Source organism: Streptomyces sp. NPDC057743 (genome assembly GCF_042798755.1).
GTDB lineage: Bacteria > Actinomycetota > Actinomycetes > Streptomycetales > Streptomycetaceae > Streptomyces.
Map to the genome: position 1 here is coordinate 1 of NZ_JBHVJX010000044.1, position 53,563 is coordinate 53,563.

At 70.9% G+C, this 53,563-nt stretch carries 43 protein-coding genes and 1 pseudogene; 25 read left to right on the forward strand and 19 right to left on the reverse strand.

Features of this window, described 5'->3' with window-relative positions; all coding sequences use genetic code 11:
- Positions 1-104 precede the first annotated feature (104 nt).
- The gene (locus ACFVFQ_RS33275; protein WP_383423291.1) at positions 105-572 is read right to left on the reverse strand and encodes an RDD family protein; all 468 of its coding nucleotides are present in this window, start codon (positions 570-572) and stop codon (positions 105-107) included.
- Positions 573-954: 382 nt separating this feature from the next.
- Between ACFVFQ_RS33275 and glnA the strand changes: the two genes are divergently transcribed.
- The 4 genes from glnA to ACFVFQ_RS33295 all read left to right on the forward strand — a co-directional run bounded on the left by glnA (position 955) and on the right by ACFVFQ_RS33295 (position 6,659).
- A complete protein-coding gene (gene glnA / locus ACFVFQ_RS33280) occupies positions 955-2,364 on the forward strand; it encodes a type I glutamate--ammonia ligase (protein WP_383423293.1) in 1,410 nt (469 codons plus the stop codon).
- A gap of 617 nt (positions 2,365-2,981) precedes the next feature.
- A complete protein-coding gene (locus tag ACFVFQ_RS33285) occupies positions 2,982-3,515 on the forward strand; it encodes a hypothetical protein (RefSeq protein WP_383423295.1) in 534 nt (177 codons plus the stop codon).
- A gap of 380 nt (positions 3,516-3,895) precedes the next feature.
- The gene (locus ACFVFQ_RS33290) at positions 3,896-5,875 is read left to right on the forward strand and encodes a hypothetical protein (protein ID WP_383423297.1); all 1,980 of its coding nucleotides are present in this window, start codon (positions 3,896-3,898) and stop codon (positions 5,873-5,875) included.
- Between the two features lie 37 nt (positions 5,876-5,912).
- Positions 5,913-6,659, forward strand: coding sequence for a hypothetical protein (locus ACFVFQ_RS33295; protein WP_383423299.1), 747 nt, complete (start codon positions 5,913-5,915; stop codon positions 6,657-6,659).
- A 162-nt stretch (positions 6,660-6,821) separates the two neighbouring features.
- Here the strand turns inward: ACFVFQ_RS33295 and ACFVFQ_RS33300 are convergent, their stop codons facing one another.
- Positions 6,822-7,355, reverse strand: a complete 534-nt coding sequence (locus ACFVFQ_RS33300; protein ID WP_383423301.1) for an NUDIX domain-containing protein — start codon at positions 7,353-7,355, stop codon at positions 6,822-6,824.
- A 1-nt stretch (position 7,356) separates the two neighbouring features.
- Positions 7,357-8,712: a tetratricopeptide repeat protein gene (locus ACFVFQ_RS33305; protein ID WP_383423303.1), complete on the reverse strand. Its 1,356-nt coding sequence runs from the start codon at positions 8,710-8,712 to the stop codon at positions 7,357-7,359.
- A gap of 232 nt (positions 8,713-8,944) precedes the next feature.
- Between ACFVFQ_RS33305 and ACFVFQ_RS33310 the strand changes: the two genes are divergently transcribed.
- The 4 genes from ACFVFQ_RS33310 to ACFVFQ_RS33325 all read left to right on the forward strand — a co-directional run bounded on the left by ACFVFQ_RS33310 (position 8,945) and on the right by ACFVFQ_RS33325 (position 11,987).
- Complete coding sequence (locus ACFVFQ_RS33310; protein WP_383423381.1) at positions 8,945-9,694, forward strand: hypothetical protein; 750 nt, start codon at positions 8,945-8,947, stop codon at positions 9,692-9,694.
- Positions 9,695-9,774: 80 nt separating this feature from the next.
- A complete protein-coding gene (locus ACFVFQ_RS33315; RefSeq protein WP_383423305.1) occupies positions 9,775-10,686 on the forward strand; it encodes a phosphotransferase family protein in 912 nt (303 codons plus the stop codon).
- Positions 10,687-11,379 carry a class I SAM-dependent methyltransferase gene (locus ACFVFQ_RS33320; protein WP_383423308.1) on the forward strand — a complete coding sequence of 231 codons (693 nt, stop codon included), beginning with the start codon at positions 10,687-10,689 and terminating at the stop codon, positions 11,377-11,379.
- Between the two features lie 29 nt (positions 11,380-11,408).
- Positions 11,409-11,987 (forward strand): hypothetical protein, encoded by a 579-nt coding sequence (locus ACFVFQ_RS33325; RefSeq protein ID WP_383423314.1) that lies wholly within the window; start codon positions 11,409-11,411, stop codon positions 11,985-11,987.
- A 90-nt stretch (positions 11,988-12,077) separates the two neighbouring features.
- Here ACFVFQ_RS33325 and ACFVFQ_RS33330 read toward each other — a convergent pair.
- The 4 genes and pseudogenes from ACFVFQ_RS33330 to ACFVFQ_RS33345 all read right to left on the reverse strand — a co-directional run bounded on the left by ACFVFQ_RS33330 (position 12,078) and on the right by ACFVFQ_RS33345 (position 16,590).
- Positions 12,078-13,756: pseudogene (locus ACFVFQ_RS33330) on the reverse strand (relaxase/mobilization nuclease domain-containing protein).
- The gene (locus tag ACFVFQ_RS33335; RefSeq protein ID WP_383423317.1) at positions 13,746-14,474 is read right to left on the reverse strand and encodes a hypothetical protein; all 729 of its coding nucleotides are present in this window, start codon (positions 14,472-14,474) and stop codon (positions 13,746-13,748) included. Before ACFVFQ_RS33335 ends, ACFVFQ_RS33330 begins: the two are co-directional and overlap by 11 nt.
- A 186-nt stretch (positions 14,475-14,660) precedes the next feature.
- Positions 14,661-16,220 (reverse strand): DUF3631 domain-containing protein, encoded by a 1,560-nt coding sequence (locus tag ACFVFQ_RS33340; RefSeq protein WP_383423319.1) that lies wholly within the window; start codon positions 16,218-16,220, stop codon positions 14,661-14,663.
- Between the two features lie 139 nt (positions 16,221-16,359).
- Entirely contained in the window at positions 16,360-16,590 is a 231-nt protein-coding gene (locus ACFVFQ_RS33345) for a helix-turn-helix domain-containing protein (protein WP_383423321.1), read from the reverse strand.
- A 431-nt stretch (positions 16,591-17,021) separates the two neighbouring features.
- Between ACFVFQ_RS33345 and ACFVFQ_RS33350 the strand changes: the two genes are divergently transcribed.
- The 3 genes from ACFVFQ_RS33350 to ACFVFQ_RS33360 all read left to right on the forward strand — a co-directional run bounded on the left by ACFVFQ_RS33350 (position 17,022) and on the right by ACFVFQ_RS33360 (position 20,091).
- Entirely contained in the window at positions 17,022-17,288 is a 267-nt protein-coding gene (locus ACFVFQ_RS33350) for a helix-turn-helix domain-containing protein (RefSeq protein WP_383423323.1), read from the forward strand.
- Positions 17,281-18,558: a tyrosine-type recombinase/integrase gene (locus tag ACFVFQ_RS33355; protein ID WP_383423325.1), complete on the forward strand. Its 1,278-nt coding sequence runs from the start codon at positions 17,281-17,283 to the stop codon at positions 18,556-18,558. The genes ACFVFQ_RS33350 and ACFVFQ_RS33355 overlap by 8 nt, the downstream gene beginning before the upstream one ends.
- A 135-nt stretch (positions 18,559-18,693) precedes the next feature.
- Positions 18,694-20,091 carry a hypothetical protein gene (locus ACFVFQ_RS33360; protein WP_383423327.1) on the forward strand — a complete coding sequence of 466 codons (1,398 nt, stop codon included), beginning with the start codon at positions 18,694-18,696 and terminating at the stop codon, positions 20,089-20,091.
- Between the two features lie 5 nt (positions 20,092-20,096).
- Here ACFVFQ_RS33360 and ACFVFQ_RS33365 read toward each other — a convergent pair whose 3' ends face one another.
- Together ACFVFQ_RS33365 and ACFVFQ_RS33370 are read right to left on the reverse strand one after the other, a co-directional pair.
- Complete coding sequence (locus ACFVFQ_RS33365; protein ID WP_383423329.1) at positions 20,097-20,375, reverse strand: hypothetical protein; 279 nt, start codon at positions 20,373-20,375, stop codon at positions 20,097-20,099.
- A gap of 49 nt (positions 20,376-20,424) precedes the next feature.
- Positions 20,425-22,203: a hypothetical protein gene (locus ACFVFQ_RS33370; RefSeq protein WP_383423331.1), complete on the reverse strand. Its 1,779-nt coding sequence runs from the start codon at positions 22,201-22,203 to the stop codon at positions 20,425-20,427.
- A gap of 146 nt (positions 22,204-22,349) precedes the next feature.
- Between ACFVFQ_RS33370 and ACFVFQ_RS33375 the strand changes: the two genes are divergently transcribed.
- On the forward strand, positions 22,350-23,615 hold the full coding sequence (locus tag ACFVFQ_RS33375) for a hypothetical protein (protein WP_383423333.1): 1,266 nt from the start codon (positions 22,350-22,352) through the stop codon (positions 23,613-23,615).
- A gap of 102 nt (positions 23,616-23,717) precedes the next feature.
- Here the strand turns inward: ACFVFQ_RS33375 and ACFVFQ_RS33380 are convergent, their stop codons facing one another.
- Positions 23,718-23,990 carry a hypothetical protein gene (locus tag ACFVFQ_RS33380; RefSeq protein WP_383423335.1) on the reverse strand — a complete coding sequence of 91 codons (273 nt, stop codon included), beginning with the start codon at positions 23,988-23,990 and terminating at the stop codon, positions 23,718-23,720.
- Positions 23,991-24,104: 114 nt separating this feature from the next.
- Positions 24,105-25,676 carry an AMP-binding protein gene (locus ACFVFQ_RS33385; protein WP_383423337.1) on the reverse strand — a complete coding sequence of 524 codons (1,572 nt, stop codon included), beginning with the start codon at positions 25,674-25,676 and terminating at the stop codon, positions 24,105-24,107.
- Between the two features lie 321 nt (positions 25,677-25,997).
- Here ACFVFQ_RS33385 and ACFVFQ_RS33390 point away from each other — a divergent pair, with 321 nt between their 5' ends.
- From ACFVFQ_RS33390 to ACFVFQ_RS33410, 5 genes are all read left to right on the forward strand, one after another.
- Positions 25,998-27,464, forward strand: coding sequence for a hypothetical protein (locus tag ACFVFQ_RS33390; protein WP_383423339.1), 1,467 nt, complete (start codon positions 25,998-26,000; stop codon positions 27,462-27,464).
- A complete protein-coding gene (locus tag ACFVFQ_RS33395; RefSeq protein ID WP_383423342.1) occupies positions 27,461-28,615 on the forward strand; it encodes a hypothetical protein in 1,155 nt (384 codons plus the stop codon). The genes ACFVFQ_RS33390 and ACFVFQ_RS33395 overlap by 4 nt, the downstream gene beginning before the upstream one ends.
- 175 nt (positions 28,616-28,790) lie before the next feature.
- On the forward strand, positions 28,791-29,813 hold the full coding sequence (gene glnII / locus ACFVFQ_RS33400; RefSeq protein ID WP_383423344.1) for a glutamine synthetase: 1,023 nt from the start codon (positions 28,791-28,793) through the stop codon (positions 29,811-29,813).
- 193 nt (positions 29,814-30,006) lie between these two features.
- Entirely contained in the window at positions 30,007-30,840 is an 834-nt protein-coding gene (locus ACFVFQ_RS33405; protein ID WP_383423346.1) for a rhomboid-like protein, read from the forward strand.
- Between the two features lie 245 nt (positions 30,841-31,085).
- Complete coding sequence (locus ACFVFQ_RS33410; RefSeq protein WP_383423348.1) at positions 31,086-31,715, forward strand: winged helix-turn-helix domain-containing protein; 630 nt, start codon at positions 31,086-31,088, stop codon at positions 31,713-31,715.
- Here ACFVFQ_RS33410 and ACFVFQ_RS33415 read toward each other — a convergent pair.
- Positions 31,691-32,605 carry a lysophospholipid acyltransferase family protein gene (locus ACFVFQ_RS33415; protein WP_383423350.1) on the reverse strand — a complete coding sequence of 305 codons (915 nt, stop codon included), beginning with the start codon at positions 32,603-32,605 and terminating at the stop codon, positions 31,691-31,693. The genes ACFVFQ_RS33410 and ACFVFQ_RS33415 overlap by 25 nt on opposite strands.
- Entirely contained in the window at positions 32,602-33,372 is a 771-nt protein-coding gene (locus tag ACFVFQ_RS33420) for a GNAT family N-acetyltransferase (protein WP_383423352.1), read from the reverse strand. The genes ACFVFQ_RS33415 and ACFVFQ_RS33420 overlap by 4 nt, the downstream gene beginning before the upstream one ends.
- 553 nt (positions 33,373-33,925) lie before the next feature.
- Here ACFVFQ_RS33420 and ACFVFQ_RS33425 point away from each other — a divergent pair.
- The 5 genes from ACFVFQ_RS33425 (at position 33,926) to ACFVFQ_RS33445 (ending at position 40,165) form a co-directional block, all read left to right on the forward strand.
- Complete coding sequence (locus ACFVFQ_RS33425; RefSeq protein WP_274916029.1) at positions 33,926-34,159, forward strand: DUF397 domain-containing protein; 234 nt, start codon at positions 33,926-33,928, stop codon at positions 34,157-34,159.
- A 92-nt stretch (positions 34,160-34,251) separates the two neighbouring features.
- Positions 34,252-36,252, forward strand: coding sequence for a hypothetical protein (locus tag ACFVFQ_RS33430; protein WP_383423354.1), 2,001 nt, complete (start codon positions 34,252-34,254; stop codon positions 36,250-36,252).
- Positions 36,253-36,524: 272 nt separating this feature from the next.
- The gene (locus tag ACFVFQ_RS33435; RefSeq protein ID WP_383423356.1) at positions 36,525-37,448 is read left to right on the forward strand and encodes a metal-dependent hydrolase; all 924 of its coding nucleotides are present in this window, start codon (positions 36,525-36,527) and stop codon (positions 37,446-37,448) included.
- A 259-nt stretch (positions 37,449-37,707) separates the two neighbouring features.
- Positions 37,708-39,099 (forward strand): PDR/VanB family oxidoreductase, encoded by a 1,392-nt coding sequence (locus ACFVFQ_RS33440; RefSeq protein ID WP_383423358.1) that lies wholly within the window; start codon positions 37,708-37,710, stop codon positions 39,097-39,099.
- A gap of 370 nt (positions 39,100-39,469) precedes the next feature.
- The gene (locus tag ACFVFQ_RS33445; protein WP_383423360.1) at positions 39,470-40,165 is read left to right on the forward strand and encodes a TetR/AcrR family transcriptional regulator; all 696 of its coding nucleotides are present in this window, start codon (positions 39,470-39,472) and stop codon (positions 40,163-40,165) included.
- Positions 40,166-40,307: 142 nt separating this feature from the next.
- Here the strand turns inward: ACFVFQ_RS33445 and ACFVFQ_RS33450 are convergent, their stop codons facing one another.
- The 6 genes from ACFVFQ_RS33450 to ACFVFQ_RS33475 form a co-directional block, all read right to left on the reverse strand.
- Positions 40,308-43,067 (reverse strand): alpha-1,6-glucosidase domain-containing protein, encoded by a 2,760-nt coding sequence (locus ACFVFQ_RS33450; protein ID WP_383423362.1) that lies wholly within the window; start codon positions 43,065-43,067, stop codon positions 40,308-40,310.
- Between the two features lie 222 nt (positions 43,068-43,289).
- A complete protein-coding gene (locus ACFVFQ_RS33455; RefSeq protein ID WP_383423364.1) occupies positions 43,290-44,336 on the reverse strand; it encodes a LacI family DNA-binding transcriptional regulator in 1,047 nt (348 codons plus the stop codon).
- Positions 44,324-46,267: an alpha-amylase family glycosyl hydrolase gene (locus ACFVFQ_RS33460; RefSeq protein WP_383423366.1), complete on the reverse strand. Its 1,944-nt coding sequence runs from the start codon at positions 46,265-46,267 to the stop codon at positions 44,324-44,326. Before ACFVFQ_RS33460 ends, ACFVFQ_RS33455 begins: the two co-directional genes overlap by 13 nt.
- A 1-nt stretch (position 46,268) precedes the next feature.
- Complete coding sequence (locus tag ACFVFQ_RS33465) at positions 46,269-47,075, reverse strand: sugar ABC transporter permease (RefSeq protein ID WP_383423368.1); 807 nt, start codon at positions 47,073-47,075, stop codon at positions 46,269-46,271.
- A gap of 104 nt (positions 47,076-47,179) precedes the next feature.
- A complete protein-coding gene (locus tag ACFVFQ_RS33470; RefSeq protein WP_383423370.1) occupies positions 47,180-48,115 on the reverse strand; it encodes a carbohydrate ABC transporter permease in 936 nt (311 codons plus the stop codon).
- A complete protein-coding gene (locus ACFVFQ_RS33475) occupies positions 48,112-49,386 on the reverse strand; it encodes an extracellular solute-binding protein (protein WP_383423372.1) in 1,275 nt (424 codons plus the stop codon). The genes ACFVFQ_RS33470 and ACFVFQ_RS33475 overlap by 4 nt, the downstream gene beginning before the upstream one ends.
- A gap of 224 nt (positions 49,387-49,610) precedes the next feature.
- On the opposite strand from ACFVFQ_RS33475, the gene ACFVFQ_RS33480 reads away from it, so the two are divergent.
- The 3 genes from ACFVFQ_RS33480 (at position 49,611) to ACFVFQ_RS33490 (ending at position 53,418) form a co-directional block, all read left to right on the forward strand.
- The gene (locus ACFVFQ_RS33480) at positions 49,611-51,257 is read left to right on the forward strand and encodes a glycoside hydrolase family 13 protein (RefSeq protein ID WP_383423375.1); all 1,647 of its coding nucleotides are present in this window, start codon (positions 49,611-49,613) and stop codon (positions 51,255-51,257) included.
- A 25-nt stretch (positions 51,258-51,282) separates the two neighbouring features.
- Complete coding sequence (locus ACFVFQ_RS33485) at positions 51,283-52,383, forward strand: LacI family DNA-binding transcriptional regulator (protein WP_383423377.1); 1,101 nt, start codon at positions 51,283-51,285, stop codon at positions 52,381-52,383.
- Between the two features lie 168 nt (positions 52,384-52,551).
- Entirely contained in the window at positions 52,552-53,418 is an 867-nt protein-coding gene (locus ACFVFQ_RS33490) for a phosphatase PAP2 family protein (RefSeq protein ID WP_383423379.1), read from the forward strand.
- The last annotated feature ends 145 nt before the right edge of the window (positions 53,419-53,563 follow it).

A 53,563-nucleotide genomic window follows, 5' to 3' on the forward strand; every position in this document is an offset into this window, starting at 1 on the left:
GAGAACACCAGCCCACCCTATCTACGTCCCCTGATCCCACCGGAGGCGAGGTCGGTCGACACCAACCCGGTGATCGTTTCCGGTCACAGCACTAGGGATCAGGATCAGATCCGTACCTGGACCGCGCGGCTGAGTCGGTCGTGCAGGCCCCGGCCGTCCCGGTCCCAGATCACCGCGGGGATCACCAGCACCAGCAGCACCGTCCGCAACACGACTCGCAGCAGGCCGATCCGGCCACCGCCCTCGGCGACCACCCGCAGCCCGAGCAGCCGCTTGCCGGGGGTGCAGCCGACGGTCCCGACGGTCAGTACGCTCAGCACCGCGAAGACCGCCAGCGCCCAGTTGCTCGTCGACTGCGCCTTGCCGCCGCTGAGCAGCCCGTACGCGATGAGCAGGCAGAGCGCCCAGTCGATGAAGAGCGCGCCGAAGCGGCGGCCGACCCGCGCAATCGAGCCCGGGCCCTCCTCCGGCAGCCCGAGCCGTTGCCCGCGGTACCCGAAGTCGACACCCATGTCCTCGGCCACCGCCCGGGGCCCAGACATCCACGATCCGATTGCTTGCCTGTTGTCCACCCGTCCACGGTACTGCGACCGCATACGTTTCCCGGGCGGCGGGTTCCCGCACCCGGGGCCGGTCGCTCCCCCACCTGATGCCAGCACCTCCCCACCCGATGCCAGCACCGCCCCCTCGACGGCACACAACGCCCCTACAAGGAAGCGGTTGCTCGCCACTCGCCACCGTGGCACAGCTCCCTCTTGGGCTGCCGCAACGGCCTTCCGGAGGCGCACACTGGGGGGTGAGAGCGACCGCGTGCCGGTTAACCTCGGCGAAACAAATGGGTCATGCTTGGGAAATCCCGCCTGCCTATGGTCGGGCGAGCGCGCCCCGCTCGTGGTCGCGCTCCGAGTCGCAACCCCGCGTCCGCCGAGCGGTGACCGGGCTAGGAGGAGTTGGATGTTCCAGAACGCCGACGACGCGAAGAAGTTCATCGCGGATGAGGACGTGAAGTTCGTCGACGTCCGTTTCTGCGACCTGCCGGGCGTGATGCAGCACTTCACGATCCCCGCCGCGGCGTTCGACCCGAGCGAGGACCTGGCGTTCGACGGTTCGTCGATCCGTGGCTTCCAGGCGATCCACGAGTCCGACATGGCGCTGCGCGCGGACCTGTCGACGGCCCGGGTGGACCCGTTCCGCCAGGAGAAGCACCTCAACATCAACTTCTTCATCCACGACCCGATCACGGGCGAGCAGTACAGCCGCGACCCGCGCAACATCGCCAAGAAGGCCGAGGCGTACCTCGCCTCCACCGGCATCGCGGACACCGCGTTCTTCGGCCCGGAGGCGGAGTTCTACGTCTTCGACTCGGTCCGCTTCGAGACCTCCGCGAACCAGGGCTTCTACCACATCGACTCCGAGGCCGGCGCCTGGAACACCGGTGCCCTGGAGGACAACCGCGGCTACAAGGTCCGCTACAAGGGCGGTTACTTCCCGGCCCCGCCGGTCGACCACTTCGCCGACCTGCGCGCCGAGATCTCCCTGGAGCTGGAGAAGTCCGGCCTCCAGGTCGAGCGCCAGCACCACGAGGTCGGCACCGCCGGCCAGGCGGAGATCAACTACAAGTTCAACACCCTGCTCGCCGCCGCCGACGACCTGATGCTGTTCAAGTACATCGTCAAGAACGTCGCCTGGCGCAACGGCAAGACCGCCACCTTCATGCCCAAGCCGATCTTCGGCGACAACGGCTCCGGCATGCACGTCCACCAGTCCCTGTGGCAGGGCGGCCAGCCGCTCTTCTACGACGAGCAGGGTTACGCGGGCCTGTCGGACACCGCCCGCTACTACATCGGCGGCATCCTCAAGCACGCCCCGTCGCTGCTGGCGTTCACCAACCCGACGGTGAACTCCTACCACCGCCTGGTCCCGGGCTTCGAGGCCCCGGTCAACCTCGTCTACTCGCAGCGCAACCGCTCCGCCGCCATGCGCATCCCGATCACGGGCTCCAACCCGAAGGCCAAGCGCGTCGAGTTCCGCGCCCCGGACCCGTCGTCCAACCCGTACCTCGCCTTCTCGGCACTCCTCCTCGCCGGCCTCGACGGCGTCAAGAACAAGATCGAGCCGGCCGAGCCGATCGACAAGGACCTCTACGAGCTCGCCCCGGAGGAGCACGCGGGCGTCCCCCAGGTCCCGACCTCCCTCCCCGCGGTCCTCGACGCCCTCGAAGAGGACAACGAGTACCTCCAGCAGGGCGGCGTCTTCACCTCCGACCTGATCGAGACCTGGATCGACTACAAGCGCACCAACGAGATCGCCCCGATCCAACTCCGCCCGCACCCGCACGAGTTCGAGCTTTACTTCGACATCTAAGGGGTGGGGTCGGGTGAGCTGGGCCTGAGGCTCGGAAACCTGCTATGACCTGGGAAAACACTGCTCGACAGTGCTCGCTGTTCCCAGCTGTTTTCCAGGGTCTTGTGCACCGGGTGTGCACCGGCCGTCTCGGCGCCTGACCCACAATCAGATACGCGAGTGAGGGCCGCCATCTCCGGGAGGAGGTGGCGGCCCTCACTCGCGCGATGAAACGGATTGCGGTCGCCACACGGGCAGGGGTGGCGGACCCGTCAGAGCCTGCCTTCAGCTGCCAGATAGGGCGCCTCGAAGCTGTCGGCGCTGAGATTCTGGATTACACCCCGAAACCGGTCGAGGCTGGTTGAACGTCACCTCGGCAACATGCCATGCGCGGACAACAGCACCATCTAGGCCCGCCGCAAGATCACCTGCGGCCGCAAACCCAGGCCACATCGTCCGCAGCTAACCCGGTGGCCCATATGTCTGCTGCATCCTTGAATAGGGGTATCTCAGGCTTCGACCCAATAGCTGGCGAGGTGCAATTTTAAGCCAGTTCCCGCAAGTGAGTAGAGAGCGGCGCGGGATGGCGGCGAGAATCCGTTTGAATGACCTGGCCGCCTCGGCATCCTGGGAGTACCGTGACGGATTTTTCCGCCTTGTCTGCTGTGATCGGCGCCGGACTGACCCCCACTATGACGTTCCTCTATCAGCGTCTCGAACGGCTTTTGGATCGCGGCGCTGCCTCGGAGCCCGATCCGGAGATTCCTGCCGAACTGACCGGCACCCTCACCCTCCCGCTACAGGTCGATGTCGGCCAGCTCGCCGCACGTCGGCAGGAGTTGGAACAGCTGCGCAGCGAGTTGAGCGTGTACCACCGGGGGAGCGCGCGCATCGACCTGACTGATGCTCCGCTACTGCAAGCGTTGGGACGGCTTCGCGGCAATTTGGAGGAAATCTACGGCCAGCGCCTGACTTTCGTTGGCGAAGAACGTCAGGAATCGGGGCCCTTCGTGCGCCAGCACACCGACCGCGTCGCGGGCCAGCAGACCGGAATGCACGCCGATGAGATCACTGGAGAAGCCAGTGTGATTCAGGAAATCGGCACCGTGGAACAGGGCGGCGTCAACATCGGCATGCGCGCGCGCCGAATCGGCGACCCACGGCCGTCATAAACGCCCCGTACGTCGGAATGTCAGTGCCCGTCAGCCGTCTGCGAGATGTAGGAATGACCACCGAGAGCGACACCGCAACCCCGCCTCAGCCTGACACGCCGCCGAGCCCTTCCGCTCCGCCCAACGCCCGGGAAGACTTGAGCGACACTCCATCTTCTGGCTTCGAAGGCCCTTCTCCGGCGAGCACTCCAAGGCCCTCCGCAGGGGGCGGGCAGCCTTCGGCGGACGACTCCGAGCCGCCGACGTCTACTCAGGGTGCCCCCTCTCCCGAGGGCCAGGCGGCTCCCGAAGGTCCGCGCGAGCCGTCGAGGGCTGAGCGGGAGGAGGAAAATCCGGACGCGGAGGGTGGCTCGGCTGCCGACTACGACCCTCATGTTTCGGTGGAGCAGCGATTCGGACGTAACTACGGCGTTGCTATCGGCGTCCAGATCGCTCAGGAGATCCACCGGTTGCGTGGTGACCTGCTGAACCCGGACTGGATCGCCCAGCGTCTGGCAACCTACGAACGGCCCCCTGAGGAGCGGGCTGCGCTGACCGGCATTCTCTCTCGGGGGAATGTGCTCGTGCTGCACGGCCCGGAGGGTGCTGGCCGCTACACCGCTGCCCTGGACGCCCTTCACCAGAAGGTGGGCACATGTATTCGACAGGTGCGACGCGAACCTGGGGAGCCCTTCAACGGCGCCGAGGGGCTGCAGGGTAAGAACACCGGCTGGATCCTGGACCTGCGTGACGAGGGGGATAAACGCCACTCGGGGATCGGCCCCGCCCTGGCTGAGGACGCCCCACATCTTCAGGACTCCGACTCCTACCTGGCCGTCCTCATCAGCACCGAAGCCTGGGAACGAGCCGCCAAGGGAACCACCGACCTCGACCATGAACTCGCGTATCCCGACTCTGAGCAGGTCCTGCGAGCCCACCTGGAGAGGGTCGCGCCGCCGGTGGAAGCGGATCGTTGGCTCAACGCCGAAAAGATCACCGAGGGCATCAAGGACCTAGTACCGGCTGGAGTGGTCGAGTGGGCCCACATCATCCGGGAGGCCGAACGCCTTGAAGAGGAGACGGAACAGTCCTTCGAGGAGTTGGTCGACCATGTCGTCGCGGCAGCGGAAGACTGGCGCACCCGGCTGTTGGAGTGGCACAACGAACACGGCGATAGCGCCCACCGCAACTACCTCCTCGCTGCATCTGTCTTGGAGGGTGCCCCGACGGAGATGGTGTACGAAGCTGCCGATGCCCTCGCCCGCGCTCTGGGCGAGACTCCTGCACCTCACACCGGCCAGCAGGGCCTAGGCGTCATCGCCCTGACCGATGCCATCGAAGCCGACCTGACGGAAGAGGACACCATCGCCTTCCGCCGGCCCCGCTTCGCCGAGGCCATCGTCGACTACTTCTGGGCTGACCGTCCCCATCTCATCAAGAACTTCACTCGCTGGACCGCGGCGCAGACCAACGACAAGGATCTGCCAAATAAGATCACTGACCAGCTAGCTGACCGGGTGATTGGCTGGGCGCTGGACTACATGCACCGCAAGCGCACCACAAAGCTACTGCGTGAGATCGCCGAGCAGTGGGCTGAGTCCCTTCCCGAGCAGGCTTGTGACCTCCTCACCGCAGCAGCTCTGGACCCCGAGACCAGTCGCCGCGCCTGCACGGTCTACCTAACCTGGGCCCGCCGCGGCGACGAGGAAGTTCCGCCTCGCCTCAAGGTGGCGCTGGCCAAGGCGTGCGAGCGTCTCGCCGCTGCCTACCCGACCATGATGCTTTTGAGGTTGACCGAACTGGCAGCTCACACCGAGAAGGAGGAGGTTCTCGGCACGGTCGGACAAGCGCTGACTGTGCTGTGGGACCAGCCCAAACAGCGGCAGGCCATCCAGGAAAGGCTCAAGGAGTGGGCTGCCAGCACTCAGGAAGGTCGCCGTACCGCCGCCCACCACGCGTTCGTTCACCTAGCCGCACGCACCACTGAAGATGGCCGCCCCGTCCTGCTGACCGCAGCACGCGAGGACGCCCACGGGGGCTGGCATGCTGCCCGCTGGCGAGGCTTGCTGGACAACAGCGTGACTCTCCAAAAGCCCCTTGGGAAGGCACTCACCGTTTGGATGGACGCGGCAGTCGCGCACTCTGATTTGCGTGAGCCGATCCTGGCCATCCTCCAGTACGCCGTCTATCAACCGCAGACCGATCCCGTCTATGTGGCCGACCGCTTTCTCTCTCTCCACCGCCTGCTCTACGCCTGGGCGCCCGTACAGTCTTCGCATTCGTCTACCGTGCAGGAGCGCCTGCGGGACCAGTTGGTCGTTGTCCTGAACCGCGCTGACCCAGCTGCCCCCATGCCCGAGCCGCATGCCCCAGTGGCCTAGCAAGTCGTGGCGTCGGCGGCGTCACGGCGGACTGGTTTTGAGCTGCACCCTGCCCAGCCGAACCCCCGGATATCACTTCGAGGCGCACTTCACCGGTGCCTGGCAGGACCTGCCTGGACGTCATCAGCACCAGAATCCGCATGACGCGGCCGCCACCCATGTGCTGAACGTGGCCCAGGGAATCGCTGGAAAACGGCAGCTCAGCCAGGAGGCGGCTGCCCAAGCAGCCATCAATAGCCGCCTGGGCCAGGCTGCCGACATGCCGGGTGCCCCCGTCCGACTGCTATGGGCCCGCGTCCAGCTGACTGCCGACCCTCACCAAGCCGCCGACATCAACCGTCTCCTACGCAACCAGCACCAGGCCGAACGACGTGCCCGCGACGACCAACATCGCCTTCAACGAGCTCAAGATCTGCGTGATGCCCTACTCAGCGACCCATCTCTGGCTTTCGCCTACTGGTTCCTCGACCACCCTGAGGCCATCGACACGGAAACTGTGACACGGGTTGAAAGGCTTGTTGCCTCTGCGGCTTCTTATGCTCCACACAACGCATGGGTACAAGTGGCTGTACTGCTACAGGACTTCGTGCGGGACCTGCCCGGAGACGCTCACCAGCACCTGGTCACCAGCCTGGCTCATATATTTGACCGCTACGGTCAGCCGGAACGTGCTCAGAGCCTGCGAGCCCTGAGAGATGAGATTGTGACGCCACAGCACCTTTCATCGGACCCGCTATCGGCGGATTCGCGCGAAGGGGGGACGCCTGGCACGGCACTGAATTAGGGGCAGGGGAGAACTGACTGGTCTGAGTTCTAGTTGATCCGTGGCTCATTCGTTCCGCGCCCGGAACCGCGCTCCCGGCGGTACCGAGCGCGCAGGGCGGGCGTGGTCGTGAACCATGTGGATTGTCGTGGGCCGCTGTCGACGTCTCCGGGGCAGCGGGCTCTATCGCCAGCCGTCAAGGGAGACCTCCGGGCCTTCCGCGAGATGCCGCTGTAGAGCGCTTGAGGTGGTTTCGACAAAGTTCTCGGGGATGGCGTCCACGTCGACCCAGCGGACCTGTGCGTGCTTGCGCGGTTCGCGGTTTTCGGGTTCGCCGGTCCAATCGTGGGCGGCGAAGACGACGGTGAGGAAGCCGTTGGGGGCTTCGACGCCCCAGGCGCCGTGGATGATGTGGGCGACCTTCAGGAACTCCGGCTTAACCGTTAGCCCCGTCTCCTCGTAGAGCTCGCGGACGGCGGTCTCGGTGATCGGCTCCCCGGGCTCACTCTTGCCGACGGGGAGGTCCCACATGCCCTGGGCGAACTTAGCGTTCTGGCTGCGCTGGAGGAGGACGACGCGGTTGGTGGCCTTGTCGTGGACGATGACGGCGGCGACCAGCAGGGTCATGGAGTCGAGGGCGGGCTTGAGCGCTTTGGGCTGATCGTCGGTTGTCGGCTGAGCCACGGTGGTCCCTTCGTCGGCCGGGTCGATGGGCATGTTAGGCGAGTGCTTCTCGTGCGCGGCGGGCGAGTTCGGCTGCGCCCGGCACTTTGCGCCGTTGGTAGACGGCAAGAGTGGATCTGAGCGATGTGATCGCCTTGCGCGTCCGGTCGGAGGTCATGCCTTCCATGAGGGTCAGGGCTTGCGACCAGGCGGCGACGGCCTCGTCGGCGCGGGCCTGGGCGGCGAGGCTGTCGCCGAGGTCGGCGTAGGTGAGGGCGTGGACCCGTTTGTACTTCTGAGGGTCCCAGCGGATGAGGGCGTCGCGGTGCTGTTGTTCGGTGCCTATGTGGTCGGCGAGGTCGGTCAGGGTGCGTGCGGTGTGGCTGGCGACAGTGCCGGCGGCCGGGCCGCTGACGCGGGAGTAGCTGGGCTGAGGCCCGTCGTCGCGGATAAGGGCATCTTCGGCTGCGAGGAGGGCGCGAGCGGCGGCGGGTTTCTCGCCAATGGCGGCGTAGGCGCGGGCGTGAGTGATGTGGAGGAGCGCTTCGGTCTGGCCGTCGACATGGCCGAGACCGCGGGCGAGAGCGCCTTCGACGAGGTCGACGCAGTGGTGGGACTGTTTGAGGCTGAGGGCCTGGTGGGCGAGGGCGCGCATCATCCAGGCGGCGTGGCCGTGGGGGTCGGCTTCGTAGGCGAGTTGGTAGCCAACCTGGTAGTAGCGCTGGGCGGCGCCTTCCTGGCCGAGGTCGTGGTGCTTCCAGCCGGCCAGGTAGGCGAGTTCGGCGACGGCGCTGAAGGCGGCTTGGCGTAAGGCTTCGTTGGGGAAGCGTCCGTGGAGCATGGGGGCTGCGGTGTCGGCGAGGTAGGCGGTGACGGTGGTCAGGCCGTGGCCGCCACCGAGGCGTTCGTCGGCCGCGCTGAAGGCGGTGGTGATCTGGCGTACGACGTCCACGTCCTCTACTCCGACCAGGGCCGTGCCGGTGCGTGCGCGGAGCATGCGAGCGGTGACCTCATGGTCGTAGGCGAGTGGCATGGCGACGCCGGCAGTGGTGAACGCGGCTCCCGCGGGGAAGCGGCGACGTTCGACGTCGGCGCGGCCGAGGTCGGTGGCGGCGAGGACCGGATCCGATTCCGTTGGCGCTTCGGCGTCGGCTGGGCGCAGGCCGATCTCGGTTTGGGTGATGGTGCGGCCTGCTCGGCGGGACAGGGCTTCGGCGAGGTACTGGCCGGTGTGGCCGGTGGGCTGGCGGATGCCGTTTACCCAGTGGGAGATGGCCGACTTGTTGGTCTGGACGATCTCGCCGTTTTCCGCGGCGACGCGTCGCACGTCCTTGGCCAGGGTCTCGTAGGTGCAGCCGATCGCATTGATCGCCTCGCGCAGGCGGGAGTTGGGTGCTCTCTGCGCTGCCACGATCGCCTCCGATCCGGAGCTGTAAACCGCGTATACCGCTTCAACTCCCGCTAACCGTACCCACTGTGCGTGAGGGAGGGTTCACTAATCACCAGCCGCCCGGAACGGCGCGACCGTGATCCAGGCTCCCCCTTGGGCCGGGCGGCTTCCCGAAGTTCCGTACGCCTACACCGGCTTCGGGCCGCCCTGTGCCTGAAACCGGCCGAACAGAGACGGAGACACGGTGACCACCATCGAGACGATCGACACGACGGCCATCACGGTCGAGTTGCCCGAGGCGTTCGACGAGCGCTGGAGCCGCCTGCCCGGCATCCAGGTCGAGGACCGGCGCATCACCATCGACCCGGCCGAGTACTTCTTCCGCTTCGAGTCCCACTCCTGGCTCGTCGCCGACTGGGAGCTGGTCAAGTCCCAGCTCCTGGAGGTGGATGAGACGGCCGAGAGTGCGGTCGAGCAGCTTGCCCTCGACTTCATCAAGGCCCATGGACGTTCCACGGCGGATGCGGGCCTGGTCCTCCATACCGCGTACGAGGTGTACGCGTACCTGTTCCGTGACGAGCACCTGGCCGGCCTCGGCCTGCCGCAGATCACGGCGGAGCACCTGCGGATGCTGTGCGAGGCCGCCACGCTGATGGCGCTGAACAAGGTGGAGCTGGACGGGCGCATCTCCAACGTCGGCCCGTGCTGGTTCTTCCCCGCCGCCACCTCCGTCGTCTTCGACCTGGACGAGGAGATGGGCGGGCTGCTCGACGAGGTTTACCACGGTGGCTGGTTCAACGAGCACCGCCGCATCGAGTCCATCAAGGCCCACGCCGCCCTCGGCGGCCGGCTGGTGCACGGTTGCCAGTCCGTGCCGGACCAGTCCGGCGGTGTCGTGGCGCCCTACGGTGCGTCGATGGCCGTTTTCCGAGACGACCTCGCTGCCTTCAAGGCCGGCTGGATCGAGCAGGTCGACGCCCACCGCGTGAGCCCTGCCGCGTAGTCCCCTTCGACCAGGCTCCGGGGCGGGCCGTCACCACTCGCCCGCCCCGGACGCCTCCAACCCCATACCGGAGCCCCCGCATGGACGCGAACCTCAACGCCGATCTCCTGGACAACCTGCTCACCATCGCCGGACGATCCGCCCCAACGCGCGAGAAGGTGCGCGTGTGGTCCATGTCGGGCATCGAGCGTCTGACCTTCCCGGACGGCACCACCACCATCTTCAAGTACGCCAAGAAGCCGTTCGACAACGAGGACCGGGCCCTCCGCCTGGCCCACTCCCACGGCGTCCCGGTCCCGCAGGTCCACGCCTCCGCCGTCGTGGGCGGCTGGCTCGGCATGCTGTTGGAAGACCTCGGTCCCGCCGTCCGAGAGGCCGACGACCTCGACGGTGCCGCAGCGGCCGTGGTCCTCCACCGCACCCCTACGGCTGCCGCACTGCCGGTCCTCGATCAGGAACGGCTGCGCACACTGCCAAGCCGAGCCCTGGATCACCTCGATCAACTCCGCAAGGAGGAACGGTGGCAGGATGCCGATGACGTCGAGGACGCCCTTGACCGGATCGCCCGCGCCGCCGAGGCCCGCTCGGCCGGGGCGACGGTGGCACCGTTCGGTTGGGTCCACTCGGAGTTCCACCCCACCAGCCTCCACATCGGCCAACGCGGCTGGAAGCTGCTCGACTTCGCCCGCGCCTTCACCGGCCCCGGGCTGCTCGACCTCGCCAGCTGGCACGGCACCCTCGACACCCCCGACCCCGTACGCCTGCGCGTCTTTCTGGAGGTGTACGTCACCGAAGGTGGCACTCCCGATGCCCTCTTTGAGCGTGGTGGGCTCGCTGCCGAGAAGTGGGCGCTGGGCTGGCACCGCATGTGGGCCGTCGAGTGGTTCATGGAGCAGGCCATCCGCTGGGTCAACGACCCGTCCACCGACCCCGCGTACCTCAAGACCGTCCGCCGCCACCTGACCGATGTCCTCCAGCTCTTGGAGGTCTAGGTGCTCGCCCAGGCTTCCCCGTGGTACGTCCACGCGCTCCAGCGCACCCAGGCCGGCCCCGCCGAACCGCTGTCCGTACCGGCGCGGATGGAGTGGACCACGCGTCCTGGCCGAGGCCCTGGCGCCGAGATATTCGGCATGGACCTGCGCGGCAAGCGGGCGCTGGAACTCGGCTGCGGCCCCGGCCACAACGCCGCTCACCTCGCCACCCGCCACGGAGCCCAAGTCACCGGCGTCGACCTGGTCGGGCTGCAGGTCCGTCGAGCCCGCTCGCACTACGGACGGCTGGCCAACCTGACCTTCGTCGCCGGACACGCCCTGCACTACCTGCAGGCATCCGACGAACGGTTCGACGCGATCTACTCCGTCTTCGGCGCGGTTGGCCTTGTCACCCCCGAACTCCTGCTGCCTGCCATCGCCCAACACCTCCAGCCAGGCTGCACATTGGCCTTCTCCACTCCTCATCCCCAGCGCGGCGGCAGACGCCCCGTCGCCGAGGATCGGCCCTGTCGTGCCTACGTCACCTTGCCCGACCGCAGCCGAATCCCGATCGCCCGCTGGGACTTCGATGCCGGCCGCTGGGACAAGCACCTCGACCGCGCGGGCCTCTGGCTCACCTCGGCCCGGGAGTTCCACAACGCCCGCGCGGGCGGCTGGCCCACCACCTTGCTGATCACCGCACGCAAGCTCTGACCCCGCCCGGCTTCCCACCGGAGGAACCGATGCGCCTGCCCTACCTGCTTCTCGACATCGACGGCGTCCTCATACCGTTTCCCGACGACCACGGGAACACCCCGGCCACCCACGGCCGGCATGAGGTCGTCCCCACCGGCCGCAGCGCCGACGTCCCCGTCACGGTCTGGCTCAACTTTGCCGACGGCCCCATGCTCATGGACGTGATCCGCACCGGGCTGGTCACGCCCGTCTGGTGCACCAGTTGGCGCCGGGACGCCACCACCCTGATCGGGCCGCTCCTCGGCCTCCCGCCCCTGCCGTACGTCGACCTTCCACGTCCGCAGATCACCACCAGCCACCCCAACGGCTACCTCTGGAAACGCGACCACGTCGGTGCCTGGCTGGGCGACGCACCCGCCATCGGGATCGATGACGACTTCACCAACCTCGACCACGCCTGGGCCACGGAACGCACCATCCGTGGCGCGGCAACTCTTCTTCTCCAGCCCGATCCCTACGTCGGGCTGCGGGCCGAGCACTTGATGGAAGCTCTGGAATGGGCCGGACAGCTGCCCGCCGCGCCGACTTGTGAGTCTGGTGATTCGCGCGGAAGCGAAGCAGCCTGACATCACATCACGGCACGGAGGACTGGTGCCCTCGCCGCAGGGAGCGGTGAGGGCACCAGGCTGGGTCGGTGGCGCCAACGACACCAGGGGCTATCGGCGTCGGCCTCGTTCCTCGGGCCTGCTGTTCACCGTTGTGGTCGTGGAATGGAACGCTGGGGACGCGGCGGGCGTGCCAACGGTACTGCTTCGCTGGCGTGCTGCTTGTGCGCGCCTGTTCGGCTGGGCGGTGATGCGCCAGTTGAGGACTTCGGCTGGGCGTTCGGCGGTGTCGAGTTCTCGGTGGGCGGCCACTTCGGCCAGGAGGTAGCGGGGGCGGTGGCCAGCGGTCTCGGCGCGGGCGAGGGTGGTGGTCAGCGCGGGCCAGGCGGGGTCGGTGAGGATGCGGTCAGCGTGGTCGGGGATGGCTGCCCGCACGTCGGCCTCGAATCGCCGGGCTGTGGCAGGGCGGGGCGCTCGGCGGGTGAGGTCGGTCAGGACCGGTTCGGCGGCTTGGCGGTAGCTGTCTTGTAGGTGGCGGGCGGCTTGTTCGGCTGCGGCGGCCTGCTGTTCGTGGCCGCGTTGCGCGTGCCACTTGGCGGCGGCGCGGGCCACGTGCAGGGCCGCGAAGACCACGGCGATGGCCAGGCCGCCGGGAATGTTGGGGGCGTAGGCAAGTTCCTTGGCGGCTTGGCGTAGTTCGGTGGCGGCTTGGTGGTCGGCCCGGATCGCCGAGCGGCGGGCGCGGTTGAACGTCCTTGCTGCCGCCTGCAGTTCGGCCCGGTGCGGGCCGGGTGAGGTACGGGCCAGGTTGTGGAGGGTGTCGCCGAAGGCTTCCAGGTGCCCCTGGGCGATGGCGTCGTCGCCCGCGTCGAGAGCCGAACGGGCAGAGCGTATGGCGGATTCGGTAGGGCACCACGAGTGGGCCGGGTCTGCCACCTGCTGGGGTCGGTCGGCCACCTTCTGGGTGGGGAGGCGTTCGGTCAGGCGGGTGTAGGACAGGTCGGGGCGAGCTTGGAGCCACCGAAGAAGATGGTGTCGCCGGGTGCGGCCAGGCTGTAACCGGTCACCTCTCCGGTCTCGGGGCCGATGCGTGGCTTGACCTGGATGCCGAGGGAGCGCAGCACGGTGAAGTAGTCGTCGATGCTGCCTACGGTGGCGGCGACCGCGTACGCCTGCTCGCGCAGCCACTCCCGCGCGGTCACCTCCTGCCCCTGGCGCTCAGCCTTGGCCCGCTCCGCCCCGGTGGGCGTCTTGGGGGCGGTGAGGTCGCCGGATTTGAGGCGGCGCAGCCCGAACTCGGCCTCGATCCTTCGGCATTCGGCCTGTGCCCGCTGCCCGTCCCGGTTCGTCCGGGGCCGGCGGCCGTCGGCGCGGACAGTGGTGGCCAGGATGTGGATGTGGTCGTCGGCGTGGCGGACGGCGATCCATCGGCAGGCTTTCTCGTCGCCTTCGGGTGCGATGCCGGTGGTGGCGATGACGCGGCGGGCGACCTCGGCCCACTCGGCGTCGGTCAGGTAGCGGTCACCGGGCGCGGTGCGTACCGGGCAGTGCCACACGTGCTGCGGTGGCTTCTTGCCGCCCAGTTCGCGGGTGCGCAGGTCGACGTGGTGGTCGAGGCGGTTGGCGAGTTGGGTGTAGGTGGTGTTCGGATCGCGGCCGGGGTCGGGGGCGCCGGCCATGTCCCAGGCAGCCACGATGTGCGGGTCAGTGTGCTCGTCGCGCCGACCCGGCCCGAAGAGGTAGGTGATCAGGCCGCGGGTATCGGAGCCGGTGGAGACGTCAGGCACCATGAGCGGCGCCTTCCGCCAGGAGCTGGTCCATCAGCTGGTAACTGGCCTTGGCGGCCTGCTCGATGTGGTCGAGTACGGCTTTGGTGCGCTCGGGTATCGCGCCGGAGTGGATGGCCATGGTGATCTGGTTGAGGTTGGTGCCGATCCGGTTCAGCGCCTTGGTGTGTGCCTCGACGGCCTCCACCAGCGGGCGGATCGGATCGTCCTCTGGGCTGCCGACCATGTTCGCCTTGCCGAGCGCGACCGCGAGGGCGGCGTCGCCGACGAAACCGGCGAACGTCTGGCCACGCAGCTTGGCTTCGGCGTTGATGATGCCTACGGCGGTCCGTGTGAAGCGGATGTTCTTGACCTGATCGCGCTTCTCGGTGGTGCGCTTGCGGTTCATCCGCGCAGGCAGCGTGGGAGCGTCGGGCTCACGCCACGAGGGCTGCTCGACAGGCAGTCGGACATCGGCGGGCACCTCGGTGTGCGGGGCGGCGGGGTGCTTGGCACTGTCGGCGCAAGTTGCGGCGTTGGGCTCGGCCTTCCCCTCCCCCAGCTCGGGTGCCCGCTGGCGCCCGGCCCCCTCTTCCTCCGCCACCCCTGGGGCGGGGGCAAGCGCGGACGAAGCCTCGTTAGAGGCTCGTTCGCTCCAGCTTGCTGCTGTTCGGCGGGCCAGGCCGAACCATCCCCTGCGGCGGGGAGCGGGGTGGCGGTCGTCGGTGTCAGTCTCACGCATGGTGGTGCTCCAGTGGTGTGTGGGCGGGACTTCGTCGCGTCCGTCGCATCCGTTGCAGGGCTGGTCAGAGCAGGTACGGACGCGGGTGCTGGTACGGAGAAGTCCGTCCCGCTGAGGACGTCCGTCCCCGCGCTGACCTGCGCGGGGACGGACGCGACGGATTGCTACGGACTCGGGGAAGGCGGGTTATCGGGTGCGCTTGGGGCCGGTAGTGCCGCCAGGCGGACCGATGGGCATCGACCCCGTCGGGGCGGAGGGCGGCAACTTGTGGGCCGGGCGCGCGGGCGCGACGCCCTGTGCCGGGTCGGGTGCCCTCTCGGTGAGGTCGGGGCAGTGGCGGGCCCAGGGATCCAGGAACCGGTTGCGCATGTACGCCTTGGCTTGCCTGCCCTTGTCGAACCGGTAGTTGGCCGGGCGGATGTCGAAGTCCCGCAGCAGGTTGCCCAGGTGGTAGGCGTTCAGGCCCTTGATGCCGTACTCCGCCCACGGGGCCTCGGCGTCCTGGATCAGAGCGGCGACCAGGTCCTGGGTGGACAGCACCTCAGGATTGTTCTCCCGCTCGAAGATCCGGTGGATGTCGCGCAACAGCCGCGTCTTCAGACTGGTCTGCTCGTCCTGGACCGCCTCGTGCCGGGTCATGGCCAAGCAGGCGGCACGAGCGCTCGCGGGCCAGTGGCCTCCGGCAAGGTCGGCGATGATGACCAGCGGCTCCCAGGTGTCCGCCGCCCGGTCCTCCACCGGCATCTTGGGCACCATGCGAGCAGCCTGCCCGCGCAGTGGCCCCAGCCAGGCAGCCAGCCGGTCGCGCAGCGCGTTGAGTTCAGGCACCGCATACCGCGACCGGAACGGGGCGACCTTCTCACCGGGCTTGCGTTTCTGCATCCGCAGCACGACGGCCCGGTCCGTGATCGTGTCCGGAAGGTCACCGATTCCCGCGATCGCGGCCATCGCGAAGGTCGGGTACGGGGTGGGCTTGTGCTCGGGGCCGGAGATGCGCCAGGCGGGCCGGTTGCGCTGGTGTCCAGCGTTCAGCAGACCGCGCAGGATCTCGCTGTCGCCACTCGCTTTGGGGCCGAAGATGGTGTCCGCCTCGTCCACCAGCAGGGTGGGCGGGATCTTGCCGATGACGCGGAAGATGACCGCCGGGGAGGTGTTCACCGTCATCATCGGCTTGTGGACGGTCTCGTGGAGCACGTCCAGGACACGAGACTTGCCGCAGCCCTTCGTCGGACTCATCACCGCCAGGCGAGGTGCGTGCTGCAACGCGGTCTGGATGTGCGTCGCCGCCACCCACAACGTCACCGCGGTCAACGCCTCCTGGTTGGGCAGCACCACGTACTTGCCGATCGCCGCCCGCAACTCATCCAGCAGCGCGGCACCGTCACCGGCCGCCTCGACGCCGGCGCCTTCGTGGTCCCCGGTGCCCGATCCCTCATCGGGGGCCGGGGCATTGTGCTGCACGGCCTCCGCCACGGGACCGTCGGTCCCCAGCGACTGCCGGGGATCAGGATCACGGTCCCCGTTGCGGTCCCCTGGTGCAATGCCCGCAGCTTGGGGACCGGTCCCCGTTTTCGCGCCGCTGGCCTGCACGTTTCCACCGGACTTGGATATCGGGACCGCGGCTTTCGGGGACCGCTTGTCCGCCTGGTCCGCGCGGCGATAGGGGATGCCCTGACCGGGGATCGCGGCCGTAGGCCAGATCGTGGGGGATGTGTTCATGGTGGTGGGGGACGTAGAGTCCTCCATAGACGTTCCTCTCTGGCAAGGGGCAGGACGGGCTAGGTCCCGCCCCTTGCAGGCTCGTTCATTCAGGGATGAGTGCTGTGCAGGGGAATCTCCGGCCCTCGGCGTTGGCGCGCCGAGGGCCGCACTGCTCCGGCGCCGGCTATGCCGTGAGGTCGTACGCGGACTGGGCAGTAAGCCACGCATCCACCTCCGCCCAGCGGTAGCGAAGGTGTCGGCCGACCTTGAGGGCGTTCGGGCCGATCCGGCGGTGCCGCCACTGGTAGAGAGTCTTCACCGGCACACCGAGGTAGGCGGCGACGTCCTCCGGCGTGGCCAGCGGCACACGATCCTCCGTGCCGGAGGGCGCTGCGAGGCGTGGGGTTTTGGGCATGGGGCTCCTTCGCGGGGATTCGGGGATTCGGGGATGGACAAGATAGCCACAGGTTTCCTGCCGCATCCAGCAGCATTTTGCGGACACTCCGGCGGCCACACCAAACGGCGCCTCGCCGAGTGGACTAAAACCGTAGACCCTAATTCGCTATTGATCTTCATCAGCGAAAAGCCCCGCGCCACATCTGTCCGTTTCTTGCCGGAAAATCCCAGCGGTGCCGACCGGGTCGCTGGCCGCGAACGCCGAGGCCAGCGGGGCCGCGAAGGGGGTGCTGTTGCCTAGTGCCGCAGCGGCGGCGCGGACCGTAGCACAGAATTCCGGCCTCACCGAATCGGACGTCACGGTCGACAATTCCCCGCGCCTACGAGTACTGGAGAGTTTTAGAACTAACTCTTGCCACGACCCGGCAATTCGAGTTACAGCTGTCCGTCATGGCAACACGACCCGTAGAAACAGGCCCCGCCGGAATCCAGGCTGCCCGCAATATCGAGCACCTGCGCCTGGCCCGCGCCCACTCCCAGCAGCAGCTCGCCGAGCGCTGCACCGCCCTCGGACGCCCGCTCACCAACACCGCCGTCAGCCGCACCGAACGCGCCCGCCGCCGCTGCGACGTCGACGACCTCGTCGTCATCGCCACCGCCCTCCGCGTTGCTCCTGCCTCCCTGCTCCTGGTCTCCCTGGCGGCGCCACGTGGCTGAGCCGTACGACCGCTGGCACAAGAAGCGGCCGCAGGCCGACGAGGAGAAGTGCACGGCCCACAACAAGGTCCCCTCTCGCGAACACGGTCGCGGCAAGAGGTGGTTGGCCCGGTGGCGCGACCCCGACGGCGAGCAGCAGAGCGAGAGCTTCGACCGGTACGAGGACGCCCGGCAACATCTCACCAAGATGCAGGGCAGCGTCGACGACGGCACGTATGTCGACCCCAGGAAGGGCGAGGCCCAGCTCAAGGCAGTGGCCGAGCGGTGGTTGGAGAACCAGACGTTCGACAATCCTCGGACCCACGCACAGTACGAGTCCCGCGTCCGCAACCACATCATCGGGCCGCTGGGCTCACTCAAACTGCGCCAGATCAAGTCGTCCACCGTGCAGACCTGGATCAAGCGCCGGCTGCAGGTGCTGGACGAGACGACCGTCGGGCTGATCTTCACGCACCTGTCGTCGATACTGGCCATGGCCGTGGACGACGACCTGATCGCCAAGAACCCTTGTGAGACAGGCTCGGTGAAGCGCGTCAAGCCGAGGCGCTCGAAGAAGGCGGCGAAGGACGTGCCGCTGTCCTGGGAACAGACGGACGCCGTGCGCGAGCACCTACCCGACCGCTACCAGGCCACCGTCGACTGCGGCCGAGGACTCGGCATGCGACAGGGCGAGATCTTCGGGTTCAGCCCCGAGGACGTCAACTGGCTGCAGAAGGACAAGGTCGTTCATATACGCCGCCAGATCACCCACGACCGCGGCACGCTCGTCTTCGCCCCTCCGAAGGGTGGCACCGACGATGACCCCAAGGACCGCTTCGTGCCGGTCGGCGACGAGTTGGCCGTGCGGCTCGCCGAGCACATGCGCAAGCACCCGCCGGTCGAGGTCACCCTGCCGTGGATGACCAAGGACGGTGAACCGGTCACCGTGCGCCTGGTGTTCACCACGCGGGAGCGCAAACCGCTGAACAAGAACTACTTCAACTACCTCTGGAAGGAGGCTCTGGAGGCGATCGGGGCGATAAATGCCCTCAACGACAAGCCCGTTGACAAGGGGCGCAAGTGGGAAGAGTGCCGGGACAAGATGATGCACGCTCTGCGGCACCTCTTCGCTTCCGAGGCTATCAACGAAGGTGTCGACGTCTACACCCTCGCCGATCTCCTCGGCCACGAGGATCCGGCGTTCACGCTGCGGCGGTACGTCCATCGCGTGACGGGCACGGTCGAGAAGGCCCGCAAGGCGATCGGTAAGCGGTACCGGTTCGCGGCTTAACCGAGATGACTCGCCAGATTCCCGAAGTGTGGCCGGCGGACTATGCCTTGACCGGAATAGTTCTGGGATGGCCCACGGAGCTGCCAGCGTGCCGGGGCCGGGCGGCGCACAGGGATGTGACGGCAGAATCACCTTATGAGCACGTCGACTTCAGCATCGGGCCCAGCCACGCAGCCCTTCAACCGCCGCGTCCACGTCGTCGCCTCAGTCCTGAACCGCCCTGAGGAGCTGGACCTGCTCCGGCAGGTGTGCGACGCGATGGGCTGGCCCCTACGCGAGCCGCTGGCCGGGGAGACCACGGTGACCACGGAGACCAGCTGGACGCTCCGCGTGATCGAAGTCCGTATCCGCGGCGTGCGCGAGACAGCGGTGGAACAGGCGGTCGCCACCCTGGACACGCTGGCCCAGAACGCCGAACTCTCCCTGCACTGCCGTGACGCCACGCTCGTGGAGCGCGTCCACCAGCCGCAGATCGAGTGGCACCTGCGGGGCAGGCGGAGGCCAGTGAACCGACGGCTCCGCCACGCTCTCCACTCGGCCATGCGGACGGGCGAGCACGACCCGCATGCGGGCACTGTCCGGCTGATCCGCGTCCCGGCCGGGCTCGACGAGCCCCGGGAACGCCGCCTGGCACGCACCCGACGCGCCGCCAGGGCCGCGCTTTCGCACCACCCGCTGGTACTGCGGCGACTGGACCCGGGCGTCCATGAAGTCGGCAGGCCCTCAGCGTCCCGGGGCTGGCATGCTCTGGCCGCCCTAGCGCTCGTCGTCACTGCGACAGCGATCTGTCTGCTCGGCGCCGGGCTCTGGCCCGCGATCGGCGCGGACAGCCCACGGATTGGCGGCCCGCTCGTGGTTGCGGTCGGAGGCTACCTGCTGGGTGGAACGTACCTGGCGGCGCGGCGCACCCCCACGCACCGCGCGCTTCCGTGGCTCGTCCCGCTGGCAGTACCGCTCGTGGTTCCCCTCGTGCCGTGGCTCGGGACGCTCGTCCAGCGGGCCTACTTGTCGGCATTTGGGGTGCGCCCCGCGCCAGAGACCGACGGGCTGGGCGACATCCAGGCGGGGCTCTGGGTGCTGTGTGTGTTCGTCTCGGCTGCGCTGCTGCCGGTGGCGTACCTGGGTTGGATGCGGCTCCTCGCCCCCTCCCTGCGGGTCCAGGGGCCGTGGCTGTCCTGGGCACCCGCGGTGACCCTGGGTATAGGCATGGGCATGCTATTCAGCCTGCTCGTCCTCCACACGGCGGCCCGCAACGGCGCGGAGAACCGCGCGCTCGCCTCGGCTGGCCGGGACATCCCGGAGTACTTCGGCGTCAGCGCCGAGTACGCGTGCGTGGAACCGACCTCTTCCGAGGCGCCGTACTACGGGACACCGCCTCCCCACGACCATCCGGTGGTGATCTTCGCGCAATCCGGCGACCGAGTCGAGTTCTGGGATCCTGCCAGCAGCCGGAAGACGAGCATCCGTTTGGAGGATGCCCGTATTAGATTCGTCTCCCATCGCGCCTCGCCGTGCGCCAAGGCCGCCCGGTAGCGCGCTCACAGAGCTCCCGACGAGTGGAGCTCGTCCGGCCGGCGGCGACCAGTGATGCGCCGCCTCAAATAGGTCATGGCCCGGCTGAGGGTGCGCTGACCGGTCAGCAGGCCCAGACAAACACCTGCCTTCCCTGCCATGTGCACCGATTGTGCACCGGACCCGTCGGTCAGCATGGATCCGCGCAGGTCAGACGGTTCGTATAGCTGTACTTCGACATCTAAGAAATAGAGCTCCACATCGGCGAGTAATGGCCGAAGTTCCTTCTGAGTGGTTGCCTTCACCTGAGTCAGGTGAAGGCAACCACTCAGTCGTTTTGGCGCCTGCCGGAAGTCAGTCTTCCTGCAGGGGCGCCCACCACGGATCGTATGTGCGCACGATCGGCTGGGTGGATGGGTGGCGACGCAGCCCGTAAGGGCCCGTCTCGGTGGATTCGGGCATGTCGATCAACCAGTCCAGTACTGCGTCGGATTGCATATCCGGTTGTTCCAAGTCGCCGATCAACGCCTCAGGGCCACGGCAGTCGTATGGCTGCGGCAAGGTGAAGCCGGCTTCGACAGCGTCACGGACGATCTCTTCGCATATCGCGCGCCATCGCCCTTGGCCCCACCAGTGACGGGTATAGCTGGTTGAGCCGCCGATGGTCATCAGCCTTAACGTGGTCTCCGGGCCGAGGACTTCGGTGTCGAGGCGATGCCATTTCCGGACCTGCTTCCGCACCGTGGACTGCACCTCCGGCCAACCGTCGCCGAACAGGAAAGAGACGGTGCGGCCGTTGGGGAGCTTCCAGCCGGTATCCGTCAGCAATCGCTCGATGCTGTTCCAGTCGATGCCTTCGTACGGGCAGACGTGAGGCAGCACCGTGCGAGTCACCGCGATGTTGATCCTGGCCATCAGCACGTCCGAGGGGAGGTGGTGGGCCTCGACGGCCGTGTCGTTCCGCCAGCACCAGGCGGCGATGCCCAGGGCCGCCGCATCCGGCACCAAATCCGGCTGCACATTGCGGCCGGCCAGGCCCACGACCCAGTTCAGATAGGCATCGAGATCGGGGTCCTGCGCAGCTACCTTGACGATCTCTTCAACCGAAGTTTTTCGGTATGCGGCCGCCGGGCGAAACAGGGTCAGTAGCGATTCAGCGTGGAACGATTCGGCGGCGCCCGGATCCGCCCCTTTCGCCACGCGGACGTGCGTCGCGTCGAGCAACCCCAAGGCGCCGCTTCGGAGTTTGACCAGCTTGACTGCCCCGTCACCGTCGGGGGCGACGGTGAGTTCCACCTCTTCGTCGAGCGCGGAGAACGACTCCGGGTAATCGCTGCATACGTCGTCGTAGGGAAGGAACCGCATTCGGTTCTCGCGCGGGTAGTACTCAACGACGAACGCGGCGTTGGTACGCCACAATTCGGTGAAGAGCATCGGGTCGGTCTCGGCGTCCCCGTCCGAGTCGTATGCGTCGGGGACCGCCCATCCTGCCCAGTCCAGTGGTGCGAGCAGTTCCACGAGGCGTTCCACGTACTCACCCCATGGTTCGGCTTCCGGGTGGCCCGCTTGCTCCTCGGGGGCTGGGGCGACCCGTTGCCCCAATTGACCTACGCGCGACGCCACGCGCCGGCTGAAGAGCGATTCAGCGGACTCTCCATCTTTCGGGACGACGCCCGTGGCGCTGGTCAAGTACTCCGTAATGTCGGCGAGTTCCTGCTTGCGGCAGCGCGTGCACAAGTATCTGTACGGCTTTCCCGCCTTGGCCGCGTAGCGCGTCAGCGAGCGGCGCTGGCGGCAGTCACGACAGGGCCCGTAGCCCTTCTTCGGCCACCAGAACCGCCAGGCGTCGTCGTAGTCGCCGGGTGAGGGTACGATCCCACGGCTCAGTAGCGCTTGAGCCAGTGCCGCCAGGTTGTCGTCGTTTCGATGCGGCAGGGATGCGTGCAATTGATCGTGTGCCGCCAGCAATTCGGTGTCCGTGGCCGCCTCGTCCCCACGTAAACGGCGTAGCACCGATATCGCCGCGGCGAGTGCTCGTACAGCGGGATCGTCCCGCTGCGGCGACTGCCTACTGCGCTCGACGACACTCATCGCCTTGTCGAGATCAGCTTCAGTGACCGCATCATTCCTCATGCCCGAAAGCCTATGAGTTGCCACTGACATCCGAGGTGGCGAGCCTTTGTCAGATGTCGAGTGCCGGGGCGCGACTCTTCGGCTGTGGAGGTGGCAGTAGGCATCGGCCGGTACGGCCATGTCATCGACAGGGAAGGGGAGTTCGCATGAGCGCGTCAGTGTCGGGTATGGATCGGTGGCCCGTGCCGCTGCGGCTGGACGGTGACCGGTGGGCCACTCGGCGCATGGAGAAGCGCGTACTGGCAGTGGTGCATACCGTGGCCGCGGGGCAGCGCGTGGTGGATGCCGTTCGGCTGTTGGACGCCGATCCACGGGTGCAAGTCATGTTCACGGCCGCTCCCGATGTCTTCAGTCACGGTGTGGCCGGGTTTCTGGAGGGGTTGAGGGGGCTTGTGGTGCCCTGGAGCCAGGCCGTGAATGTGCGCTTCGATCTGGCTCTGGCGGCCAGCCACGGGAGCCTCTATGAGCTGCACGCCCCGGTGATCGTGCTCCCGCACGGCGTCGGGCACAACAAGTTCGTCTCCGTGCCCACGAACCGCCGTGGCCCCGGTGTGACGGCCGGGGAACGGGAGGTTTACGGACTGAGTCGCCAACGACTGGTCAGGGATGGGGTGGTCGTCCCCAAGGTGATCGTGCTGTCGCACGAGGAAGAGCTCACGCGCCTCGGCCGCGCATGCCCGGAGGCGCTGCCCTTCGCGGAGGTGATCGGCGATCCCTGCTTCGACCGCATGACCGCGAGCCTGCCCTCGCGGGCGCGGTACCGGGAGGCGCTGCGTATCGGTGCGAACCAGGCGTTGGTACTTGCCTGTTCCACCTGGGGACCCGACGCGTTGCTCGGCCAGCAGTGGGATCTACTGGACCGGCTCGTGACGGAACTCCCTCGGGACCAGTTCCGGATCGCCGTCCTGTTACACCCCAATGTGTGGAGTGCACACGGCGATTGGCAGGTCCAGAGCTGGTTCGCGGGGCTGCGGCGCGCTGGGGTGCTTCTGGTCAGCCAGTACGCGGACTGGTGCGGGCCCTTGGTCGCGGCCGACTTCATCGTGGGTGATCACGGCTCGGTGTCGCTATACGGGACGATGACGGGCGCTCCCGTCCTCATGGCAGGTTCGCCGACCGTGGAGTTGGCGCCGGGCTCGCCGATGGTCGAGCTGAGGTCGATCGCACCCCGGATCCACGCGGACCGGCCGCTGCGGGGCCAACTGCGCCAGGCCGCGGCCGCGCCCCGCGCCGAGCACCATGCGCGGGTGGCGGCTCGGATCACCTCTGAGCCGGGCCACTTCGCCCGCCGGATGCGCGCGCTGATCTACCGGGAGCTGCGACTGCCCGCGCCCGCGGCACAGTTGCCCGTGGAGCCGGCTCCGCTGCCGGTCACCGTAACCGGCGAGGCAGCGGACGGTGTCACCTCATAAATACCTGGTGGCTCGCAGTGGCGGTGCCCGCCGGCCCCCGCCCCGGTACGTACGTCACGTACCGGGGCGGACGGTCGGCAGCACTCACCCCCGTCGTGGCGTTTAGCAGTTGTCGTAGAGGAGGGCGCGGACCAGGCGGCAGGTGGTGTCGGAGGGGTGGTGGACGCCTATGGAGTGGGCGGTGGTGCGGATGGTGGGGTTGGTGGCCTGTTCGGGGCGGTAGGTGCCGGTGTCGAGGAGGGCTATGGCCAGGCGCATGGCCTTCAGGCGGCGGTTGTGGGATTCGTACCGCTCGCGGGGCCAGCCGGCGGGGAGCGGTTTCTTGGGCAGTGGGTGGGCCGGGAGGGGTTTCGTCATGGGTGTGGCGATGGCCATCCGGTGGTCCTCCTGGAGCTTGCTGGAACCCTCACTTGCTGGTTCCCATTTTACTGCGGGGCACTGACAAAAGCCCCTGGCCAGGGGGGATTTGGGCCCGCGGCCGGCCGCTTCTCAGGGGGTGGGGCGGGGCAGGCGGCGGAGGAGGTTTTTGTCGGGTTTGCCCACGGGGGTGAGGGGGATGGTGTCGAGGAGGTGGAGGGCGGTGGGGGCGTAGAGGGTGCCCTTGTGGGCGGTGATGTAGGCGCGGAGGGCGGGGAGGGTGAGGTCGTCGGTGGGGTGGCCGGGGGCGGGGACGACGGCGAGGTGGACCTCCTCGGTCTCGTCGGGGGTGCGGACGCCGTAGACGGCGGCGTGGGCGATGGCGGGGTGGGTGTGGAGGAGGTCCTCCAGTTCGGCGGGGTGGACGTGGCCGCCGACGACGATGATGACGTCCTTGAGGCGGTCGACGAGGTAGAGGCGGCCGTCGGCGTCCAGGTAGCCGACGTCCCCGGTGTGCACCCAACCGTCGCGCAGCACCTGGGCGGTGAGGTCGGGGCGCTTCCAGTAGCCGCGCATGGCGCCGGCGGAGCGGACGTGCACCTCGCCGGGCTCGCCCGGGGGCAGGTCGCGGCCCTCGGGGTCGCGGATGGCGAGGGTGACGCCGGGGAGCGGGCGGCCGACGGTCATCGGGGCGTCGGGGCGGATGTCGGCGTGGTCCGCGGGGCCGGCCTCGGTGATGGCCATCGCCTCGGACTGGCCGTACCACCCGTAGAGGACCGGGCCGAACGCCTCGACGGCCTGGCGTATCCGGGGCGCGGAGGCGGGGCAGCCGCCGTAGGTGATGCGGGTGAGGGAGCTGAGGTCGGTGGTGGGGAGGGTGGGGTCGTCGAGGAGGCGGTAGAGGAGCGGCGGCAACAGCCAGAGGTGGGTGATGCGTTCGCGGGCGACGGTGGACAGGACGGCGGTGGGGTCGAAGTCCCGTTGGAGGACGACGGTGCCGCCGGCCACCAGGGTGAGGTCGCTCATGATGCCCGCCATGTGGGCCAGCGAGGTGCAGGCCAGGAGGCGGGGCGGATCGCCGGCGGCCCCTAGGGGCGCCTGGGCGAGCATCGCGGCGAACGGGGCGTGCGGCATCTGAACTCCCTTGGGGACGCCGGTCGTTCCGCCGGTGTGGCGGATGCACCAGTCGTCCTCGGGGCGGGCGGTGCCGGCGACGGTGGGGGTGTCGGGGAGGGCGGCGCCGGCGGCCAGCAGGTCGGGGCCGAGGGGGGCGGCGTCGGCGGGGAGCGGGCCGAGGGTCATGACCTGGGGGCGGGGGCCGGCGAAGCCGTCCAGGAGGGCGCGGGCGGTGTCGTGGAGGTCGGGGTCGACCAGGAGGAGGGCGGTGTCCGCGCTCTCGGCCACCCGGGACAGCGTCTCGGCGGCCATCCCGTCGTAGAGGAGCACCACCCGCGCGCCCGCGAGGTTGACGGCGTAACGGGCGGCGAGCGCGTCGGGGCGGTTGCGGCTGAGGACGCAGACCGTTCGGCCGCGGCCGGTGCCGCGGGCGGCGAGGACGGCGGCCATGCGGTGGACGGTGGCGTGCAGGGCGCCGGCGGTGACGGCGGTGCCGTCGGGCGCGGTGACGGCGGGGCGGTCGGGGTCGCGGGCGAGGGCGGCGAGGAGAAGGTCGACGTAGCTGGTGAACGGCGGTTGGGACGGCATGGTGGGTGCGCTCCTGGTGAGGACGGAGGGGGTGGGCCGGCAGAGGTGACGTTAAGCGGCGGGCGGTCATGCCTTCCACGACCAAATCCGCCATGTGGTCATGCCTTTGGGGCCATGAGCGGGAGGTGTCGGTGGACGGGTGGGGCGGTGGCGGCGGAATCCGTATGACCGCGCGGCGGGGGCGGTGTTACGTTGCCGGGGCCGGCCGCGGGACTCCGGCGCGACTTCCGGACCTGCTCTGTCAAGCAACGATTCGCTGTTCGCGCCCCACTTCCCCGGCCGGCGTCCAGTGTGGAGAGAGGGTCGGCCCCGGGGGCGGGAGTGGAGAGTCACCAGGCGCGGGCGGAGACGCTGGCGGCGGAGGACGTGCTGCTGTTCGTGAACGCGGCGGTCACCGCCACCGGGCAGCGCGAGTTCCGGTCCGACGCGGCGGAGCAGCGGATGTCGCTGGACTTCCTGCACGCCTATGTGTGCGGCAACTACCGCCCCCTGTACGCCGCTTCGCTGGCGCTGGACGTCAACGACCACAATGCCGCGCTGATCGTGCGCCGGCTCCTGGAGACCGCCGGCGAGGCGACGGTGGAGGAGCGGCGCGCCGAAGGGCGGCTGATCGCGGCCCGGTTGGCGCGGCTGCCGGCCCCACGGGCGTACCGGTTGTTCCGGGCCCTGCGGGAGGCCAGGGTGAACAACCGCCGGACCCGGGCGATCGTGCGGGACTGGTTCGCGGCGCGCCCGGACCCGGCGCTGGACGCGGTGAAGTACCGCGCGGGGCTGGCCGGTGCGGCGCGGCACGCGCATCTGCCGCTGGCCGGCGTCGCCGGCGGCGAGCTGGGCGACTTCCTGTTCGCACCGGACCGGCGCGCGCGGTACGCCACCCCGCTGCTGGACGCCTGGCGGCGGGCGCACTACGAGCGGGCGGCGCTGTACGAGCTGCCGTTCACGGTCGCCGAGGGGTTCGCGGCCCGGCACGGTGTCGACCGCCGCGCCTTCCTGGAGCGCATCGCGCCCCGGATGACCCGTCTGGAGCGGCTGCGCGTCCAGGAGTCGGCGCGGGCCCATCGCGCCAGTGTGGCGGCGGAGTTGGCGGCGCTGCCGCTGACCCGGTTGGCGTCGTACGTCCTCGGGCTCCCGTTGGACGACCGGGTGGCGCGCCGGGCCGAACTGACCGGTGCGCTGCGGGCGGCGGCCCGGCGCGCGGCGGGCGCGCGGGCGGGTACCTGGGGCCGGGTGGCCGCCGTCCTGGACGACAGTTTCTCGGCCACCGGCTCGCGGCAGAAGCGGCAGCGCCCGTTGGCGGTCGCGCTGGCCTGTCACTTCCTCCTGGAGGCGCTGGCGGGGTCGTACCGCCCGTTGTGGACGTCGGGGCGGACCGACGCGCTCCTGGTGTACCCGTACGGGGCGACGCCCCTGGGGATGCGGGTGCTGGACGCGCTGGAGACCGGGCCGGAGCGGCTGGTGATCGTCTCGGACGGCTGGGACAACACGCCGCCCGGGTTGGCCGGCGAGGTGCTGCGGGTGTGGCGCAGCCGGCTCGACCCGCGGGGCGAGGTCCCGGTGCTGCACCTCAACCCGGTGTACGACGCGGCGGACTTCGCCGTCCGGCGGCTGGCGGCCGCGGTGCCCACGGTGGGCGTGCGGCGAGCCGAGGACCTGCCGACGCTGGCGCAGCTCGCGCGGTTCGCGGAGGGCCGCACCGGGCTGGCGGAGCTGCGGGCCCATCTGGACGAGCGGGTACGGGAGTTCCTGGCGGCGGCGGACGCAGCGGCGGCTACGGGGGGCGCGGAATGAGCGGGTTGGACCTGGGCGAGCTGCGGGCCCGTCCGGCACAGGTGTGGGGCGCGGTGCGGCTGGTGCCGTTGGTGCGCGCGGAGCCCATCGAGGACCTGCGGCTGCATCGGGAGGTGTACGGGGACAGCAGGGACGGGGACGGGGAAGGTGCCACGGTGGCGGCGGAGCGGAACGCGTCCTACACCTCGTACATTCCGCATGGTTTTGTGGCGAATTGGACGGGTGACGGGTCGCCGGTCGCCTCCTACGGGGCGCAGCTGAGCGACGGGAGCCGCCCGGTGGCGAGCGCCTCGCTGCCCGCTCCCCGGAAGCTGGTGCAGCGACAGCGCCGGCACCGGGCGGCGCGCGGCGGCACCGGCCCGGCGGGCCTGCGGTTCCTGCCGCTCCATCTCGCGCTCGACGGCTATCTGGCGCTGCACTTCGGCGGGCCGTCGGTGGTCTGGGAGGAGTGGACCCGACGGGCGGTGCGCGCGGGGCTGTCGCCGCGCGCGGAGACGGCGTACCGGGGCGAGGAGGTGGCCGGGCTCGCCGACGCGCTGCGGATCTTCGAGATCCATCCGGGCCAGTGCGGGGTGCTGGTGTACGTGGCGGACGCGCTGGCCACCGCCTTCGTGGTGCCGCACCCGGACGCCTACCGGGCGCTGCACCCGTCGCTGGTCCACCACCTCTATGGCGAGCTGATGTACCAGTACGCCCTGTATGGCGGGCCGGTGCCGGAGTTCACCGCCCGTATCGACGGGACGCACGTGGCCTCCCTCAAGGAGCTGCGGGCGGCGGCCGAGTGGTGCGGGCGTCAGTGGGAGCGGCAGCACGAGGCGTTGATGGTGGCCGAGTTGCTGGACGCGTCGTACGACGTGCGCCGGGTGTACCGGATGGGACGGTTCCGGCTGTCCCGTTTCCTGCCGCCGTTCGCGCTGCACCGCCCGCAGCACATCGGCGAGGTGATCTGCGACCAGCGGGGGCGGGTGGCGTACCTGATGACGTTCCGGCTCTCGGACAAGCAGGTGCGGCGCGGCCATGTGCTGCGGCGGCTGGCCGCGCACGACTGGCACGTCGGCGACACCGCGGCCAGCCTGCGCATCGAGGCGCCCGAACTGGTGCGCAGGATCCGGAACTTGGGGTTCGAGGGGCTGCTGCGGGAGCATGGGTGAGCGCCACCGGCAAGAGATTGCCAGGCATTTTGCGGTGAATCGTCGCAGAATCAGAGGATGTCCGACTGAGTAACCTGTGGTTCACATACGGGCAACGGACGGGAAACGGCCACTTGCGAGAGTGCAGCGGTACGCCCGCACGCGTACCGCGCCGACCCGTATTAAGAGGACCTTCGTGACCATCAAGGCCGAGTACATCTGGATCGACGGCACCCAGCCGACCGCCAAGCTCCGCTCCAAGACCAGGATCTTGAAGGACGGCAGCTCGCTGCCCCGTTGGGGCTTCGACGGATCCAGCACCAACCAGGCCGAGGGCCACGCGTCGGACCTCGTGCTCGACCCGGTCTTCAGCTGCCCGGACCCGATCCGCGGCGGGGACCACCTGCTGGTGCTCTGCGAGGTGCTGCACACCGACCTCACGCCGCACCCCTCCAACACCCGGGCCCTGCTGCGCCCGGTGGCGGAGCGCTTCGCCGCCCAGGAGCCGATCTTCGGCATCGAGCAGGAGTACACCTTCCTCAAGGGCGAGCGCCCGCTGGGCTTCCCCGAGGGCGGCGGCTTCCCGGCCCCGCAGGGCGGCTACTACTGCGGCGTCGGCGCCGGCGAGATCTTCGGCCGGGAGATCGTCGAGCAGCACCTCGACCGCTGCCTGGCGGCCGGCCTGGGGATGTCCGGCATCAACGCCGAAGTGATGCCCGGTCAGTGGGAGTTCCAGGTGGGCGCGCTGGCCCCGCTGGAGGTCTCCGACCACATGTGGGTGGCGCGCTGGCTGCTGCACCGTACGGCGGAGGAGCACGGCGTCACCGCCTCCCTGGACGCCAAGCCGGCCCGGGGCGACTGGAACGGCGCGGGCGCGCACACCAACTTCTCGACCCGGGCGATGCGCGAGGGCTACGACGCGATCATCACCGCCTGCGAGGCGCTGGGCGCGGACGGCAAGCCGCTGGAGCACGTCCGCCAGTACGGCACCGGCATCGAGGAGCGGCTGACGGGTGCGCACGAGACCGCGCCCTGGGACAGCTACTCGTACGGGGCCTCGGACCGCGGCGCCTCGGTGCGCATCCCGTGGCAGGTCGAGGTCGAGAAGAAGGGCTACATCGAGGACCGCCGGCCGAACGCCAACGTGGACCCCTACGTGGTGACCCGGCTGATCGTGGACACCTGCTGCGCGGAGCTGGAGCGGCGCGAGCAGGTGTGACGCCCGGCGCGGAGCGACGCGCGGGTGAGCGGGGCCGGACCGGCTGGTCCGGCCCCTTCCGCATGCCCGGACGGCCGGCGCGGGGTCAACCGCCGGGCGGCCTGGGCCGGTTGTCAGTGGCGGGTGGCACGCTGGGGGCATGCCGGCGATCACGCGCGCAGGGCGCGGAGCGAGGGGAACGGGGGACGGACGCATGAAGCGGGCGAACAGGGACGTCGGTAACTTCCGCCGGCCGGGCGGGCGTTGGCGCGGCACGCTGCCGTGGGTGACGCCGCTGTATGTGGGGGCGCTACAGCTCGGGGCGTATGCCACCGCCCGGCTGCCGGCGTCGCGGCGTACGGGGCTGCTGCGGGCACACTCCACCAACGTGGCCAATCTGCGCGCCGGAAGATGGGGCACGCTGGCCACCAGTGCGGCCTTCGTGGAGCGACCGATACCGCCGGCGTACGGCGTCGCGCTGCTGGCGGCGCTCGGGACGGCCGAGGCGCGGTGGGGCGCCGGGCGCGCGGCGGCGGTGTTCGCGGCCGGGCACGTGGGCGCCAGCCTGTTGATCTATGCGAGCCTGCGGGGGCGGCCCGGGGCCCGACCGGAGGCGGTCGGGCCGCCGATACCGGGCGCGCCCGGCGGTGCCGGCGCCGCGGGCGGGGCCACCGCGCACGCCGTCGACGTCGGGGCGAGCTACGGCTTCTACGCCACACTCGGCGCGCTGGCCGCGTCACTGCCGCACCGGGGTGCGCGGGCGGCGGCGACCGGCGGGCTGCTGGTGCTGGGCGCGGCGCCGGTGGTCCGCCGGGGCCGGACGTTCACCGATGCCGGGCATCTGACGGCGCTGGCCCTCGGGGTGGCGATCGGGGCCGCGCGCACAGCGATGCGGGGGCGTTTTCCGGCCACCGGACGGGAGTTCGCGCAGCTGACCGCAGCGGCAACTCCGGTGCGGGGAACGGCAGTCGGCACCGTCCCGTCCTCTGCGCACGGGAGCGCGCGGCCGTCGGGCGACGGGATCGCGTCACAACGAGGGGTGGTGTGAAAGACAGATCAAGGGCCGTCTGGTTCAATAGGGCCATGGCCAGCCTTACTGACACCGCGACGGGTCGCAGCGACCTTGAGCCGTTCTGGCCGTCCCGGCAGGCGCACGCCTTCGACCGTCTGTGTTGCCGCGCGCACTGAGCGCGGGCCCGCACCCTCTCTCCCGACGCCGCTGACCGGTGTCCCGGCCTTGCCCGCGCGCACGACCTCCCCGATGGTCCCCCTGCGCGAAAGAGCTGACGTTCGATGGCCAATCTCCGTACCGTTCCTGCCGATTCCCCTACGGCCGCCGTTCCCCCTCCGCCCCACCACCGCCACCGACTGCGGGCGGTGGCACCCGACGAAGCCCCCGCCACCCCTCGTGGCGCCGCCCCCGAGCCGAGCCCGGGGATGGCGCCGCGACACAGCGCCCAGCAGGTCGCCGAGCTGCTGAACTCCGGCGCGACCTGGCTCCCGGCGCCGCAGCACAGCCTGCCGGCCCTGCCCGGTCAGCCGCCGATGGTCGGCTACCTCGTCCTGGTGCCGGCCGAGCAGGCCCCAGGCCCGCCACAGCCGCCCGCCGAGCCCGCCCCGGCGGCCCGGACCGGCGACGAGATCGTACGGATCGACCCCGAGCAGCGGACCGTGCACGTCCGGGGCCGACAACTGGACCTGACGTACCTGGAGTTCGAGCTGCTGGCCCATCTGGTCGCGCATCCGCACCGGGTGCACACCCGCGACCAGTTGGTGACCACGGTGTGGGGCTACGGGCACGTCGGTGACGGTCGCACCGTCGACGTCCATGTGGCCCGGCTGCGGCGGAAGTTGGGCGCCGAGCACCGTGGCTCGATCGTGACCGTCCGCCGGGTCGGCTACAAGTACGTGCCGAGCGCCTGACCGGCCCGCCCCGGCACCCGGCCGCCGCCGAGCACGACCCGCTCGGCGGCGGCCGCCAGTGCGCGTCGGTCCAGGTCGCGGCCCGCCGTGGGAAGCGCCGGGTGGGCGGTGACCCGGATGGCCAACCCGTGGGCGGTGAGCACCCGGTGGAGCGAGGCGGCGAAGGTGTCGGCCCCGCAGAAGGCGGCCACCGTGGTGGGGCGGCCCTGTTGGGTGTAGTCGACGGTCACCGGGCGGACCGGGGCGCCGGCGTCCAGGGCGGCCTGGAAGGTGGCCCGGCGGAAGGCGCCCCGGTCGGCGGTGCACCAGGTGGTGGCCTGGGGGAAGACGGCCACCGAGCGGCCGGCGGCCAGGAGCGCGGCCAGTTCGGCGACGGTGTGCGGGAGTTGGCGGGGGCTGGCGCGGTCGATGAAGTGCGTGCCGGCGCGGCGGGCCAGGCCGCCGACCAGCGGCCAGCGGCCCACCTCGCGCTTGGCGAGCACGGTGGCGGGTTCGACCGCGAGCAGGGCGACGATGTCGAGCCAGGAGATGTGGTTGAGCACGATGAGGGTGCCGGGGATGGTGGGGGTGGTGGGAGTATCAGTGCCCTTGGTGACTTCGGTGGTTCCCGAGGGGTGCTCCCCCGGCTCCGTTCCCGGCACCGACAGCGGGGCCGGCCGGGCGTCTATGCCCCGGGTCTCCAACGTGACGCCCAGCGCCGCCAGGAGGGCCCGGGCGTGGCTCCGTAGCCGTACCGCATCGGTCAGGTGCGGGCCGTCCGTCAGGGCGCGGCCCACCGCGCTGCTGAACGCGGCGGCGCGGCGGACGGTGCCGGAAAACGGGATGGGCACCACGGCGTGCGTGGCGCAGTGCGGGGTGCAGACCGGGCGGACGTCCCAGGGACCGTTCACCGGTCCCCCAGGAAGAAGCGGCGGTAGCGGTCGCCGAGTTGCTCGATGTCCAGGACGGTGAAGAAGTCGGCGACCGCGAAGTCGGGGTCGTGGGCGGGCGCGCCGCACAGCCAGGCGCCGATCCTCAGGTAGCCGCGCAGCAGCGGCGGGAGTGGGGCGACGGCGGGGCGTTCGGGCAGCGGGGCGGTGGGGTGCCAGGGGCGCCGCGGGCTGACCAGGAACGCCGGCGGCGCGGCGTACCGGGTGCGGGCCAGGGCCCAGGCGTGGGCGGCGGCGGTGCCCCCGTCGGCGAGCGGTACGGAGGCGCAGCCGGCGAGGTAGCGGTGGCCGGAGAGCAGGGTGTAGCGGGCCAGGGCGGCCCACATCTGGTTGATGACCGCGCCGTTGCGGTGCTCGGGGTGGACGCAGGAGCGGCCGGCCTCGATCAGGGCGGGGCGCACCGCGTCGAGGGCGGTGAGGTCGAACTCCCCGTCGGAGTAGAGGCGTTGGGTGCGCCCCGGGGGCAGCAGACGGTAGGTGCCGACGACGGTGCGGGTGGGGTGGTGGAGGACGACGAGGTGGTCGGCGAGGTCGTCGACCGGGTCGATGTCGTGGCCGGGAAGCGGGGTGTCCAGGGTGGCGCCCCACTCGTCACCGAAGACCTGGTGGCGCAGGCGCTGGGCGGCCCGGACCAGGGCGGGGGTGTCGGCGATCAGGGCGGTGTAGTCGGGGGTGGCCGGGGCGGGAGCGGCGGGGCGGCCGGCGGACGTGGTCGGTGCCGTGCTCATCAGGGCCTCCGTGGGTGGAGCTGGGTCCGCCCCTACGGGCGCGCAACCCAATGACCTGGGGATCTCCTACGCGGCAGACTGTTCCCGCGCCCGAGGACCGGGGGCGTGAAGCGCAGGGGGCGTACGGATGAGGGGCGGCGGAACACTGGACGGCACGGCCCCGGGGGCGGTGCCCCGGCGTCCCCTGGGGCGCGCTGCGCCTCGCCGGTCCCGTGGGCCACTGGGCAGCTGGGCAGCTGGGCAGCATGGTGCGCCGACCCGCCCCCTTTGGGCGGGCGCACTTCGGAACTCCCGTTGGCGGGCAACGAATTCAAGCAACGCACTCAGGCAACGGATTCCGGCCATGCATTCCAGCAATGCATTTCGGCCAATCGGCAGGGCAGTCGGCCGGACGGCCGGCAACCCGGCAGCGCAATCGGGCGGGCCCCATGGCCCGGTATCCCGCCCGCTTCGGCAACCGGCAGCGTGGACCGCCCAGTTCGCCGGTGGAAGCCACCCCTGGCGCCGCGTACGCTGGCCGGCGCACAGCTCACGCGAGTAAGGGGAGCAGGACATGGGCACCGCAGCCGACAAGGAATGGCTCTACAGCCTCGACATCTCCGACGCCACCTGGCAGCGCCCGCCCGGCGACCCGGAAGCGGAGGCGGTGGAGATCGCCTTCCTGGAGGGCGGCGCGGTGGCGATGCGCAACTCCACCGAGCCCGATGTCGTGCTGCGCTACACCGAGGCCGAGTGGCGGGCGTTCGTCCTGGGGGCCCGGGACGGGGAGTTCGACCTTCCGGGCTGACGTCCGCCAACGGGCCCGCGCGGGGGCGGTCACCCGTCCGGGGCGGGCCCGGCCGCCGGTGACCATGACAGGATTCACTCGTTCCACGGAATGTGGAGCAGCAGCAGGCGGCAACCCCGCGCCCGGACCGCACCTCCCCCGTCGGGCACGCCGACGGGGGTGAGTCGATCGACGTCGAGCAGGCCGAGGCGGCCCTGGTCGAGCACTATCCGCGGCTGGCCAGGTTGGCCTATGTGGTGCTGCCGCCGGGCCCGCACCGCGGCCGACGGGTGCTGGCCGCGCACGCGGTGGTGCAGCGGGCGCTGCCGCGGCGGCCCGGTCCCGGTACCACCCTGCCCGCCCAACGGGGCGGGGATCCGGCCGTCGATCCCGGTTACGCCTTGATGCGGCTGCGGGTCCTACGGGCGGCACTGGCCGTCGGGCGGCGTCGTTGGCAGTCGCCGGCGCCGCTCCCCCAGGTCTGGGGCCTGCGGCTGTTCCCGCGCTCCGGCGGCGCCGATGAACTCGCCCTGGACCAGGCCCTGTCGACGCTGTCGGCGCCGGCCCGGGCGGCGTTCGTGCTGCGCGATCTGGAGCGGTTGTCGCCGCAGGAGACGCGGCGGGTACTGGAGGCCGCGGGGGTCGACGACGCCCGCGGGGCGCTGGCCGAGGCGGAGCGGGCGGCGCTGCCGGCCGGGAGCCGGGACCGGGCGCTGTTGGAGTCGGTGGAGTTCGATCCGTGTGCTCTCCAGGCCCGGCCGACGGACCTGATCCGGCGGCGGCAGCACATCCGGGCGGCGCTGGCGGCCGGCGCGGCGGTGGTGGTGTGCGGGGCGCTGCTGGGGCTGCCGGGCGGGGGGTGGGCCCCGGGCGGGGTCGCGACCCCGCCGTACGCCCGTAATGCCGCGGCGGAGGCGGCACTTGATCCGGGGCGGCTGGCGGTGTCCTCGCCGACCGCGTGGAAGACCGCGGCGCGGCCGGACTTCTCGGCCTGGCCGGCCCGCGGCGACCGGACCGGCGACAAGGCGCTGCTCCGGCGGGCGTTGACGATGTGGGCCCGGCCCGGCCCCCAGGTGTCGGTCACCGCGACGCCCGGCACGTCCGCGGGGCCCGCGGCCGGGCCGCCCCAACTGCTCTTCGCGGGCGTGGTGGACCGCGTCGTGGTGGTGCTGTTCCACGACGGGCTGCGGGTGGTGCGGTACGCCGAGCCGACCGGCGGCCAGCAGCGCGACGACGGCACCGGGGCCGCGCTGGACTTCGCCCGGACGGACGGGGCGGCGGCGGACTCGGCGACCGCCCTCGTCGCGGGCCGCACCGCGAGCAACGTCCGTTATCTGACGGCCCCTTGGGTGACGTCGGTGCGGGCGGTGGACCTGGTGAAGCCGAACGCGGCGGGCCAACGGGTCACCGTCGGCGCCGACGGCCTGACCTCCCCCGTCCCGACACCGCGCCCCGAGGAGAAGTGCACGGGGTGGCCCGCCCTGAGGGTCGGCGGGCGCCTGGACGGGGTACCGGGCGGCGTACCGGGCTCGCGTCCCGGTGGCGAGTTGCTGACCGACCTGGGTGAACTGGCGCCCGCCCGGCTCACGTACGGTCCGCCGGACGCCCCCGCGTCGGTGTCCGGCCCCGAGGGGCGTACGGCCTGGGCGCGCACCGCGTGCCAGCTGCCCGCGGTCCGTTCGCAGGGGGTGCGGGCGGTCAACACCTGGCGGTTCGCCCAGCAGGCGCTCCCCGGGGGCGGCGGCACCGCGGCCTGGCTGTGCACCCGGGCGGAGACCTGGCGCGGGGCGGGCAGTCGGACGATGACGCAGTTCCAGGTGCCGCCGCCCAGCGGGCAGCCGTACGCGACGGGCGCGGTGACAGCCCGCGCGGACGGCGGGACGGCCTGTGGCCCGCGGGCGCCCCGGGCGCTGTCGGGCGTGCTGTGGAAGAGCCCCATCGGCCGGTGGTGGCTGCTGGCGGCGGGCAGCGACCAGGTCACGTCGATCACCGCGACCGGCGGGGTGCGGGGGCGGGTGCCCGGCCGGCTGCTGACCGTCCTCGCGACGGCGGGCGCGCGCGCCGAGCTGACGGGGACGCTGGCGGGCGGCGGGACGGTGCACGGGCTGCGGTGAGGCTGGTGGGGAGATGTGGGTGGGGAGTTGGGGATGGGAGATGTGGGTGGGGAAATTGCACGTGGGGGTTGCCGGTGGGGAGTTGTGGCTGAGGCGGGTGGCGCGGGTGGAGTAGGTGGGGCGGGTGGCGGATCGGTGGGTGCGTGGGGCGTGTTGGGGTCGGGGGCTGCTCGGGGCAGCGTGGCCGCCGTCCGTTCCTGACGCCCCCTTCCCGGCGGTTTTTGGCCGTCCGAGGGGTACCGCCATTCCTTACCCGCCAGTACATTGACGCCATGTCTAATACGGCCTCGCTGCGGCCCCAGCCGGTCGCGTCCGAGCACACCCCGCTGAAGGCCCGGAACGTGGCCTTCGACTGGGCACAGACCCCTCTGCACTGGATCCCCGGCGATCCGTCCAGCACCCACACCATCAACGTCCTGCACCTGCTGCTGCCGGCCGGCGAGCGCTGGTTCGTACACGTCTACAAGCAGGTGCTGCCGTACATCCGCGATCCCGAACTGCGCGCGGACGTGATCGGGTTCATCGGCCAGGAGGCCATGCACTCGCAGGCGCACGACGATGTGCTGCCGCACCTGAGGGAACAGGGGCTGGACCCGACCCCGTATACCGCGCAGGTCGACTGGCTCTTCGAGAAGCTGCTCGGCGACCGGACGCTCCCCCCTGGGCGGGCCCGCACGTGGTGGCTCATGGAGCGGGTGGCGACGATCGCCGCCATCGAGCACTACACCGCCTTCCTCGGCGACTGGGTGCTCAACGCCGGGGCCCTGGACGCCAAGGGCGCCGATCCGACCATGCTCGATCTGCTGCGCTGGCACGGCGCGGAGGAGGTCGAGCACCGCTCGGTGGCGTTCGACCTCTTCATGCACCTGGACGGCGGCTACCGGCGGCGGGTGCGGACGTGGGCGACGGCCTTCGGTGCGCTGGTGTTCCTGTGGCAGCGCGGCATCCGGTTCTTCATGGCGAACGACCCCACGCTTCTCAACGGGAAGGCGGCCGTGCGGGACTTCGTACGGGGCGGCCGGCAGGGTGTGCTGCCGACCACCGGGGCGATCGTCCGCTCGGTGCCCCAGTACTTGAGCCGCACCTACCACCCGTCGCAGCACGGCGACACCGAGCAGGCCCTCGCCTACCTCGACCGTTCGCCCGCGGCAACCGCCGCCGCTGCCGCGCCCGTTGCCGCCCCCGGAGGAGCCTGAGATGTCCGCGCCTGGCCGTGTGCCCCCGTCCTCGCCCTCGCCCTCGCCCTCGTCCTCGTACCTGTCACCGTCTCCGGCCCTGTCTCTGTCTCCGGCCCCGTCTCTGTCTGCTGGTCGCGGTGGTCGCCTCCGTAAGGGGGCTTCCCTTAGGGGGGCTTCCCCTAAGGGGGCTTCCCTTGCGGGGCCCTCGCCTAAGAGGGGTTCCGTGACGGGACCTTCCCTTAAGGGGACCGCGCTGCCGTCGTCGTCCCGTATAGCCGTGTCCGCGCTCAACGGGCCGTTGCGGAACGGGGGTTCGGCGCTGCGGACCGTGCTGGTGGTCGCCGGGGCCGCCCTCCTGGTCCGGCGGGCGCTGCGCCGGCGGATCCAGCGGTCGCCGCTGTGGCCGTTGCCGGCGCTGGAGCAGCCGATCTCCGGACGGGGGCGCGAGGCGGTCCGGGCGGCGCGCGGGGGTTCGGGGCGCGCGGCGCCGTTGCGCCTGCGGGTGGCCGAACGGACCGTGGCGGCCGAGGGCGTGGTGACCCTGCGCCTGGAGGGCGAGCAGCTGCCCGACTGGGAACCGGGCGCGCACCTCGACCTGGTGCTGCCCTCGGGCACCGTGCGGCAGTACTCGCTGTGCGGCGAACCGGCCGATGCCGTACGGGTGGACGGCGGTTCGTACACCATCGCGATCCGGCTGATCGAGGACGGGCGGGGCGGCTCCCGGGAGGCGCATGAGGCGCTCCACGCGGGCATGACGGTCGAGGTACGCGGGCCCCGCAACCGCTTCCGCCTGGAGGACCATCACGCCTACCTCTTCATCGCGGGCGGGATCGGCATCACCCCGATCCTCCCGATGGTGCGGCAGGCCGAGGCGGAGGGGGTGCCCTGGCGGCTGCTGTACGCGGGGCGGTCGCGGGCGTCGATGCCGTTCCTGGAGGAAGTGGAGAAGCTGGCCGGGGGCGGCGGGGTCGGCACCTTCGGGGGCGGTGGGGTTGGTGGGGTCGCTGGTGACGGTGATGCTGTCGGTGGTTTGGTGGATGGCGGGCGGTTGACGGTAGTGGCGGAAGACGAGGACGGGCGGCCCGACTTGGCCGCGGCGCTCGCCGATGCGCCCCCGCATGCCGCCGTGTACTGCTGCGGTCCCGAGCCCCTGATGAACGCCGTCGCCGAGCTGCTGCCCAACGGGCCGGAGGGGCTGACCCTGCACACGGAGCGGTTCGCCCCGGCGGGGAACGCGGTTGGGGGCGCGGCGGGTAGTGCGGTGGGGAGCGCGCAGGTGGCTTCTGCTTCCGGTTCCGGGGCGGAATCAGGGTCCGCTTCGGGTGCCGGGGCCGTACCGGGCGAGGGCGTGCCGGGCGGCGATGTGCCCGGCGGGGACGCGTCATTCGAGGTGGAGTTGCGCCGGAGCGGTCGTACGGTGACGGTGCCGGCCGGCACCAGTGTGCTCCGGGCGATCCGCGAACAGGCCCTGCCCGACCTGCCGTACTCCTGCGAGGAGGGCTTCTGCGGCACCTGCCAACAGCGGGTCCTGGCGGGCGAGGTGGAGCACCGCGACGAGCTCCTGACGGATGCGGAACGCGAGGACTCGCTGCTGATCTGCGTCTCCCGGGCGAAGTCGGGTTCGGGGGCCGGGTCGGGGTCGGGGGCGGGGTTGGTGCTGGATTTGTAGGAGTTGGCGTTTGCGGGCTGGGGGGGCGGGTGGGGCTCGGGGGGCCTTTGCCGGGGCTGCTCTTGCCCAGCGTCGGCTTTGCTCGGCGTCGGCCTTGCCCAACGTCTTCCTTGCCCGGCGTCGGCCTTGCTCGGCGTCTTACTTGCTCGGCGTGGTCCTTGTTCGGCGTCGGCCTTGCTGGGGCCGGGCCTTGTTGAGGCCGGGCCTTGTTTTTTCCCCGCCGCCCACCCCCCTTCGGGGGGTGGGCGGGTGAGGAGCGACGGCGGCGAGCGAGCAGAGAGCGGAGGCGAGGAAGGTGCGGCTCATGCCGTTGTCCACAGGCCGCATTCGCGCGGTGGTGCCGTCGTGGGGCGGTCGTTAGGGTGGGCGCATGACGAACGGGGCACGCCGCAGGATGGGGGTCGAGGAGCGACGCGAGCAGTTGATCGCCGTCGCGCTCGACCTCTTCAGCCACCGCTCCCCCGAAGACGTCTCGATCGACGAGATCGCCGAGGCGGCCGGCATATCAAGGCCGTTGGTCTACCACTACTTCCCCGGCAAGCAACAGCTCTACGAAGCCGCCCTGCGGCGCGCCGCGGACGAGCTGACGGCACGCTTCATCGAGCCCCACGAAGGGCCGCTCGGCGCCCGGCTGTTGCGCGTCATGGAGCGGTTCTTCGACTTCGTTGAGGAGCACGGGCCCGGCTTCTCGGCCCTGATGCGCGGCGGCCCGGCGATCGGTTCGACCCGCACGAGCGCGATGATCGACGGCGTACGCCAGGCCGCGTTCACACAGATCCTCGCCCATCTCGACGCCCAGGACCCCTCTCCACGGCTGGAGTTGGTGGTCCGCTCGTGGGTCTCGCTCGCCGAGACCACGGCGCTGCTGTGGCTGGACGGGCGACGGATACCCCGCGGCGAGCTCGAACGTCAGCTGGTGCACGACTTCGCGGCGCTGGCGGCGGTCAGCGCCGCGTACGACGAGCGGATGGCGCAGGTGGTGCGCCGGATACTGGCGGACGAGCCCGCGGACGGGATGTTCGCGGATCTGGTGGGCCGGCTGCTGCAGTTGCCGCAGCCGGCCTGACGCCGTCGAGCTGACACCGGACACCGGCCCGCCCGGGCCACGCCCAACGCCGGCCTCCCGCCTAACCGTTGGCCGCCCGGCGCCGGGCCAGCACCGGCCCGATGCCGGACCAGCACCGGCCCGATGCCGCCACCCCGGCTCCTCACCCCCGTCGGAACACCGCGACCGTGCGGGGCGGGACGGTGAAGGTGCCCGTGGTGGCGTCGTAGGCGGCGGTCGCGGTGGTGCGGTCGGCGCCGTGGGCCTGGAGGGGGTGCAGGGCGTAGGGCCGGCCGGCGAGGGTGGGGACGGTCTGGGACTGTCGTTGCGGGGTGGCGTTGAAGACGACGACGAGGTCGGCCAGGCGCATGGTGATCACGCCGGGCGTCTCGTCGGGGCCGGAGAGGGGGAAGGAGAGGGCGGACTGGACGGCGGCTGCGGTGGCCAGGCCGAAGGCCGGTTCGGTGGCGTGGATGCGCAGCAGGTCGCGGTAGGCGGCCGAGGTCGCGGCGAGGGTGGCGCAGTCGGGGCGGAGGGCCGGGTCGGCCAACAGGGGCTTGGCGTAGGGCCACTTGTCCTTGTTGTCGGCGGCCGGGGGGAGGCCGTGGCCGAAGCCGTTGTCGGCCGTGCCGCCTCGGGGGCCATCGGTGCAACTCCAGTGCAGGGCGTTGAACCAGTCGCCGCTGTTGAAGGAGTTGCGGTCGAGGGACTTGGAGCGCAGGAGGTCGGAGCCCGCCTGAGAGAGCGCCGGGCCCTGTGAGAGTGCGGCGGTGGCCAGGGCGACGACCTGCATCCGGGCGCGGTCGGCGACGGAGGTGTGCGGCGGCAACTTGTAGGCGAGGGCGTCGTAGAGGGTCTCGTTGTCGTGGGCGTCGACGTAGGCGAGGGCGTCGCCCGGGGCGGCCGCGTAACCGGCGGGGGCGCCGTTGTAGTCGACCTGGGAGCCCTTGACCCGGCGTCCGGTGGTGTCGGTGAAGGCGTAGTCGGCGAGGTTGCCGGTGAGGCCGACCTTGATGAGGTCCTGGTAGTGGAGGAGGCGGGCCCGTTGGGCGGCCGGGTCGTCCCCGTTCCGTTGCGCCCGGCCCTTGGACTTTGATGCGCCACCGGAAGCATCCCCGGGAGCGCTCCCGGGAGCGCTCCCGGGGGAAACGGCTGTGCCCGGTGCCGAGTTGGGATCGGTGAACAGGCCCGAGGCGAAGCCCTGGGTGCGGGGGTCGGCGTCGAAGGGGCTGCCGCCGCGGACCGCGTCGCGCGCCCGGTCGCTGAAGGTGGCGATGCCGGTGCCGGCCATGTTGCGCTGGGTGGCCTGGACGAAGCGGGCGTCGTCGGCGACCTCGCCGAAGTTCCAGCCCTCGCCGTAGAGGATCACGGACTTGCCGTCGATGCCGTCCCGGGCCGGGGTGAGGGCGTCCAACGCCCGGCGGACGGCGAGGATGTTGGCCTTGGGGTGGTGGCCCATGAGGTCGAAGCGGAAGCCGTCGACCTTGTACTGCTTGGCCCAGGTGACCACGGAGTCGACGACCAGCTTGCCCATCATGGTGTGCTCGGGCGCGGTGCCCGAGCAGCAGGTGGAGGTGGCGACGCCGCCGTCGTCGAGCAGGCGGTGGTAGTAGCCGGGGACGATCCGGTCGAGGACGGAGTGCGGGTCGTCCGGTCCGCTGGCGGCGGTGTGGTTGTAGACGACGTCCATGACGGTGCGCAGACCGATGCCGTTGAGGCCCTGCACCATGCGGCGGAACTCGACGTTCCGGGCGGTCCCGGAGGGGTCGGAGGCGTAGGACCCTTCCGGGACGGTGTAGTGCAGCGGATCGTAGCCCCAGTTGTAGCCGTCCCGGTCGGCGGTCTTGGCCACGCACTCCTGTTGGCGGGCGGAGTCGGGGGGCAGGGCGGGCAGGTCGCAGTCCGGGCGCCGCTGGTCGGCGCGGCGTTCGGGGACGGAGGCGAAGTCGAAGGCCGGCAGCAGGTGGACGTGGGTGGTGCCGGCCGCGGCCAGGGCCTTCAGGTGCCGCATGCCGGCGGAGCCGGTGTCGGTGAACGCGAGGTACTGGCCCGGGTGGTGGGAGGTGCGGTCCGCGAGGGAGAAGTCGCGGATGTGCAGCTCCTGGATGCGGGCCCGGCGCAGCGGTACGGGGGCGGGCTTGCGCAGCGTCGCCCACCCCTTAGGGGCCAGCTTCGGGTCGGCCAGGTCGACGACGAGGCTGCGGGCGGAGTCGGTGGTCAGGGCGGTGGAGTACGGGTCGGTGACGGCGTTGGTGGCGATCCGGGCGGCGCCCGGCGCCCAGACGGTGACCAGGTAGCGGTACGGCTTCCCTCTCCAGTCCCGGCCGCCCCGTACGCTCCACACCCCGGTGGCGTCGTCCCGGTGCATCGGGACCCGGCGGCCGGCCAGGTCGAGCGCGACGGTGCGGGCGGTGGGCGCCCAGACGGAGAGGGCGGGGCGACCGGCGCGGAACACCGGTCCCAGGACGGCGCGTTGGGCTCGGGCGCCGTAGAGGTCGTCGAGGACGCCCGGTATCTGCACCCCGGTGGTGCGCCGCCCCTCGGGGGTGTCCTGGGCGGCGGTCAGCCGCTCCCGTAGGGCGGTGGGGGCCAGGGCGCGGTCGCGGGGGTCGACGGTGAAGGCCGGGTAGCCGGTGAGGTGCGGGTAGGCGGCGCGTTCGGCGGGGGTGAGGGTGCCGGGGGTGAGCCGGAGGCGGCCCGTTTGGCGCGCGTCCGCGCCGAACTCCAGTTGGGCGGCGGCGTGTTGGGCGCCCTTCCAGATCACGGTGGTGCGGTCGATCCACTGGGCCTCGGCCTTGGTGGGGGCGCCGGAGGGGGCCGCCTGGGCGCGGGGCTGCGTCGGCAGGGCGAGCGCGGCGGCGGCGGCGCACAGGGCGAGGAGGGCGACGGTCCGGCGGCGGGCGCGGTGCGCGGTGGAGGGCATGGCCCCTGGTTCTAGCCGCGATGGACAGTCACTGCAAGACCTTTCGCAAGAGATTGCAACGGTGTTACGTTCCCTGGCGAGCCGGTCCGGTCGGCCGGAGGCCCACCCACGGTGGGTCCTACGCGCCCGGCCGACCGGACCGGCCACCAACTGAGGCCCGCACGGGGCGGGATGAGCGGACGGCCGGACGGCCGGACGGCCGGACGGCCGGATAGCCGGACGTCAGGTCGCCACCGGCCCGGTGGAGCCGCGCACCACCAACTCGGGCTGGAAGACGAACTCGGTGCGCTGGACCGGGTTTCCCTGGATCTCCTCGACCAGCGCGCCCACCGCGGCGGTCGCCATCGCCTGCACCGGTTGCCGCACCGTGGTCAACGGCGGGGCGGTGAACGCGATCAGCGGGGAGTCGTCGAAGCCGACGACGGAGAGCCGGCCGGGGACGTCGAGGCCCCGCTGACGGGCGGCGCGCACCGCGCCCAGCGCCATCAGGTCGCTGCCGCAGACGATGCCGGTGCAGCCGTCGGCCAGCAGGGCCGAGGCCGCGGCGTGGCCGCCCTCGACGCTGAACAGGGTGTGCCGGACGAGCCGTTCGACCCGCCGCCTCGGCAGACCGAACGCCTCCTCCAGGGCGGCCGCGAAGCCCTCCGCCTTGCGGCGGGAGGGCACATAGCGGGCTGGACCGACCGCCAACCCGATCCGCTCATGGCCGAGTTCGACGAGGTGGCGCACGGCCATCCGGGCCGCGGCGCGGTCGTCGGGCGAGACGCAGGGCGCGTCGACCCGCTCGTTGTAGCCGTTGATCAGGACGTAGGGCACGCCCCGGGACGTGAGCCGGGTGTAACGGGAGGGATCGGCGGCGGTGTCGGCGTGCAGGCCGGACAGGAAGACGATGCCGGTGACCCCGCGCTCCTCCAACTGCTCGACGAGTTCGTCCTCGGTGGCACCGCCCGGCATCTGGGTACACAACACCGGCGTGTAGCCGTGGCCGGCCAGGCACTGCTCGATGATCTGGGCGAAGGCCGGGAAGATCGGGTTGGTCAACTCCGGGATGACCAGGCCGACCAGGCCGGCGCTCCGTCGTCGCAGCCGGACGGGGCGTTCGTAGCCGAGGACGTCGAGCGCGGCAAGCACCCGCTGCCGGGTCCCCGCCGCCACGCCCGCACGGCCGTTGAGGACGCGGCTGGCGGTCGCGTCGCTGACCCCCGCCTGGGCGGCGATGTCCGAGAGCCGCGGGGCTGTTCGAGGGGTTGGTCGGGTCACTCCTCCCACCAGATCGCGGTGTCGGCCGGGATTTCACGAATTTCAGAAACTTCGGGACTTCCGGGAACTCCCAAGTCGCGGGGGGCGTTGGACGGTTGACGGGCCGGTGAGCCGGACGAACCGAGCGGGCCGGATGCACCGGTCGAGCCAGAGAGGAAAGAGGAGACGGGAGATGACGAGGGCGAGCGGAGCGAGGAGCGCGAGCACGAGGGAGAGTCGACAGAAGATGAAGTTGGTGAGGTTGGTGAGTCCGATGGGGCCGATGCAGCCGATGCGGGCGGTGCAGCCGATGCGGGTGCCGCATCCGCGGCGAACGGCGCCCGCGACGAGAGCAGTTGACGGGCAGGCGGCAGAGGCAGCCGGACGGCCTCCGCCGTGGTGTTCACCGTGCAGATCAGTCCACCGGGGCGGCGGAAGGCCAGCACGCCCTCCGGGGCGGGCAGCCACTCGATCGCCTCCCCCGCGCCGAGGCCGGGGTGGGCGCGGCGCAGGGCCAGCGCGCTGCGGTACAGCTCCAGGGTGGAGGCCGGATCGCCGGTCTGGGCCTCGACGGTGAGCGCGGCCCAGTCGTCGGGCTGGGGCAGCCAGATCTCGCCGGCGCCGAAGCCGTATGGGGGCTCGGTGCCGCTCCAGGGAAGCGGCACGCGGCAGCCGTCGCGGAGGCCGTCCTGCCCGTTGGCGCGGAAGAAGGACGGGTCCTGGCGGGCCTCGTCGGGGAGGTCGGTGACCTCCGGCAGTCCCAACTCCTCACCCTGGTAGAGGTAGGCGGAGCCGGGCAGCGCCAGCATCAGCAGGGTGGCGGCGCGGGCGCGGGCCAGGCCGCCGCCGAGGCGGGTGCGGTGGCGCACGACGTCGTGGTTGGAGAGGACCCAGGTGGCCGGTGCGCCGACGGCGCGCAGGGCGGCGAGGGAGGTGTCGATGGTGGCGCGGAGATCGCCGGCGTCCCAAGCGGTGTTCAGGTAGTGGAAGTTGAAGCCCTGGTGGAGCTCGTCCGGGCGGACGTAGAGCGCCAGCCGTTCGACGGAGGGGGCCCAGGCTTCGGCGACGCCGATCCGCGGCCCGGGGTACTCGTCGAGGATCGCGCGCCAGGAGCGGTAGATGGCGTGCACGCCGTCCTGGTCGAAGAAGGGGAGGACCTGTGAGCCGATGAGGCGGGCCTGTTCGCCGTGGCCGATGTCGGGCAGGCCGGGCGCCTTGACCATGCCGTGGGCGACGTCGATGCGGAAGCCGTCCACGCCCAGGTCGAGCCAGAAACGGAGGATGGAGCGGAACTCGTCCTGGACGGCGGGGTGGTCCCAGTTGAAGTCCGGCTGTTCGGAGGCGAAGAGGTGGAGGTACCACTCGCCGTCGGGGAGGCGGGTCCAGGCGGGGCCGCCGAAGAGGGACTCCCAGTCGTTGGGCGGGAGTTCGCCGTCGCGGCCGCGGCCCTGGTGGAAGTGGAAGCGAGCGCGGTGGACCGAACCGGGGCCCTCGGCGAGGGCGCGGCGGAACCACGTGTGGTGGTCGGAGCAGTGATTGGGGACGAGGTCGATGATGACGCGAAGACCGAGGCGATGGGCCTCGTGGAGGACGGCCTCGGCGTCGGCCAGGGTGCCGAAGAGGGGGTCGATGGCCCGGTAGTCGGCGACGTCGTAGCCGCCGTCGGCCTGCGGGGAGGCGTAGAAGGGGCTCAACCAGACCGCGTCCACGCCCAGATCGCGCAGGTGGCAGAGCCGGCTGCGGATGCCGGGCAGGTCGCCCATGCCGTCGCCGTTGCCGTCGGCGAAGCTGCGCGGGTAGATCTGGTAGATCACCGCGTCGCGCCACCAGTCGGTGGCCGACGAGTCCGTTGACGTCGACGGAGCGGGCCGCGAAGTGGCCGTTGCGGCAGGGGCGTTGTCGCCCGGCTCCGGGTGCCCGGCGGGAGTGGTGTCGGGTGGGGCGGTGTGCTGTCGGGTCATGTCATCCCTTGGTGGTGCCGGCGGTCAGTCCGGAGACGAGGTGACGTTGGGCGAAGGCGAAGACGAGCGCGGCCGGTACGGCGATGAGCACGGCGGCGGCGGTCATCGAACCCCAGTCGTTGGTGTACTGGTTGACGAAGGTCTGCAGCCCGCCGGCGAGGGTGAGGTTCTCCTCGCCGGTCATGAAGGCGGAGGCGTAGGCGACCTCGGCCCAGGCCGTGACGAAGGTGTAGAAGCCGGTGACGGCGAGGCCGGGACGGGCGAGCGGGAGGACCAACCGCCAGAAGGTGCCGAAGGGGTTGAGGCCGTCGACCCGGCCCGCCTCGTCGATCTCCACCGGGATGGTGTCGAAGAAGCCCTTCATCATCCAGGCGCAGAACGGCACGGCGATGGTGAGGTAGGTGAGGACGAGACCGGCCGGCTGGTTGAGCAGGCCGAGGGAGGCGAGCAGGTTGTAGAGCGGCACGATCAGCACGGCGACCGGGAACATCTGGGTGATCAGCAGCAGCCACATCAGCGGGCGCATGCCGGGGAAGCGGAAGCGGCTGACGGCGTAGCCGGTGGTGGCGGCGATGAACACCCCGAGGACGGTGGTCAATCCGACGACGACCATGGAGTTGCCGAACCAGGTGAGGAAGGAGGTGCCGGTCAGGACGTGGGTGTAGTTGGCGAGTGTGAAGTGGGAGACGAGGCCGGTGGTGAAGGCGTCGTTGGTGGGTTTGAAGGAGGTGATCAGCAGCCACAGCGGCGGGAAGACCGCGACGACGGTCGCCAACAGCAGGGCCAGATGCAGCCCGACGGAGACCAACGGACGCCGCTCGGACCGAGACCGAGAGCTAGGACGGAAGTCAGAACGAGAGCCAGGACGAGAGCCGGGACGAGAGCCGGGACGAGAATCGGGGTGCGCCACGTTCACCACACCTCTCCCTGTTTGCGCAGCGTTCGTCGGTAGCCGATGGCGACGAGGGCGAGGAGGGCGAGGATGACCACGCCCCAGGTGGCGGAGGCGGAGAAGTTGCGGGGGCTGTCGACGAAGGAGAGCCGGTAGGCGTAGGTCACCAGGATCTCGGTGGCGTCGCCGGGCCCGCCCCTGGTGAGCAGGAAGATCACCGGGAACATGTTGAACGTCCAGATGGTGGAGAGCAGAAGCACCGTGCTGCTCACCGCGCGCAGGCCGGGCGCGGTGATGTGGCGGAAGCGCTGCCAGGCGCCGGCGCCGTCCATCTCGGCGGCCTCGTAGAGCTCGCCGGGTATCGACTGGAGCCCGCCGAGGAGGGCGACGAGCATGAAGGGCACGCCCAGCCAGACGTTGACCGCGATCACCGAGAGCTTGGCCCAGGTCGGGTCGTTGAGCCAGGGCACGCCGTCGATGCCGCCGCCGGCCAGCACCTTGTTGAGCAGACCGTTCTTCTCGTTGTAGAGCATCCGCCAGGTGAAGACGGAGACGAAGGCGGGGATGGCCCAGGGCAGGATCAGCGCCAGGCGGTACCAAGTGCGCCCGCGCAGCTGGCGGTTGAGCAGGGTGGCCAGCGCCAGGCCGATCAGGAAGGTGAGCGCGACGCAGGCGAGGGTCCAGGTCACGGTCCAGCCCAGTCGGCTCCAGAAGACGCCGTCGGTCAGCACCGCGCGGTAGTTGGCCAGACCGGTGAAGTGGTAGGTGGCGGGGAGGTGGTTCATGCCGATCGAGCGCTCGACGTTGGCCTCGTTGGCATCGGTCAGGGAGAGGTAGAGGCCGCGGACGAGGGGGATCCCGATGATGACGCCGACGACGAGGACGACCGGGGCGGCCATCGTCCAGGCGTACCAGTGGGTGGTGAGCGCCCGGCGGAGGCGGGCGGTGAGCGTCACGTGTAGTCCTTGAGCAGCTTCCGGTAGGCGTCCCCGACGGACTTGGCGGCCTGCTCGGGCGTGGCCGCGCCGGTGAGGACCTTGTTCATCTGGACCTTGAGCGGCTCGAAGAGGGAGTTGCCCTCGGCGATCCAGGGGCGTTGGACGGCGCCGTCGACGGCGGGCTTGAAGAAGGCGACCATCTCGTTGTGCTTGACGGAGGGGGCGTTGTAGACGGACTTGCGGGTGGGCAGCAGGCTGAGCCGCTCGGTGGTCTGCTGCTGGACCTTGGCGGAGCTCATGTACTTCACGAAGGCGTAGGCGGCGTTGAGGTTCTTGCTGCCGGCGTAGACGGAGAGGTCCCAACCGCCCTGCGGGGAGCCCTTGGCGGTGGATCCGCCGGGGACGGGGGCGACGCCGAGGTTGCCCTTGTCGGCGAATGCCTTGCCGGCGCGGGCGCCCTCGATGTCCCAGGGGCCGTCGATCGCCATCGCGACGGTGCCGTCCTTGAGGGCCTTGAGCTGGTTCTCCTGGCCGTCGGTGGCGTCGGTGACGGCGGCCTTGGAGTCCACGAGGTGCTTGAGGGTGCGGAAGGCGCGGACCCCGGCGGCGTTGTCGATGGTGACCTTCTTATAGGCCGCGTCGACCATGTTGCCGCCCTCGCCGTAGAGGTAGGGCAGGAACCAGTAGGGGTCGTCGCCGCGCAGGTAGAGGGCGGTGGCGCCGGTCTTCGCCTTGATCTTGGCTGCCGCGGCGCCGAGTTCGGCGAAGGTCTTGGGAACGGGGACGCCGGCGTCGGCCAGCAGCTTCTTGTTGTAGAAGAGCGCGAGGGTGTCGATCACCTGGGGCGCGGCGTAGGTGCGGCCGCCGAACTTGGTGGAGCCGACGGCCTGCGGGAGGTAGTCGGCGGTGTCGGCCAGGGCCGGGGTGCCGTCGAGCGGGGCGAGGTAGCCGAGGTTGGCGAAGTCGGCGACCCAGGCGACGTCGGTGCGCATCACGTCGGGGGCGCCGGCACCACCGCCCGCGGCGTTCTTGAACTTGGCGTTGGCGTCGCCGAACGGGACGTTCACATAGGCGACGTGGACCTTGGGGTGCTCCTTCTGGAAACCCTCGGCCAGTTTCCGGTAGGTGGCCTTCTCGGCGTCGTTGGAGGTGTCCCAGAAGGTCACGGTTCCGGCCAGTTCACCGCCGGTGCCACCGCCGCCGTCACCCCCGCCCCCGCATCCCGTCGCCGCCAGTGCCAGGCCCGTCACCAGCGCGGTGGCGAGCGCGCCACGTATGCCACACCGCATCTGAACTCCTTAGGGGAAAGCCTCGGTTGGCGGTCTGGAACGTAACAGCGCCGCAAACAATCCGAAAGATGTTGCGAGAGTTTTCTGCAAGAATTCCGGAAGCCACTGCGGTGCCCTGGCCGGAACCGGACGCCCCGGGGCCCTGGCGCACCGTCACCCGCCGCCCGCCCGCGCGTTGACCTCCGTGGAAGCACCTTCGCCTCATGACCTGACAGGGACGGCAGATGACCCAGGAGCTCACTTCCCCCAGCCCCGCCCCCCAGGCCGCCGGAGTCGACGGAGCCCGGGGGTGGTGGCGCGACGCCGTCATCTACCAGGTCTACGTCCGCTCCTTCGCCGACAGCGACGGCGACGGCATCGGCGATCTGCGCGGGGTGCGCGACCGGCTCCCCCACCTCAAGGAGCTGGGCGTGGACGCCGTCTGGCTCACCCCGTTCTACGCCTCGCCGCAGGCCGACGGCGGCTACGACGTCGCCGACTACCGCGCCGTCGACCCGCTGTTCGGCACCCTCGCGGACGCCGACGACCTCATCCGCACCGCCCACGACCTGGGCCTGCGGGTGATCGTCGACGTGGTCCCCAACCACACCTCCGACCGACACCCGTGGTTCACCGACCCCGAACTCGCCCGGCAGCGCTACGTCTTCCGCCCCGGCAAGGGCGCGCACGGCGAACTCCCGCCCAACGACTGGGAGTCGGTCTTCGGCGGCCCGGCCTGGACCCGCACCGACCGCGGCGACTGGTACCTGCACCTCTTCGCCCCCGAACAGCCCGACCTGGACTGGGAACGGCCCGAGGTCCACGAGGAGTTCGCCGCCATCCTGCGCTTCTGGCTCGACCTGGGCGTGGACGGCTTCCGCATCGACGTCGCCCACGGCATGGTCAAGGCGCCCGGCCTGCCCGACATCGGCCACGGCGAACAGGCCCGCCTCATCGGCTCACAGGTCCTCCCCTTCTTCGACCAGGACGGCGTGCACGCCATCCACCGCTCCTGGCGCCGACTCCTGGACGAGCACACCGAGGCCAGCGGCCGGGAGGTGATCGGGGTCGCCGAGGCATGGGCGCCCAGCGCCGAGCGGCTGGCCCTCTACGTCCGCCCGGACGAGCTCCACCAGGCGTTCAACTTCCAGTTCCTGAACACCCCGTGGGAGGTCGCGGCGCTGCGCGAGGTCATCGACTCCTCGCTGGCCGCCACCGTCGCCGTCGGCGCGCCCACCACCTGGGTGCTCTCCAACCACGACGTCGTCCGGCACACCACCCGCCTCGGCGGCCTCGCCCGGGCCCGCGCCGCCACCCTGCTGATGCTGGCGCTGCCCGGCTCCGCCTACCTCTACCAGGGCGAGGAGTTGGGACTGCCGGAGGTCACCGACCTCCCCGACGAGGCCCGCCAGGACCCGGCGTTCTTCCGCGGCCGGCTCGGCGGCGACGGGCCGGAGGAAGTCGGCGCCTCCGGGACCAGCGGCCAGGACGGGTTCCGGGACGGCTGCCGGGTGCCGCTCCCCTGGTCCGGCGAGCAGCCGCCGTACGGCTTTGGGCCGGGCGGGAGTTGGCTGCCGCAGCCCGCCGACTGGGGCCGGCTGAGCGTGGCGGCGCAGACCGGCGACCCGACCTCCACGTTGGAGCTCTACCGCAGCGCGCTGGCGCTGCGCCGCCGGCTGCCGGGGCTGGGCGACGGGGAGATGGCCTGGCAGCCCGCCCCCGCAGGGGTGTTGGCGTTCCGCCGCCCCGGGGTGCTGTGCGCCGTCAACACCCTCGACCGCGAGGTGGAGGTGCCGGTGCCCGGTGAACTCCTGCTCGCCAGCGCGCCGGTGGCGGCCGACGGCTCCTCGGCGGTGCTGCCGGGGGACAGCTGTACCTGGTGGGCAATCTGAGATGCGCCCGGTACAGTCCAGTGCCATGACCGCCCGGCTGGCCGATATCGCAGCACAGGCGGGTGTCAGCGAGGCCACCGTCAGCCGGGTTCTCAACGGGAAGCCCGGCGTCTCCGCCACCACCCGCCAGTCGGTGCTGGCCGCCCTCGACGTGCTGGGCTACGAGCGGCCGGTGCGGCTGCGGCGGCGCAGCGCGGGCCTGGTCGGGCTGATCACCCCGGAGCTGGAGAACCCGATCTTCCCGGCCTTCGCCCAGGTCATCGGGCAGGCGCTGACCCGGCAGGGATACACCCCGGTGCTGGCCACCCAGACCCCGGGCGGCTCCACCGAGGACGAGCTGACCGAGATGCTGGTGGACCGCGGGGTGGCCGGCATCATCTTCGTCTCCGGACTGCACGCCGACACCGACGCGGACATGGCGCGCTATGCGCGGCTGCGCGGCCAGGGCGTGCCGTTCGTCCTCATCAACGGCTTCTCCGACCAGGTGCAGGCGCCCTTCGTCTCCCCCGACGACCGGACCGCGGTGGAGCTCGCGGTGACCCATCTCACCGCGCTGGGGCACCGGCGGATCGGGCTGGCGCTCGGGCCGAAGCGGTTCGTGCCGGTCCAGCGGAAGATCGACGGCTTCCTGGCCTGCGTCGAAGAGCAGCTCGGCCTTACCCGGGACGCGGCGGAGCCGTTCATCCAGCACTCGCTCTTCACCCTGGAGGGCGGGCAGGCCGCGGCGGGCACGCTGATCGAGCGCGGGGTGACGGCGATCGTCTGCGCCAGCGACATGATGGCGCTGGGGGCGATCCGGGCGGCCCGGCAGCGCGGGCTGGCGGTGCCGCGGGAGATGTCCGTGGTGGGCTTCGACGACTCCCCGCTGATCGCCTTCACCGATCCGCCGTTGACGACGATCCGGCAGCCGGTGCCGGCCATGGGACAGGCGGCGGTGCGGGCGCTGCTGGAGGAGATCGGGGGCACCCCGGCGCCGCACACCGAGTTCGTCTTCCATCCCGAACTGGTGGTCCGGGGCTCGACGGCGTCGGCGCCGAAGGCGGCACCCGAGGCGACGGCGGCCCCTGGGGCGAAGGCGGCTCCTGGGGCGGCGAAGGTGCCCCGGCCGGCGCGGGCCTCCCGGTAGGGCGGGGGCCCGCGAGCGCGCGGCGTGGTCCCGTGGCGGGTCGCCCCCTGCTCGTCCCCTGGTCTTCCCCTAGGGGAAGACCCCTCCTCCTGAGGTGTGAGGCGGGGTGTTGCTGACCGCACCAGAGGCCGATCGGCCGCAGATCCCTTTCTGGCAGACTGTCTGCCTATGGGTGAAGCGCACGTGAGGACTCTGGACGACCTGTCAGCCGCCCCGCCGACCAGCGGGGAGCGGGCGGTTCGTCCGGCGGAGAAGGGCCGGCTGGCCCGGCTCAGAACCCCGCGCTCGCCCCGGCTCTGGTTCGAGATCCTGCTGATCGCGGTCAGCTACTGGATCTACTCGATGATCCGCAACGCGGTCCCCGAGCAGAAGGCGCAGGCGCTGCGGAACGCCGACTGGATCTGGCGGGCCGAGCACACCCTGGGCATCGCCGTCGAGCACACCGTCAACCACGCCGTGAATTCGGTCACCTGGCTGATCGTGTCGATGAACTACTACTACGCGACGCTGCACTTCATCATGACGATCGGGGTGCTGGTGTGGCTCTACCGCTGGCACCCCGGGCGGTACGCGGCGGCCCGGCTGGCGCTCTTCGCGACCACCGGCGTCGCGCTGATCGGTTACTACTTCTACCCGTTGGCGCCACCCCGGCTGATGCCGGACGGCGGCTTCGTGGACACCGTCATCGAGCACGGCACCTGGGGCTCGATGGCGTCCGGGAACCTCGCGTCGATGTCCAACCAGTACGCCGCGATGCCCTCGATGCACATCGGCTGGTCGCTGTGGTGCGGCATCACCATCGCGCTGCTGGCGAAGCCGGTGTGGGCCAAGACACTGGGCCTGCTGTACCCGGCCACGACGCTGACGGTGATCGTCTCCACCGCCAACCACTTCTGGCTGGACGCGCTGGGCGGGGTGCTGTGCCTGGCGTTCGGCTATGCGTTGGCGTACGCGTGGTACGGGCGGCTGCCGCACCGGCTGGCGCGGTACGCGGGGGCGGCGAAGGTGAAGGTGCCGAGCCCGCTCAAGGCGTGAGCGGTGCGCGGGGGTGACCCCGCGCACCGGGCGGCGGGGGGGGGGCGGGGGGACCCCATTACGGGGGCCCCCGCCCCCCCCCCGGACGCCGGCGGGCGGCGGGGCGCCGCCCGGGCCGGGGCCCCGGGGGAAAACAGGGAGCGGG

Coding starts and splice junctions, on each gene's coding strand:
- glnA (WP_383423293.1), top strand. CDS start 955: ATGTTCCAGAACGCCGACGACGCGAAGAAGTTCATCGCGGATGAGGAC.
- ACFVFQ_RS33300 (WP_383423301.1), bottom strand. CDS start 7,355: ATGCCCATCGACCCGGCCGACGAAGGGACCACCGTGGCTCAGCCGACA.
- ACFVFQ_RS33315 (WP_383423305.1), top strand. CDS start 9,775: ATGGACGCGAACCTCAACGCCGATCTCCTGGACAACCTGCTCACCATC.
- ACFVFQ_RS33325 (WP_383423314.1), top strand. CDS start 11,409: ATGCGCCTGCCCTACCTGCTTCTCGACATCGACGGCGTCCTCATACCG.
- ACFVFQ_RS33335 (WP_383423317.1), bottom strand. CDS start 14,474: ATGCGTGAGACTGACACCGACGACCGCCACCCCGCTCCCCGCCGCAGG.
- ACFVFQ_RS33340 (WP_383423319.1), bottom strand. CDS start 16,220: ATGGAGGACTCTACGTCCCCCACCACCATGAACACATCCCCCACGATC.
- ACFVFQ_RS33345 (WP_383423321.1), bottom strand. CDS start 16,590: ATGCCCAAAACCCCACGCCTCGCAGCGCCCTCCGGCACGGAGGATCGT.
- ACFVFQ_RS33350 (WP_383423323.1), top strand. CDS start 17,022: ATGGCAACACGACCCGTAGAAACAGGCCCCGCCGGAATCCAGGCTGCC.
- ACFVFQ_RS33360 (WP_383423327.1), top strand. CDS start 18,694: ATGAGCACGTCGACTTCAGCATCGGGCCCAGCCACGCAGCCCTTCAAC.
- ACFVFQ_RS33370 (WP_383423331.1), bottom strand. CDS start 22,203: ATGAGGAATGATGCGGTCACTGAAGCTGATCTCGACAAGGCGATGAGT.
- ACFVFQ_RS33375 (WP_383423333.1), top strand. CDS start 22,350: ATGAGCGCGTCAGTGTCGGGTATGGATCGGTGGCCCGTGCCGCTGCGG.
- ACFVFQ_RS33380 (WP_383423335.1), bottom strand. CDS start 23,990: ATGGCCATCGCCACACCCATGACGAAACCCCTCCCGGCCCACCCACTG.
- ACFVFQ_RS33385 (WP_383423337.1), bottom strand. CDS start 25,676: ATGCCGTCCCAACCGCCGTTCACCAGCTACGTCGACCTTCTCCTCGCC.
- ACFVFQ_RS33395 (WP_383423342.1), top strand. CDS start 27,461: ATGAGCGGGTTGGACCTGGGCGAGCTGCGGGCCCGTCCGGCACAGGTG.
- ACFVFQ_RS33405 (WP_383423346.1), top strand. CDS start 30,007: ATGAAGCGGGCGAACAGGGACGTCGGTAACTTCCGCCGGCCGGGCGGG.
- ACFVFQ_RS33410 (WP_383423348.1), top strand. CDS start 31,086: ATGGCCAATCTCCGTACCGTTCCTGCCGATTCCCCTACGGCCGCCGTT.
- ACFVFQ_RS33420 (WP_383423352.1), bottom strand. CDS start 33,372: ATGAGCACGGCACCGACCACGTCCGCCGGCCGCCCCGCCGCTCCCGCC.
- ACFVFQ_RS33425 (WP_274916029.1), top strand. CDS start 33,926: ATGGGCACCGCAGCCGACAAGGAATGGCTCTACAGCCTCGACATCTCC.
- ACFVFQ_RS33435 (WP_383423356.1), top strand. CDS start 36,525: ATGTCTAATACGGCCTCGCTGCGGCCCCAGCCGGTCGCGTCCGAGCAC.
- ACFVFQ_RS33445 (WP_383423360.1), top strand. CDS start 39,470: ATGACGAACGGGGCACGCCGCAGGATGGGGGTCGAGGAGCGACGCGAG.
- ACFVFQ_RS33450 (WP_383423362.1), bottom strand. CDS start 43,067: ATGCCCTCCACCGCGCACCGCGCCCGCCGCCGGACCGTCGCCCTCCTC.
- ACFVFQ_RS33460 (WP_383423366.1), bottom strand. CDS start 46,267: ATGACCCGACAGCACACCGCCCCACCCGACACCACTCCCGCCGGGCAC.
- ACFVFQ_RS33475 (WP_383423372.1), bottom strand. CDS start 49,386: ATGCGGTGTGGCATACGTGGCGCGCTCGCCACCGCGCTGGTGACGGGC.
- ACFVFQ_RS33480 (WP_383423375.1), top strand. CDS start 49,611: ATGACCCAGGAGCTCACTTCCCCCAGCCCCGCCCCCCAGGCCGCCGGA.
- ACFVFQ_RS33485 (WP_383423377.1), top strand. CDS start 51,283: ATGACCGCCCGGCTGGCCGATATCGCAGCACAGGCGGGTGTCAGCGAG.
- ACFVFQ_RS33490 (WP_383423379.1), top strand. CDS start 52,552: ATGGGTGAAGCGCACGTGAGGACTCTGGACGACCTGTCAGCCGCCCCG.